Raw genomic sequence first — 57,671 nt, 5'->3', positions numbered from 1 at the left:
ATTTCACGAGATTCCCATCGCTCAAAATAGTATCAAGAGAAATGACTTTATCACGCGTTACTCCATAGACAATCGAGGTGGTACCAGATGAATTATTCCCCACCATACCACCAATCATCGCACGGTTGGCAGTGGAAGTAATAGGACTAAAGAAAAGTCCATGAGGTTTCAAGTAGCGATTAAGCTCATCACGCACCACTCCTGGCTGCACTCGAACCCAGCGCTCGGCTACATTCAATTCCAGTATTTTGGTAAAATGTTTGGACACATCCACCACAATCCCATTACCTACGCACTGACCCGAAAGTGAGGTACCCGCAGTTCTTGGTATCAGTGAAGTGCCATTTTTAGAGGCAAAAAGTATCAGTTTCTGGATATCTGCCTCGCTTTTTGGAAAAGCAACTGCCAAAGGAATCTCCCTATAAACGGAAGCATCAGTGGCATAAAGTGTTTTGGTAAGCGCATCCAGTTGCAAAGTTCCTTCCAGTTGAGTGGAAAGTTCTTGAAGCAAAGGCAATAGGTTAGGTAAGTTTGAACTCATGCTCAAAAATAGCTTTTCTACTCAAATGATTCATGGGATTTTTGAAGCTTTCAACAGCTTTTACAAAGAACCTCCACTGCCAGGCATAAACAGTAAAGATTTTTAAGCCAAAACTCCCTATCCACTTGTCCGATAAAATATCGGAATAGACGAGGGTTCGGATAGTCTAATACAAAATTATAATGCTTCAAAAGCAGAAATTTACTATACTAGCTATCAAGCAATTGTAATTGATCCTGTTGAATTCTCCTGAGTATTCCTAACAAACCAAATTCCCCATGAAGACTTTATTACGTTATAGCCAAGTAATTTTCTTATTGCTACTTTCATTTTCTGCATCGGCTCAGGAACCCATGTTGTGCCAAGGAGCCTATTGGGAGGAGGATGAAGCCAATTCCTACTTGAAAAAATGGGCTAGCGAGTGGACTAGCCAAAAAGATTGGGAAGCTAGGGCCGATGTGATACGAAAAGGAATTATAGATGGGATGAAATTAGAACAAATGCCTGAGAGAACTGCGGAATTCAATCCTATTATCCACAGTACCAGAGAAATGGATGGCTATATTATTGAAAACATCGCCATCGAGAGCTTTCGCGGCTTTTTCATCACTGGCAACCTTTATCGGCCACTTGATCCCGAGCCTTTCCATAAAAGTCCTGCCATCCTCATCCCCCATGGCCATGGAAAAGACAAACGCTACCAAGATGTAGTTCAGTACAGAGCTGCTTCACTGGCACGAATGGGTGCGGTGGTTTTTGTCTATGATATGCTTGGGTATGCGGATTCCCAGCAGACAAGCCATACCATTCCTATTGCTTTGACACTTCAAACTTATAATTCAATTCGGGTCCTTGATTATTTGACCTCGAGAGCCGATGTAGATACTACTCAAATCGGTGTGACGGGAGGCTCAGGAGGAGGCACCCAAACTATTCTAATTACTGCAATAGACCCTAGAATTACGGTTTCTGTTCCAGCTGTAATGGTCTCAGCCTACTTTTTTGGAGGCTGCGTGTGTGAAAGTGGGATGCCTATCCATAAAAGTGCCCACCATCAAACCAATAATGTGGAAATAGCAGCTTTGGCAGCTCCAAGACCCATGTTACTAATTTCAGATGGAGGGGATTGGACTAAAAATACACCTAGGATTGAATTTCCCTACATACAAAAAGTCTATGCCGCTTATGGTGCAGAAAGTAAGGCCGACAATGTGCATCTGCCCAATGAAAGACATGACTATAACTACAACAAGAGAACAGCAGCCTATAATTTCTTCGGGCATTATCTGGATATAAATCCTGGAAAAGTGCCTTATAACGATGGCTATGACGAAAGTTTTGTCACCATACTTTCAGTAGAGGAATTAAAAGTTTTCAATACTTCTCACCCAATTCCTGCCCATGCACTTCAGGGAGATGAAGCGGTAATACGTTACTTGAAATTGAATTGAGTAACGCCTTGAAATGGAAATGAACCTTGAATTTGAAAATTGAGCATTTCTCTCTTTTCTTTGGCAATTGATCAAACCTCCTCCATGTTCTTCTACCTCTCCCAGTTTCTAAGTTTTCTTGCTTTACCTCTTACTATTACGATCAGTCTGATTGTCTTAGGAGCCTTTTTCATCCAAAGAAAATGGGGAAAAAGAAGTCTTTGGGCAGGGATAATTCTACTCTGGTTTTTCTCAAACCCATTTATTGCAAATCAAGCCATGCTTGCCTGGGAGCCACAGTTCAAAGCCTTTAATGAGGTGGGAAATCACCAAATCGGCATTGTACTTACTGGCGTGACGAATTTGAGTAAGACCGCTTATGACCGGACTTTCTTCAACAAGGGTGCAGATCGGATCACTCATGCTTTGCAGCTTTACCGTGAGGGGAAAATCAAGAAAATATTAATCACTGGTGGGCAAGGGCTTAACCCTGTAAATCCACAATCAGAAGCCGAACTTCTGCAACGATTCCTTGTGATGACTGGAGTTCCAGCTGAGGATGTAATGATAGAAGATCAATCCAAAAACACGTATGAAAATGCACTTTTCACCAAGGATTTTTTAGAAAAAAAAGGAATAGACGTTAATCAGGAATTCATACTGATCACTTCTGCTTTTCATATGAAAAGATCCAAAGCTTGCTTCGATAAAGTTGGGCTTCAGACAGAAACTTTTCCCACAGATTATTATAGCAACGACACCAAATACGATGTCCCAACCTTATTTTTTCCTGACCCTTATTCCATCTTTATCTGGCACAAACTGGTAAAGGAGTGGATTGGCATTTTGGTATATAAAATGGTTGGCTACCTATAGATCAAAAATCATGTCTAAGATTTGTAACTCTCTGTTCTTATTACGTACTTTACGTAACGCACTTTACGTAACGAACTTTGCGTAATAAGGAATCAGAGAAATCATGAAAGAACCTTTCAATCCATTCGTAATCAATACTTATCAGGGGAAAGAATATTTCTGTGACAGAGAAAATAACCTTAAAACCCTCATTTCTCACATAGAAAATGATAGAAATGTGGTGCTTTATGCATGGAGAAGGCTAGGTAAATCAGCACTTATTCAGCGACTTTTTGATGAATTGGAAACATCTAAGGACTACGAAACGCTGTATATTGACCTTCTTGCTACGCAAAATATAGCTGAAGCTATACAGGCCATCTCTTCCTCGATTTATGAAAAGTATGGCAAAACAAGCAGTGGACTAAGTGCAAGTATCCAAAAATTACTGGCCTCTATCGGCGCAACCATAAGTTTCAATGTCCTATCGGGAACTCCCGAGCTCATGCTAGGCATAAACAAATCCGAGCAACCTAGCCAATCACTGAGCGCTTTAGGCGAATTTCTATTATCCAGAAAAAAGAGAATTGTGATTGCCATCGACGAGTTTCAGCAAATCTCAGATTATGAAGACAACAAAGCTGAAGCTGTATTTCGAACTTGGGTTCAGCAAATTCCTGAAGTCAGATTCATCTTCAGCGGAAGTCACCGAACACTCATGGAAGCCATGTTTACAGAGAAAAAGCGGCCTTTTTATCAAAGCTCACAGTTGGAATCGCTTCAACCAATAGCATTAGAAGCGTACACAAATTTTATTATCCAGCATTTTCAAACCGCAAAAAAGACCATCGAACCCGTTTCAATCGAGAAGATTTATACTTGGAGTCGCGGCCAAACTTATACCGTACAGCTAGTCTGCAATCATCTTTTTGCTAATTATAAAAAAGTAACAGATAAGGATGTGGACACCGTCTTCAATCAGATACTAGTTCAGCAGCAGGCTATTTATGCGAATTTCCAAAAAATGCTTACTCGAGTTCAATGGACTGTATTTCGGGCCATCGCCAAAGAAGAACCTCTTCAAAATCCACTGAGTAAAGATTTTCTTACAAAGCATAATTTAGGCGCTGCAAGTACCGTAAGCACAGCTTTGAAAGCTTTGGAAAGACTAGAATTGGTAGTCAAAGACGAGGGAAATTACCTGGTACACGAAGTACAGCTGGCTAGATGGATGGCGAGTTTATAGTCTTTTTCACTGCCGATGTTAGTATCTCAACTCACATCATATCAACAATGTGCTTTGAATAGAATCTCGTAACCCCCTCTCAACATTCACTTCATCCGCAAATTCGCCCCATCTACTTACTGTTAATTTTACCTGAGCGATCTTTTCTTCCGGCTTTTTGATATTCATCTTTCGGGCTACTTCCAAAAAATCAGCTTCAACTATTTCTTCCCTTTTACCATTTACAGTTAAAGACTGGGCGCTAACCCAGAGGCTTCCAGGCCGATAAGCATAGCAAATATCGTAAGCGGGTGACAGCGACCATTTCCCGTTTTGATCCATCAGAAACGCAAAGTTTTTGGTATGATCATCACAGTTCCTTGCCAACACATTAAAAACCATTCGAATGAACATCTGCTCAGCTTCAGGATACGAAAGTCGTAGCATTCTCATGGTCTCAAAAACCTGCTCATAACTATAGAATCCAACTTGATTGAAATCAAAATGGCGGATACCACATAAGCTCTGCATATGTATTTTTTGACCATTATCCTGTCGGTCAAATCGCTTGGTCATAAAGTGGGCACGGCCATTTTCCTCCAGCAATCTACACTCACTCATCTCGACTCCAGCAGCTACAGCCATTAAATAATAAGCCATTTCCACTCTTCCAAAACCCACAGTAGCACCAAATTGAGAATCATGTACTCCATCAAATTTGATGATCCAATAGGAGAATCCAGCTGGAGCCTTTACCTGACCACTTTTCACCGCACCTGTTTTGGGATTGAAAGCAATCACTGCTTTGGCACGGGCGCCACCTGCGGAAGTACCAATCTTGAGTATATCAGAAAGTGCAGTTTGCTCCTCGCTTGTCAAATTGGACTGAAAATCGGCTCTGGAATTGAGTATTTTCCCAGCGATATTAACTAAGCTATCTATTTCGATTGAACTGGCTTTGATCGACTCATCACGAAGAGATGGTTTGATTTCTAATGCGCCTACTCCTCGCTTTCCAATAAAACAAAGCTGCTCCACAGGATTGAGACTATCTGCTCCTCTACCATTTTGGATCAACCAAGCATTGATCAATTGATTCCCATATTTGTCCGGTAGCATATCTGCCAGTAAGCCAGGTAATCCTTTGAACGTGTCGAAAACATCGTCACGCGACTTTCGTATTTCAGGAAATTTATAAACCCTATTACCTTGACTTAAAGGCATTTTGATAGGAGAAATATCAAGACCCGAACGAAGGAAAGTTTGATTGAATTCAAAACTACCCATCTGCTCCGACTCATCCCAGAGTATCGCTCCGACAAGCTTATCCCATATCCAGATTTCAGCCGACACTACCATTCTGAAGGAGGATCTTCTGCCGCTATATGCATATTGCGGATACGTTGACGCTCATGCTTTTTTTGAAGCTTAATATAAGTCATAGGACTAATTACGGGCTTTACTTCAAACGAGTCCAACCATTGTAATTGATTAAGGACACGGAGCACTTGAATCAAAGTGATCAAATTAACCTTTTCGCCGCGCTCTAGCAGGCTCAACGTGGATCTACTCACACCCGCCTCTGTAGCCAACTGCTCTTGAGATTTGTTTTGAGCCATACGATGATGCTTGACAAAGTCTCCCAGCTTTTGAAGAATTGCTAAATCGCTTATTTGATTGTAATCCATGACTTAAATATCATTCATTATCCATAAATATACCTCTTAATGAATGAATTATAATACAAAAGATCAAAAATAATAATGAATGACAAATCAGTCATTAAATAACAAAAAGCCACTTAACGAATGAAATATCATTCAAAACAACTCTATTTAACGCTAACAAGAAGCTCTCTACTCCATTTCCAATCAAACCTCCATCCTTTTTGCTCTAGCAAAATAGGATGATAAGCTAAAGCCGCTTTTGCACTAGCTGCATTAAAAAATCGCTGGTCGTCCGTAAGCACTGCCTTCAAAGCACCATTTGATTCACTCCAAATCAAATCCATCACAGCTGACGGGGTTTCTGAAGTATAAGAATTACCACTAGCCAGCAGCTTATTCTTCAAGCTCCAATCAATCTCGTAACCTTTCGCTTTGGACTTCGCAACTGGAATGGAAGGACATTTACTTTGCTCTTGAGCAAAAGCCAAAAACTCTCTGAGCAAAACTAATCCTGCATTTTTAAGTTGGCTAGGACGAAAATCGGATGGTTCAATACTTGAAATCACATGCATCATCTTCCGCGCTCGGGTGATAGCCACATTTAGTCTATTTTCCGCTCCAAACTTACCTAGCAAACCAAAGTTAGTCACCAACTTCCCTTCTAGATTTGGAGCATAGCCCAAGGACAAAATAACCTGATCGAACTCGTCTCCTTGCACATTTTCGATATTACGAACCTTGATTCCAAAATCTTGAAAACCAGCTTTCCAGAGCTTTTCGCGAATCAATTCCATCTGAAAATAATTTCCAGTCACAATCCCAATAGTATCTGCTGGGCTGGAACTTAGAATAGATGCAACTTTCAAAACGACTGCATCAGCCTCCATTTTATTCACCTGATTAGCCCAAATCCCTTCTACTTTTTCCCAAGTAAAGGCAGGTTGTTTTGCCATCGAAGTCGCATAATCTGGCAAAGTCTCCAATTGACTTTCATAAAAATGAGTATTGGAAAAATGAATCAACCCTGGATCAGCAGATCGATAGTGGCCTTTCAATTGATGTTTTTCAAAGAAATTACCAGCCAATTCAAGTAAAGATTCTGCTTCGTATTCCAACCCTTCCTCATCAGACTCCCATTTCACTTGATAGAAATCTGACGGCCTCAACTGCTTCGAATCCCCAGCAACGACAACCTGCTTACCTCGAAGCATTGCAGGCAATCCTCGCTCAACTTGACATTGGGATGCCTCATCAAAAATCACCAGATCGAATTCTTGATCAAGTGGAAATAAGGCAGAAACAGTCTCAGGGCTCGCAAACCAACAGGGCAATAAGCGAAAAACTTCCTCCCCCATTTCTTCCACTAATTTACGAATTGGCCAACGTTGCCGCTTCTTACTCACCTGATGAAGCAAATCCCGATAAGTCAGCCTATTTCCCAATCGATTAAATTCCAAATCAGCCGTGACTTGTTCCCTAAGCCTAAGTAAAGCGATATGTTTAGAGATTTTCCTTTTTTCAAGAATAGCGTCCTTCAACTCATCCAACTCATGTTCCATTCTCAAACCCCCAGCTTCAGCCAAAACAGGGTTTTGTGTTTCCAAAATAGCTATCCAAGCCATATACCAAGAATTCCAAAATGTGGATTGTTGATCAGAAAGACCCAATTCTGGATATTCAGTTTCTAACTTTTTCGCAAGGGAAATAGTAATTGAGTCAGAACTTTCCAAGAAGCGATCAAAGGCAACCAACTCAGAAAAAGTCTGATTCAACTGCAGTTCAGCAGAGGTTTCAGGAATTCCATTTTTCAAAACTCCCAGAATTTGGTCATCACTCAAATAGGCCTTCCACTTTATTGCGTTAAGCTGAAGTGATTTTGCTAACTGATTTAGTTGGGCGAGCTGAACCTTAAATTCACTGACATTCCAGTTTGTTAGAGACCGAATATCACCTTGGTTCTTCCATAATTCTACCCAATTCAGAATTGGGTCAAGTATATCAAGCTGGCGTCTTAATGCTTCGACAGAGAGCTCAGTCACCTCCACTCCTTCAATTTTGGGAAGTTCGGAAAGTTCATGATTTAATGATTTGAGTGTTTCAAGTTCGGCCCGAATACTGGAAATCGACGTTGTATCAAACTTCAAATTGGCTTTGTCCAGAATTTCAAAAGTCAGGGGAAATTTGCTTTTACTCAAATTCACTTGGATTTTCCCAAGCCATGAGTTCGCTTTTAGTTTCAGAAAATCTAGTTCTGCTTCCAGATTTGACAGGTTTTCTGGACTGGCCCCAATCCCTAGTTGCAAATGCTGAAATTTTTCAATCGATACCAAAATCCATTTCTGAAGTTTGGTGATTTTCGATAAAAACATTGAATCGAAAGCTGCGGAAATAGCTAATGTAGGCCGCTCCAACTGATTCAGTGAATTCGTCAAACCATCCAACTCATCAACGAAATTGCTCTTCGTTAAAATCAGCTGAGCTAAAATATCGGGATTTACTATAGTTAAATTAGCCCTAAAGGCAGAAATCTCCTTCAAACTCTGGACTATTCTTGGAAAAACAGCAGGCTCAAAATGAGCAAAAGAAATTCGGCTTTCCCAAAAGTTATCTTTGAACTGAGACTGATAAGAAAAGTAAATTTTATAAGACTTCTCAAAATCCTGCGCTCCCTGAAAATCCAGCTTAGCTAAATCCGAATGCTCAAAAATTGGCATTTTCAGATCTGCGTTTAGATACATTGCCTTGATAGGAATTCCAGCAGACTCAGAGTCAAAAAGAGCAGTTCTAAACGTTTCAAATTTCTCTGAAAGCCTGGCTATAGTCTTGGAATACTGCGAGATCTCGCGTTCGAGTTGAATAGAATCAATTCCTCTATTCTCCTCTTGATATGCCTCTATCCCTTCGATTTGAGCTTTGATTTTCTGAAAAAGGACCTTTTGATCTGTACGGAAATCATGTACCAAACCCAAGAAACCACCAAAACCAGCATTCTCCAATCGCTCAAATACCACATCCAAGGCCGCTCTCTTTTGAGAAACTACCAATACTTTTTTTCCTCTAGCACAATAATCCGAAACTAGATTCGCGATCAACTGGGATTTACCTGTACCTGGAGGACCTTCTACTACTAAGCTCTTTCCTTGTCGAACTTTAACCAACACATTTTCCTGTGAAGCATCTAAAGGAAACACAGGAAAAAGCTGCTCTTCTCTAGGAATAGGCTGATTGTCATCAGTTGCAAAATGCTGAGTGAACATTTCCTCCAAACTCAACTCGCCAAATTCATTTTCCAGATTTTCATAATCTGTAAACAGAAAACTGCCCTTCTGAGCAAATTGACCCAAAAGTGCATAGCTTTTCAAAACCAACTTTCCATCTTGGAAACTAGTAGAATCAACGCTCAATTGAGAAATTGGAAACTGAGTTAGCTGATCTTCAAACAGCGATGAACTTAGCTGAATCGAGAAGTGATCATTGAGTAATTTAGAGAACCCAGTACGGAATTCAGTTGCATCTGTTGCTAATTCCTGCAAAGCTTGATTCAAAGCGTCTGAATCAAATGCTATCCCATAGCCACGTGAATAAGCTAAGAGAAAAGCAGGATTCCATTGCCAATCGTCGGTTTTTGAAAGAATCCATTGCCCTTTTTCAAGTTGCAACTTTACTCCCAATAGTAATAAGGGCGCTCGGAGGATCTGCCCGTTCATTAACTTCCCTTCTACGAATGGATATCCTAGAAACAGAGATTGCTCGCCTGTCTCCTCCCGGGTCAATTGGTCTCGAAATGAAAGCCTAGCTAATGTCTTGGAAAGTGTATTTACACTCCCAATTCTAGGGTCAGATTCTGGAATTAATGGAATTGGTTTCTTAGAAGAAATCGCCTTTCGTATGATTTCAAAGCTATTTTCTCCATTCAAAAAATCTAGCTCTTTCAGATCAACGATCCCGAATCCTTCTGTTTTTGGCAAATAAAGCGACCTGTTTTTAGCAGACAGGTCAACAAGACGATTTCGGTAAGTCTGAAAGATTGATTCAGGCATTTATTGGAATGGTGAGTCTTTTTCCTTCGCCATTTGGTTATAAACAATATGATCTAACCTACCTGGCATCCATTTATTCAAAAACACCAAGAGTTTACCTTGGGTAGTCAATACCAAATCGCGCTTTCTCTTTAATGTAGCTCCCAATATTTCTTCGGCTACCTCATCAGAACTCATCATTTTTGACTCGTCTCTTGGAGACTCCCCCTGTAAAGCACCATGAGCTGTAAGCGCATTTTTACGAATATTGGACGCGGTAAACCCCGGACATGCGACCAACACATGAACTCCCTTTTTCATCACTTCGGTTCTCAGTGATTCAAAAAAACCATTCATTGCATACTTGCTTGCGGTATAGGCTGTACGAGCTGGAGTACCACGAAAGCCATTAATTGATGAAATCCCAATCACAGTTCCTTTGTTTTCCATGATGGAAGGAAGACAAAATTTAGTTGCATACACAGTACCCCAAAAATTAGTGTCCATCACTTTATGAAAGACTTCAAAATCAAGGTTTTCAAATAGTGCTCGCATTGAGATTCCTGCATTATTTATCAAGATATCTATTTTGCCAAATTCTGCCAGCACAGTCACTGCCATCCGTTCGTTGTCCGCAACTACACTTGCATCGGCCAAAATCGCTAACACAGCAATACCTTCTGCTGCAAGTTTTGCCTTGCTAGCATCCAATTTATCTTGATTCCTGCCAGTAATGGCGATTTTAGCGCCAGCTTTACCAAAAATCCTTGCGCAGGACTCTCCTATTCCAGAAGTGGCACCTGTAACAATAACTACTTTATCTTTAAGACTATCTTGTTTCATTGATCGTACAAAGATACTGAATTGTGATTTTTAAATTTTGCATGCGAGAAAGCAACAAAAGCGATTTACTTCAATTTCTCAGCCAAAATGCAAATTTTCTATCCAACCTTTTTTTAACCAAAAAATCAATTTTAAAGTTTTGGAATGAAAAGATTTTAAATGAGAGGCAATAATACAAACGATATAAATCAAGCGTTAGATTGGTCGGTTTTTATTAACAGAACTCTTTCGCACCAAGCAATTGGTGACTTACTATTCTATAGCTTAAGGAAAAAATATCTATTGAATTATGTGAAAAAAAGGGATTATGATTATCCGCAATGATGCCAGTACCCATGATTTCTTTGCTTAACTGGACAGAAGACCGAAGTCGGGTGACCGAAGAGGTCTAAAATCTAGAGTTTAGCTTATATTATGTTGCTTTCATTGCCTTACTGGTATAAAAGCGGATATACAAAAATGGGATTTTTTGAATCGACCGTTGTTGATTTAAATTGTACGAATAAAAAAATAAAGATTGTTTATTGAAGAATTACACCCCTAATCACTGGATAGATAATTGACGAAAAATCAACTGATCTTCAATAGAATCTGAAGTTGCAGACATATAGACGCCATCGTTCAAAAAGAACAAATCATAGGCATTAGCTCTCCATTTCACATCGAGGTCAAACTCACCGATTCTCTCCAGTTTCTCATCATATACGATCACAGAATTCCGATTCGGCGTTCCGCTTTCCCTTTTCAGTATTTTTTCTATGGATTCCTCATCATATTTCTTATGAAACACCCTCCAATATTCTTTTCTATGAGGATCGTAATTCAAGGAGAAATAATAATCAGTTGCTAGTTGAAACCGTTTTCCTATTTCTAATTGGCGATCTGCAAAATCTATAGGAATAGGACTTTCTATAGTTGAACTTCCCATCCAAAAATACGGCGTCATTCTTTCAGTCTTCAAGTCAAGCATATAAACTGAATCTACCAAGGGAAAGCTAACCAAAACCTGAGTCTGATCTTCTGAAGGTGAAATACTAGGTAGCATGTGATCTGGTCCACCCCAGAAATTCCCATCTTGATACCATTCAGGATAGCCTAAAAGTGTGGTATAATCTCCCGTTTCCAAATTCAATTTAATTAATAAGTTCTTCCTCTTGTATTGACTTTTGAATGGATCTGTATCTGGGACGCAAGGAATATATAGAAATTTACCCATGAGAAACATCCGTGATTGGGAAGTACTCATAGGCAAAACTGAATCCTCATCTGGCCTATTGCTTTCGTTTTCTTTAAGCCTATACGATTGCTTAACCTTTCCGGAGGAATCTGCTAGCGAAACCATATAACGGTATCTATCTATCAAAAAAATTGAATCGTAGGAATGAAAATAAAACTCAGTTACGCTACCCACTCCATTTGGCCCTTCATTCTCAAATTCCAAAACCAAATCTAGAGCGGGATCTGCGAAGGAATTAATAAATAGATAGTTAGGATTAGAACGGAAATAATTGAGATGAATATATAGAGGGTCTGCATTCTCCTTAAAAAGGACTTGGGACAAAAGGGAGAAATTGGATGATTTATCATTTATTGGAATAACTCGTGATCCTTCCGTTTCAAACGTCATTGATTTAGCGGATGTGTTTTTTTCAACATTTCTGCTGCAAGAACAAAGAGCAAGTCCAAGCAGTATTAAAACAATTCTCATTTTACTAAACATTAATATATCATCTAACTATTCGTAGAATACCTAAATATACATTTTTATTCTAATTCTCATTCCCTTGATCCTCCTCATTTTTTTTACTTAATTTTGCGCCCATGTCGCGAAAAATGAAAAACAAAGTGATTACCAACCTACTCATCGAGCGGATAGCTTCGGAGGGAAAATGTTTGGGACATCACGAGGAGAAAGTGGTTTTTGTAACGGGCGTTGCGCCTGGAGATGTGGTAGATGTAAGAATCACCAAGGGAAAAAGCTCTTTTATGGAAGGAGAACCAGTAAATTTCCACGAGTATTCCAAAGAAAGAATTGATCCTTTTTGCTCTCACTTTGGCACTTGTGGTGGTTGTAAATGGCAACACATCAATTATGATCTGCAGAAAACTTACAAGCGGCAGCAGGTTTTGGATCAGTTTCAGCGAATCGCTAAAGTAGAAATACCAGAGGTGATGCCCACTTTAGGTTCTGAAAAAACCCGCTACTATAGAAATAAGCTTGATTTCACTTTTTCTAACAAAAAGTGGTTGACGGTGGAGCAGATCCAATCAGGGGAAGATTTTGACAGAAGTGCTCTGGGATTTCATATCCCAAAGATGTTTGATAAAATCGTCGATGTGGATCACTGTTACCTACAGGGAAATATCTCGAATGATGTCAGAAATGAATTGAGAACTTTTGCGCTAGCGAATGGACTTACCTTCTATGATATTAGAGGACAAGTTGGACTACTTCGCAACCTCATCATCCGAACCACCAGCACTGAGCAATCTATGGTGATCGTGCAATTCGGAGAAGATGATCCAGAAGGAATTCAGAAAGTCATGGAATTCTTAAATGAGAAATTCCCTCAAATCACCTCTTTGCTGTATGTGATTAACACCAAAGGAAATGAGACTTTCCATGATCTAGACTTAGTTACTTTCTCAGGAAATGACTTCATCGAGGAAGAAATGGAAGGTTTGAGATTCCGTATCGGGCCAAAATCCTTCTACCAAACCAATTCAGAACAAGCATATGAACTATATAAAGTTGCCCGTGATTTCGCGGATTTACAGGGTGATGAGGTAGTCTATGATCTCTACACCGGAACTGGCACCATTGCTAATTTCGTAGCCAAAAAAGCCAAACAGGTAATCGGTATCGAGTATGTGCCGGCTGCGATCGAAGATGCGAAAATCAATTCCCAGATCAACGGGATCGACAATACACTCTTCTATGCGGGCGATATGAAAGATATGTTGAACGATGAATTCATCGCAAATCATGCAGCGCCAGACTTGATCATCACCGATCCTCCGCGTGCGGGAATGGATGAAAAAGTAGTGCAGATGCTCTTGAGATTGAACGCTCCGAAGATCGTATACGTATCCTGCAACCCAGCCACACAGGCTAGAGATGTAGCTCTTTTGAGTGAAAAATATAAAGTGGAAAAGATACAGCCAGTGGACATGTTCCCACAAACGTATCACGTAGAAAATGTCGTACTCTTAACGCTCAAATCATGATATCAGATTTCAACGATCCAGAATTAAGCGGAAAATATCTGGGCACAATCACTAGTGATTTTATAAAAATATCAGACACGCTCAAGGAGGCTTCTTATCAAATCAGAACTCGGAAATTCTCTGATTATCCGATTTTCCCTATCTCCAAAGACATGCAACCTATAGGCAAAATCTTTGTAGGGAAAGACGAAAAAGATCTAGACTGGAATTACTTCATGACTTACTTAGATGAGTTTGTACAGCGCAAACTGATCGCGGAAGAATCATTGGAAGATTTCCAAAAAGCGTATAAAGACCCAGATGAGTTTTGCTGTCTATTTGTGATGGACGGTGCGTTTACGAGTTTCGTTTACTTACCGTATCCAAACGATTAAAGAAAAGAGGCTGTCCCAAAAAATTTGAGACAGCCTTCTTTTTATTCAATAGCAGAAAATACCATCTGCCGGAACTTCCAAGCCGACTCATCGCCCGTTCCTCCTTGGGTCTGTTTCATCAATATCCCGATGGTATTAGTCACTGGATCTGCGAAATACTGTGTATTAAAATACCCCCCCCAGTCAAACGTACCGAGGCTTCCGATTCCTCCCTGAGCGACTCCATTTTCGTCTACTAGTCCAAAGGCAAGTCCATAGTCCTTTCCTCCATTACCTAACAAATCACCCACTTGATTGGACATAATGGCTTTGATAGTAGTTGGGCTCAATAATCTAGTGCCATTGTAAACTCCTCCGTTCAGATACATCTGAAGGAATTTCGCATAATCCTCTGCTGTCGAAGAAAGTCCAGCTCCTCCAGAGAAGAAGGTCTTTGCTCCAGTTTTAGGGTAATCCGGATTATAGAAAGTCACAGGGAATGATTCCCATTGATTATCTATCTTTCGGTGAATTGTCACCAACTTCTTCCCTTGAGCTTCATTCAAGTAGAAGCCAGTATTTTTCATCCCAATTGGATCAAAAATCCGCGTTTGCAAAAACTCGTCAAAAGGCATTCCTGAGATGATTTCCACAAAATACCCCATTACATCAAGTCCTAGGCTGTAAGTATATTTCGAGCCTGGTTCGTGATGAAGCGGAAGCTTTGCGAGTTTTTTAATGTTATCAGCAATTTTAACTGGCTCAGTTGTGAACAGATCCACAATCCCTGCTTTTTGATAAATCATTTTCATCTGCTCATTACCATCGATCATTCCATAGCCAAGTCCAGAAGTGTGCGTCAGTAGATGTCTTATCGTAATCTCACGCGGTGAAGGCTTAGTGGAATAGGAAGAATCTCCGTAGCGGAATCCTGTCAAGATCTGTGGATTGGCAAACTCAGGAATGTATTTAGAAATCGGATCGTCTAGCTTAAACTTCCCTTCTTCCCAAAGCATCATCACGGCAGTAGAAGTTATTGCTTTGGACTGGGATGCAATTCTAAAAATCTGATCTTTTGCCATTTTAGTACCTGAAGGCACGTCTGCAAGTCCTTTGGCTTCATGGTAGACTATCTTCCCATCTTTTACAATTAGAGCTACTAATCCCGGAACTTGATTGGCACTCAATGTCTGATCTAGCATTTGATCAATTCTTTCTAATCGTTCAGATGAGATTCCTTTTAAAGTCTGCTTTCCTTGTAGCTCAAGACTGGTTGAGGGAGTCTGGGCAAATAGGTTACTGGTAAAAAGCAGCAGTACTAGAGTATAACTGTAAATTGAAAAATACTTTTTCATAGGTCGTGGGTTTGATTGAAAAGTAAAGTAGTAAATCTGCCCCAAAAATCTATCCGGCTACACATAATGACAAAAAAAACAGGCTGATGAAAATTCACCAGCCTGCATATACTTTTATTAATGAATGCTATTAGTCTATCTCAAAGTAATATTCCGTCCCATCTTGGAACATGCCAAGAACGACGATATCTTCCCCTTCGGTATCCTCCAGCACTTCGAGGAGATTTTCGACATCTGATATTTTCTTTCTACCACTTTCTGTCATGATAGAGGTAATAATAAATCCGGGGCGCGCTCCAGACCTTCTCCATTTTTCTCCAGAAACAGAGGCGATCAAAGCTCCACCACTTAGCTTAAGTTGCTCTTTTACCGTATCGGGCACCTCTTCAAAATTCACACCTTGAAATGCATAGGTTTTAGGAATTACTTTTTTAACAATATCTGTGGTACCAGAGAAATTCTTAAGTGTCACTTTGGTTTTATTGGCTTTACCATCACGGAGATACTCAACTTCAACTTTATCACCTGGGCGTTTCCTTGCCACCATTTCTTGAAGAGTAGCGACACTATTGGTCACTTTACCATCCAAACTTATGATGATATCACCTTGCTTCAGTCCTGCCTCTTCACCTCCACTTTTTTCATTTACACTTCCGATATACACTCCTTGCTCAACTGGCAATTCATAGCCTAACTGATCAGAAAGCTCAGGACTAACATTTAAAATACTTACACCTAACAATGCTCTCTGCGCAGTACCATACTGCATAAGGTCATCCATTACTTTCTTCACTAGCGTACTTGGGACAGCAAATGAATATCCGCTGAAAGTACCCGTACTACTCGCAATTGCCGTGTTGATTCCAATCAATTCGCCGGCAAGATTTACTAGTGCTCCACCTGAATTACCTGGATTGACCACTGCGTCAGTTTGCAAAAAGGCTTCAATTGCAAGGTTATTATCTAAGATTCTTATATTTCTTGCTTTGGCAGAAATAATCCCAGCTGTAACTGTAGAGTTCAAATCAAATGGATTACCTACTGCAAGAACCCATTCCCCTATTTTAGTTTTATCAGAATCACCAAATCTCACAAATGGCAATCCCTCTGCATCGATCTTCAACAATGCCAAATCAGTCGTAGGGTCTGTTCCAATAACTTTGGCAGTGTAACGCTTATTGTTATCTAATGAAATCTCCAATCTAGTAGCATTTTCTACTACATGATTGTTTGTCACTATATAGCCATCAGGAGAAATGATAACTCCAGAACCCGAGCTCATAGTCGTTGGGCCTTGTTGGCTTCCACCTCCTTGATTATCTCTTGGAGGTATCCCAAAATACTCTTGAATTGGATCTCGCTGGCTTCTACCTCTGCTGGTATACGAAACCTGGCTTTTCACATGGACTACGGCGGGCACTACAGCCTCCGCAGAAGCCACAAAGTTGATCCCATCAGGAACGGTGAAATCTTCACCAGAAAGTAAGTTTACGAAACTGGCTTGCTGCTTTTCATCAAAGCTGGTAGCATTTTGTGGTTGTACGAGAAAGCTAAGCCCTGCTAAGGCGACGATGCCTCCGATTAAAGAGGCAAGAAGGATTCCCAGAAAGAATTGTCTTTTGCTCATATTTTTAAGTTTTATTTTTCAGTAGTAATTAAACAGAATCACGAGTAAATAGATCCAAATATTACACCCGAAAAAGCATCTACATGTTCAAATTAACATGAATTAACCGCTTTTGGGAGCTTTAAAATAATAAATCTAAGGATTACCCCATTTTCCAATTCCTCACTTCTTTAACAAAATGGAGGATCGGATGTTTTTCATGGACCAAAAATCAGCAGTTTATATAGAACGCATACCTAAGAACAGCGGATCGTTCTTCAATTTTTTAATCACTATAATCAGTCTAGCTTTGGTAAATCTGAAATACGCACTTGGAATGATTTTCTCTATAGTCTCTATAGTCAACACAACTATGTTTTTATGAAGCACTTTTTTTTAACACTGGTATTTATTCTCCCCCTCTCCTTATTCTCGGAAGCCCAAGAGAAAGAAACCCCCATTAAAGCGATAGACACACTTTTTAATTTTGCCGATACAACTGACCTACCCGCTAAGAACACGAAATCAGCAGGCTCCGTACTGGCTCAAGTCATTAACAAAGCCCAGCATTATGCTTTCGATCTAAGTGAATTAAACCTTGAGCTCTCTGAGTCCTTGGACACGGTAGACATGTCTGATATGTTGCCACAAATCAATCTTTTAGCAAAGAGGATTAAAAATAGAACTGAAGCGGATTCAGAGTACCTGAGCCATCGATACATCGTGGGAATGGAGAATTTGGTTTCGACCGCAGAAGACTTAAATAGATCATACCAAAAGAATATTCAAGAGCGGGTAGATAAGCTATCACAAGTAGGCAGCAAGCTGAATACCATTAAGTCTGACTCACTATTTGCCATGACTCTGCGTGATACCACTTTGATTCCTGCTATCAATAGTGAACTTAGAATGCTAAAAGCATCTCTTAAATCTGTGGATAGCATATACCTAGCTCAAGAGATTCTCGCAGCGAGATTTCAAGCAAGAGTTTCTGAAAACGCAGTAGTTTTCCTGTCATTGAAACAATACCTAAATCAAAATAAAAAGAGACTTGACAGGCAATATTGGACCAAAGAAATCAATTATCTCTGGGAACCAGCCAATTACACAAAAGTAACTAATCTACCGACCGTCATCACCGAGTCAATGGAATTCAATACTCAGTTGATGTCAGCTTATGTAGACCGGGTTTGGTACATTTTCTTAATCTGTAGCAGTATCCTGATTCTAGTATATCTGAAAATCCGATCAACCATCGAAGAGATTGGCAATCAAAAAGATTTTGCATCTCTTATCCTTGACCGAGTCAAATATTTCAAAAGACATACTTTCTCTTCCAGTGTACTTATTTTGCTTCCCATCTTTTTGATCATTTTCACTAAGCCTCCCTTAGTGTTTATTTCAATCCTGTCTTTTACCATGGTGATCGCGTCATGCTTTCTGGTCAAAGAACAGTTTGGGGAATACTTCAATAAAATCTGGTTCATCTTCATTATCCCCTATTTCCTACTGGCACTCAGTAGCCTTAACTGGAAAGTCGTCTATCAGGAAAGATGGTATATACTCCTATCCACTTTAATCTTCATAGGGATGGGAATACTCGTTTTGAAGTATGCTATTACACAAAAAAGTAAGCACGATTCTTTTTTGAAATACCTAGCCATATTCATGATTGCTATAGAAGGCTTTGCTTTTTTCGCAAACTTCACGGGCAGATTCAATCTCTCCAAAACCTACTCCGTCACTGGAGCGATCTTGTTCTATCGTGGTATAGGATTATATCTATTTGTCAATGTATTCCTTGAGGCTATTTATTTATTCATTGAAAATAGTAAAAAGGAAAGCGACGGGTTTACTTCCTATTTTGATTTTCAGGACTTGCAGAAGCGTATGAAAGGCCTATTGTACGTATTCGCTAGTACAACTTGGGCATATGGGGTTATTTGGCATCTTGGGTATTTTGACGACTTCTATAAGTGGATTTCAGAATTCCTTCTTCAAGACCGTACACTGGGAGAAACTGTGTTCCAATTTGGAAGCATACTTCTCTTCGTTACCATCCTCTACGTATCCACTTTCTTGGCCAACAATATTGCTTATTTCGCGTCTGTAAAAGACCAGAAAAATGCTTCTTCCAGAAAGCAGCGACTTGGAAGCTCAGTTCTCTTAATTCGTCTTGCCGTATTATTTGTGGGTTTTCTGCTTGGTATGACTGCTTCCAAAATTCCTTTTGACAAAATCGCGATTGTATTAGGAGCATTGTCTGTAGGTATAGGTTTTGGTTTACAAACCATCATCAATAACCTAGTCTCAGGGATTATTCTGGCCTTTGAGCGACCTATACAAATCGGAGACGAGATACAGGTAGGAACTACCAGTGGCACCGTTAAAGAGGTCGGCATTCGAGCTAGTAAAATACAAGGATATGATGGTTCGGAGATCGTCATGCCAAATGGAGACTTACTATCTCAAAGCCTGATCAACTGGACGCTTTCTGACAAGAAGCGTAGAATAGAATTAATTATTGGAGTTGGATATGGTTCGGACATGACCCTTGTGAAATCTGTCCTGGAAGAAGTTCTGACTAATGAAAGAATCTTAAAAACCCCAAATCCGCATGTCTATATGCAGACATTCAACGACAGCTCCGTTGATTTTCGTGTGCTATTCTGGGTAGAAAGTATGGATATATGGATAGAAGTACGTGCTGAAGTGATGTCTGCTATTTTTGAAAAATTTGCAGAAAACAACATAGAAATCCCATTCCCAAAAAGGGATCTATACTTGAAATCTGTTCCGTCAAACTGGCAAGAAAAAGTTTCTAAACCGGGTGAAGACATTAGTCCGAAAATGTTAGATTCTGGATCAGAGGAGAATTCTACAGATGAAAACAAAAAATCCTCTGAAGACTAATCTACAGAGGATTGATTTTCGCTAACAAAAAAGATCTTGATTAAGCTCTTTTTACATTGACAGCATTTGGCCCTTTGTTGCCTTCTTTGATGTCATACGTTACTTTGTCGTTCTGTGCGACTTGATCTACCAAACCGGTTGCGTGTACGAATACTTCGCTTTGAGACTCATCGTCAACGATAAATCCAAACCCTTTGGCTTCATTGTAAAATTTTACTGTTCCGGTAAACATAATAATTTGTGATAAATTGGAATTGAAAGAGCGCTAAAAGTAAATATTCAATTAAAAAAAACAAAATAATCATTCTTATTTTCAAGAAATGAAGAAAATAATTTTGGTGAGACACGGAAAATCAGCTTGGAACAACCCCAATTTAGCTGATCACGATAGACCCCTAGCTGATCGTGGGCTAGATAATGTCCCAGAAATGGGATTTAGATTAAAGGAAAAAGGAATTCTTCCTGATCTTATATTAAGTTCCACTGCTACTCGAGCCTCTCAAACTGCAGAAATACTTGCAGAGGTTCTTCACATCCCCAAATCAAAAATAGCCTACGAGAAATATTTGTATCACGCTTCTTCGGCTATGATTTTGAAATGTATACAGAGGCAAGACGATTCCCATGAGTTAATCTTCGTGGTAGGACACAATCCTGGAATGAATGACTTTATTGAATTTTTTGGGGGAAACTTAGATAACCTTCCTACCTCAGGGCAATATGGTATGCTAGTAGATACTGACCATTGGCTTCAGGTACGACCAGAAAACTGCAGGGCTTGGTTTATTGACTTCCCGAAGAAAGGCTGATCTATGACGAAGTGGTCAACAGTAAGAAGTTGTTAGCGCTAGCAGCAGTCACAATGCTCAGTCTCGGAGGGCAATCTGAATCACTAAGAATGTCTGACAAATTAAACCAATCCATGTCTCAAAGTGATTCATTTATTAACTAACAGTATCCTCTGCGTTAACCTCTGCGCCAACAGTTGTTAAATAGTCATCATGGCAAATCAAAATTCCTGACGTCCTGAATTACGTCTTGAAACTCGTTTTCATGGCCTAATAAGTAACTAATCTTAGCCGCAACCAATTCAGGCGTGGATAGATCACCATTTTCCTTATAGCTTTTAAAGCGTTCTACTTGAGGGAAGTCCAACTCATCAGTATGTCGTATTTCTTCCTGCATCTGGGTATCTACTATCCCTGGTGCTACACTGAAAAACCGAAACAGAGAGTCATTATTTTCTTTAGCGGCAACCTTGGTAAACATTGCTATCGCAGCTTTTGTGCTACAATACCCGCTCCATCCTTCTACAGGTTTGGAAGCTGCTCCAGAACTTATATTGCAAATGATCTTTCTAGCTTTAGAATCTCTATAAGCTGACACAAAAGCATTCGTCATATAAATCGGAGTCAATAAATTAACATTGACCTGAGTTCTCATCTTTTTCACCTGCAGACTTCCTACTGGCTTGATCTCTCCTATCCAGCCAGCATTATTGATGAGGATAATTTCCTCAAAATCACCACTTGGGAATAAGCCCGAAAGTTCATTTTCCAAAACATCCAATTCACCAAAATCAATACTGATTTCGGTTAAATTAGGATTATCCAATCCAAGTTTGGTTCTGGAAATAGCTAAAATTTCAAACTCATCCTTTTGAAGATATGTGTCCAAGATTGCTCTACCAAGCCCCTTACTGTGCCCTGTAAGGATAAGAAGTGATTTATTCATGACGTAATTTGGCTGTAATTCAATCCGTAATTAAAGGATATACTGCGACAAATCTCTGTTTTGAACAAGGGAACTCAACCTCTCCTCAACCATCTCCTTGGTTACCATGATCTTAGAATTTGCAGTGATTGTATCGGGAACATCAAACAAGAAGTCATTTAGTAAATGACTCATCACTGTATGAAGTCTCCTTGCGCCAATATTCTCAACTTCCTGATTGATCAGAAACGCCAATCTAGCGATCTCCTCAATGGATTCGTCATTGAATTCTAGGTATACTTCCTCTGATTCGAATAGCGCTTGATACTGTTTGGTGAGTGCATTCTTTGGCTCACGCAAAATTCTTGAAAAATCTTCCTGGGTCAAGCTTTGGAGCTCCACACGAATTGGGAATCTACCCTGTAATTCAGGAATCAAATCAGATGGCTTGGCCACGTGAAATGCGCCCGCAGCAATGAATAGTACGTGATCTGTATTGATCACACCATATTTCGTGTTTACTGCTGACCCTTCCACGATTGGAAGTAAATCACGCTGCACACCTTCGCGGCTCACATCTGGTCCACCACCATTCTTACCGGATTTAGAAGCTATTTTATCGATTTCATCTATGAAGATGATTCCGTTGTTTTCTGCAAGTTTGATCGCTTCTTCTTTTACTTCTTCAAAATCAACCAGCTTGGACATTTCCTCTTCTAGCAAAATCTTCCTTGCTTCGGAAATACTCACTTTGCGCTTTTTGACTTTTTTAGGCATCATATTGGAAATCATATCCTGAAGACCTGCCATACTGGCATCATCCATCATTCCATTTCCAATCATCCCGACGCCCATCGAAGAACCTGCTTTTACGCTGATCTCAATTTTACGCTCATCCAATTCTCCGTCACGAAGTTTCTCTCTGAATCGCTCACGCGTTCTTTCATTCAGTTCCGCATCGTTACTTGGCTCAGCATTCTCGTCAGTATCCACAGGGATAGCTCGGGTGAAGCCAGCGCTTTTCACTGGAGGAATTAAGATATCTAAAATTATCTCTTCCACCGCTTCAGCTGCTTTTACTTTGACTGCTTCATTTTTCTGCTCTCTCACCAAAGCAACTGATTGCTCCACAAGGTCTCTCACCATGCTCTCTACGTCACGCCCTACATAGCCTACTTCTGTAAACTTGGAAGCCTCCACTTTGGTAAATGGAGCATTTGCTACTTTCGCCAATCTTCTGGCGATCTCAGTCTTACCTACACCTGTAGAACCGATCATCAGGATGTTATTTGGGACGATATCCTTTTGAATATCCGTCTTCACCATCAAGCGACGAATTCTATTCCTTAGTGCTATGGCAACGTTACGCTTGGCATCGTTTTGCCCAATAATATATTTATCCAACTCAGCTACGATCTGTCTCGGAGTAAGTGAAAGTATCTTTTCCATGATGTTAGGTTAAAATGTGCTCAGATCGATGTGGTTATTTTCGATCTGAGCCTTTATAAGTTTATGATTTAAAGGAAAAATGCCTCCTAATAGAAAGCATTTGTATTCCTTTTAATTGTCTTTACCGTTTTCGGGCTGAAGATTGAAGTGAACTGGATTATCTACTTTGGTTTTAAGCAAAGCAATCTCCAATACCTCCTCCACTCTGTTTACAAAGTGAAACTCCACGCCTTTTACGTAGTGTTCATCGATCTCCTCGATATCCCTCTTATTCTTGCTACAAAGAATGATTTCTTTGATCCCAGCTCTTTTAGCGGCTAGGATTTTCTCCTTGATTCCGCCTACAGGCATCACCTTGCCTATCAAACTGATCTCACCAGTCATAGCTACTCTTGCTTTCACTTTTCTCTGAGTGAATACGGATGCCATTGCTGTCAGCATAGTGATTCCGGCTGAAGGTCCATCTTTAGGAACAGCACCTGCCGGCACGTGAATATGAAGATCATACTGATCAAATACTCTATGATCAATTCCTAGCGTCTCAGCTTTGGATTTAAGATAAGATAAGGCAGTCATGGCCGATTCTTTCATTACGTCACCTAGCTGACCAGAAAGCGTAAGTTTACCCTTTCCTCTACTTAGGCTTGTTTCGATGAATAAAATCTCACCACCCACACTTGTCCAAGCCAATCCTGTCACTACTCCAGCTATGCTGTTGTCCGTATAAGATTCCTTGTCGAAAATCTCCGAACCTAAGATCTTTCTCACTACGGCAGCAGTAATTTTCGGATTATATTCTTCTTCCATCGCAATAGATTTGGCGATATTTCTCACCACTTTACCTATTACACGTTCCAGACTTCTTACTCCAGATTCTCTGGTATAATCTTCTATTAATTTCACCAAAGCAGCCTTGTCAAAAGAAATCTGCTTGGCTTTCAGACCATGTTCTTTTCTCTGCTTAGGCACTAAATGGCGCTTGGCAATTTCCACCTTCTCTTCTTGCGTATAGCCTGTCACCTCTATGATTTCCATTCTGTCCCGTAAAGCAGGCTGAATGGTATCAAGAGAATTGGCTGTAGCGATGAAAAGCACCTTACTCAAATCGTACTCTACTTCCAGGTAGTTATCCAAGAAAGCATTGTTTTGCTCTGGATCCAGCACTTCCAAAAAGGCTGAAGAAGGATCGCCACGGAAATCAGAGGATAGCTTATCAATCTCATCCAGTACATAAACTGGGTTTGAGATCTTCACCTTTTTCATATTCTGTATGATCTTCCCTGGCATTGCACCAACGTAAGTTTTACGGTGGCCACGGATCTCCGCTTCGTCGTGCATGCCTCCCAGAGACATTCTGACATATTTTCTACCTAAAGCTGCTGCTACTGACTTACCAAGAGAAGTTTTACCTACACCTGGAGGTCCATAAAGGCAGAGAATGGGTCCTTTCAGGTCATTCTTTAGCTTCAAAACTGCAAGATATTCTATGATTCTTTCCTTAACTTTTTCTAAGCCAAAGTGATCTCCATCCAACACCTTCTTGGCATGGTTAAGATCAAAATTATCCTGAGTAAACTCATTCCACGGCAATTCCACCATGGTTTCTGCATAATTCAATGCAATAGGATATTCAGCCGCAGAAGGGTTGATTCTAAGGATTTTGTCTAGTTCTTTCTGAAAATGCTTGTTGACTTCAGGAGGCCAATTTTTCAAAGCACCACGAGCGGCAAGATCTTCCACTTCCTTTTCGGGACCTTCGTCACCAAGTTCAACCTGCAGAACTTTCATCTGCTGACGTAGGAAATAATCTCGTTGCTGCTGATCAATATCCGTATGCACTTTCTTCTGAATCTCAGATTTCAGTTCCAGCATCTGGATATCCTTCATCATGAATTCAAGCAAAAGTGTCGCGCGCTCTACACCATCGTTAATCTCCAACAATCGTTGCTTGGCTTCCACCGGAGCGTTGATATTTGAAGATAGAAAGTGGGTTAGAAAAGGCGTATTATCAATGTTGTCCAAAGCAACTTGAGCTTCACGAGGAATCTCCGGATTCAAATGAAGAATGCGTGTGGCGGACTCCTTCAAGGACTCCTCAAGCGCCTGAATCTTTTTAGAGCTTTTTGGGAAATTCTCCTCTAGATACTCCGCTTTAGCCATGAAATAGGGATCATCAGTGATTTGCTCGCTGATTTTAAAACGCTTTTTCCCTTGAATAATGATCGTAGTATTCCCGTCAGGAAGCACGATCATTTTGATGATCTTGGCAAGCGTACCTACTTGGTAGATATCCTCCCATCCTGGATCATCGATATTTGGATTGATCTGAGCGCAAACTCCAATCAATTTATTTCCTTTTTGGGCTTTTTTCACCAGACGGATAGATCTCTGTCTTCCAACAGTGATAGGAATCACGACACCTGGGAAAAGGACTGTATTTCTTACTGAAAGGATAGGAATCTCTTCTTCAAGAATTTCCTTACCGGGTGCATCATCCTCTTCGTCCGTAATCAGTTGGATCAGATCTCCCTCACCGGAAAATTCACCGACCATTAAGTTTTGAAACACAGAATTTTCGAATTGGCTCATATAGACAGAATGACAGCTAGGCTGTCGGTTTTTTGCTAAAATAAAAGAAGAACCCTCAAAATACGAAGGTTCTTGCTAAAAGGTCAAGGTGCATGCCAAAGGTTGAAGTAGTCAGATTGGCAGATATCAATTTTGAAAATATGATGGATCTACTTGATACATCACATTTTCAAAGTATGAACTTGTATAGATCTTATCCTTTGAGGTAAATATATAAGGTGGCTGCCCATAGTGGTTGCCTTTAACAGTTACTCCAGGCACTACTTTCCTACTATAAGATTGCATATTTATGCTCTGAAGAACTGACCCCATAAACACATACGCAAAATCTCCTATTGGCATAACTACATTTCCATTAGCTATTCCTAAGAAAGGATATTTTGCAAGCTCCACCCAATCTTCAGATGCACTATCAAATCGCATTAATCTCGTGGCTCGGAAATCTGAATTCACAACTTCATTCACCAATCCATACACGTCACCCTGATAAGTGAAAGTCGTCTCAAAGTTCCAAACATCTAAGGATGGAAACTTCTTATCCCAAGTACTCCATGTCTTTGTAGTCAGGTTAAATTTGTATCCCTCGACCACTTTTTGAATATCAATTTCATCTTTATAATATCCACCACCGAAATACAAATACCCTCCAGAAACAAACAACGCTTTTGGTGTAGATGCTTTGGATGGTATTTTGGGCAATTCAGTCAGAATTCCTGTGACCAGATCATAACTATAAAATCTTCCGGGAGTATTTGCAATCACTTCATTTTCTCCTGCGAAATAAATTTTGTCCTCATGAATTACAGCAAATGAAGAAGCAATACTTCCCTGATTAAGATCAACAGTTTTCAAGATCCTACCCGTTTTCTTTTCTGGATCTACTTCTGTGATTTTCCCATCTACCAACCATATACCCTTGTCACGCCAAGTAACAGATCTCCCAGGTTTGGCGGCAGTAAATGGGAAATTGTGAGTATACATATAAGACAATGAAGGATCAGTATTCTCTACCGTAACGTAATTAGTAGATTTCACTCCTGCATTGAATGCCCAAACCTTAAAGAATCGAGGATTTGGTACTGCATTACTCTGCACATAAACTTTAATTTCATTTGGAGTAACATTATAATTAACATCGAATTGCTGTCCTTCTACATCTGAAACAAAAAAATTACTAAATGGATTTACAGAATTGAAGTTGGTCCCTTTGATTATCAAGTTTGAAAAAATAGACGCTGATTTTACTGTTTGCCCTGGTAGAAGTTCAGTCCTCATTATTTTTATACTGTTTTTTACCTCATAGCCTTTGCCACGCAAGTAAACTTGGAATGCTGGTTGGAGCGTCTCAAAATAGGCAAATGGCTTGAACACAATTAAAGTATCAGAGTTACTTACTATCTCTATGTTATAATTAGGGTAGCTAAGGGACATATTACCATCTCTTAGGTATTTACCCTTTATGTAAAAACTTTCTTCGTATCTAAACTCCTTATCCGACTCATAGAAAATTGGATCATAAAACTTTATATCAGTATTAATTTCCAACGTTTTATCTAAAATTGAAATTTTAACTATAATCTTTCCATCGTAATCATACGGATAGCCAAAACCCAACTCTTCTGGGATAATTATCTTGAAGCTGTCGTTATTAATGTCAACTATGTTAGCCTTTCCGTTGTTGACAAGCACCTCATAGTTCGCCTCATCTGTACTAAATCTGGATCCATAAACGGTAAGCGTATCTCCAAAATATACTTCTGGACCACCAACCAATTTGTCAATAATAAAACCCTCTGATCCTTGACTCTTGAAATTAACAGTTTGTGAATACACGATCGATTGGCTAGTCTTGATAAAAGCCACTACATAATAAATTTGACCTTTGACCATTGAGTGATCCCCGACTAGCTTAAAAGTACTTTGAGGACGACCTTCTGATTTTATCACCTCTCCAGCCCCCACTCTAGGTTCAAAATCTTTACTGTATACAAAACCGTATTCCAAAATTTCATCGGAGCCAAAATCGTACACATTTGCACTGAAATCTGCCCCCGTAGAAGTCACCTCCTGTATGTAGGCTACGCTGAAACGTGGGTTGGTTCTTGGTACAACTTCATCGTTTTCGTTACAGGAAAAGACCACCACTAAAGCAATAAGAACTATCCAATTCTTTTTCATAGTATTAAAATTCTAACCCTACTTGAAGTGAAACATAAGTACGGTTAAGGTTAATAAGTGGTGAAGCTAAAATCTGAACATTATAATAGTCTTTGAAAAACTCCACTCCCAGTTCAGTGAAAACCTTCATCTTGTCAGAAATTGTGAAATTAGCCCCTGTTTTCAAGCTAGGGAAAACTTTATTTGTTGAAACTCGCATAATCTGCTCTTCAACCAATTGAATCTCACCGGGCTTATAAGTAGCAGTTAATTCTAAAATGCCCAATTCAGTTATACCGGAACTGAACCATCCAGATAATACCAAACCCAGATATAAATCAAAATCTTTTCTTTTGACAAAACTATAGTTGTAGCTAAAAGGAATAACAATGCTATTCTCCCGAAAAGTCTGACTTGCAGTAACTAAGTCATTTCCTTTATAAATACTAGCGTCAATAGTACCTGAATACATTACATAGCCTATCCTAAGATCTAATGAGGATTTTGGGAATCTTCTGAAATCATGTAATCTAAATCCTGCGAAGGCAACGTAGCGTGATGAGTTGGTAAAAGCGTAATTAAACTTATTTGGGACATTGCTTGCTGAGGTAAAATCTGCACCAAATCCCAAAGAGAAAGTGGGGGATAATTTCACAAATGATATCTTCTCCACATGAAGCTTATAGGGTAATTCCTCACATTCGTGATATTGGGTTAGAATCCTGATAAAATCCTGCTCATCTAGCCTGGACTTTTCAATCAGATCTTGCATTTCAAATCCACAAGTTCCTGATGTTAATATTTTCAGTGTAGAAATATATAATTTGATACTACGCCTGCGCTTGTCACCATCCACTGTGATATCTTCGTAATAGGCCCTCAGCTCTTGAATTTCTAAACCATTATCTATATAATACTTCCCCTTCTTATAATCCAATTGTAGGTTCCCTGAAAATAGAATCTGGACAAATTCCAATTCTGATGAATCCGGAAGCCTTTTACTCATAAAAAACCGACCATTTTCCAAACCAAAAGCTTGGAGATCCGCCGGCAAGTAAACCTTCACATTGCCATTATATTTAAAATCTACTTGGTCATATTCGGTGTAATCGAAGTCTCTCACTATCTCGCCAAAAAGTTTGGTCCCATCTGTAGTAATAATAAAGTCCGATGAAGAGTTAGTTGCTGTATTCACATTGGACCAGACACTTTCCTCCACATATCCACCCTGAGCATTGGCATAAAAAAAAGGCAAGCCCATCAAAAACAAGACAGCTACCACTCTTAAAATCTTAACCATAGAAAATCAAATTATCGCACTAGATAAGAAGATTCGTAATACGCAACAATAGATTAGTTGAAAATAAATTTAGGAGATTTTAAAGCTCCACAGAAAACAAAAAAAGCCGCGATTTATCCCGGCTTCACTAACTACAACCTAATACTAATCTCTAAAGTGATTACCATAGAAATGCTGCATAAATAGCCCGTTAGTCCACTTATATTTCTTGCTGCATTAACTTTTACAATTCAATCCCCACAGACAGGGTACCAACCAAATAATTATAAACCGCATGATAAGTAAGTGGATAAAAATCCATGTTTTTGATCAGGAAATCACCTTTAAGCTCAGCAAACAAACCGGTCTCCTCTGACAAGGCACGTCTATACCCTACTTTTAAATTCGGGCTTACAGCCATTTCCTTACGATCAACAAATATCGAATTGATCACATTCGGCTTCGGTTCTCCATTATCAATAATGAGCGCACCCATATCAGCCTCGAATTTCGAAGCCCAAAAAGTCAATCCGACTCCAGTGTAAACCTCACTCCTATTTTTCCTATATACAATATAACTCAAATGGATAGGGACTAGGAAAGAAGATGATTTGTACTGTTCACTTCCCGATAGGTCGAAAGAAACCAAACTAGCATCCAAAAGTAATGTATTGCTTTCTGACATATACCCTAAGCCTAGATCTACCAACAGTCTCGGTGCATTCCTAAATTCACTGAACCTTACTCCTAATTCAAAATAAGGGGCGCTGGCCTTATCTAGACTATAATTCACATCCTTCTTGGTTGACTCATATTCCATCATACCAATTAAACCTAGTCCACCTTGTAGTCTAAAAGCCAATTTAGAATATGGGACCTCCGTAGCATAAATTTCAAATGACTGGCTATTGCAAGTATAATACTCTGAAAACAATGCAATCAAATCTCTGTCAGTCAATCTTGTTGTTTCTATTCTTCTCTTAAGGCCAATCCCACACTCATCATTCATAGCCAAGGTCAACACACCAACATATTGGTTACTATTGACATTCACTAGTTTCCCGTTTTCAGTCCTAGTGGATTGGTTTACTTTGAGTTCTATAACAGTACCTGCGCGATTGATAAAATATCTATTATCCCACTTATATAGGTCCAACTTTCCTGAGACTAGTACTTGCGTAAAAACAGCTTGATCCTGCAATGGTATGGTTTCAGATTTAAAAAACCGACCATTTCCTAGTCCAAAACCTAGTATTTCACCTGGTCGATAAGTTGATTGCTCTCCTGAATGGGCAATGAATATGATTTCAGGATACGTTTCCACATCAAACTTACCCTCAATATTGCCCCTCACTTCCTTCCCACTATTGAGGATCACGTAGGAATCCATCACTTTCTCCTCCTGTGCGATAGAGGCAAACGAAAGGAATAATAATCCAAGTAAGCACTGTAATTTATAAGTTCTTGATTTCATTACTAACATTTTTTTCACCTATAAAAATAGATACAAAAAATCAAACTAACAGTATGCATTATATGGATTTGGGAATAAAAAAAGCCGAGATTTCTCCCGGCTTAGAATTCTAATTTATGTGGGGCTAACCCTCCCCTGTAAATAGCTTCAGTACATCGTTCCCTATAGCGAATACCATCAATCCTAAGAGTATCACCATACCAACCTTCTGCGCATTCTCCAAGAATCTATCTGAAGGAGCACGTCCGGAAATCATCTCATAGAGCAAGAAAATCACATGACCACCATCCAATGCTGGGATCGGCAGAAGGTTCATGAAGGCCAAAATCATAGAGATTAAACCTGTAATAGTCCAGAACTTCGTCCAGTCCCAAGTATCTCCGTAGATCTTTGCCATTCCGATTGGACCACTTACGTTCTTGGTAGAAACTTCACCTGTAAACATCTTACCCATCGCCTTCGCATTCACGATCACAACTGTAAATGCTTTACTGGTACCTTTCGCAAGTGCTTCTCCAAAACCATATTTGCGCTGCACCATTTCTATCATCGGAGTTACCGCTATATCAATCGTGCCTCGCTCAGTGACTGCCACCATCGTGTGTATGGTGTCATTTGCACTAGTCAGTAGCTCTACATCTGCTTCCTGGCTTGTGGCTTTCGCCAGTACAGATTGCAGCTCGTCAAAATAGGTCACAGGCTGACCATTTACTGATAGAATTTTATCTTCAGCCGTGATTCCAGCCTTCTCAGCGGCTCCACCTTCGTCTATTACTTTTAGCTCAAAAGGATATCTGATATCTACAAAGCTATTCATCGCATCCTGACTGTTGAAGGAATTGATAAAGCCTCTTGGGATCTCTACTTGTAAGATTTCTCCTCCACGATCTACAGTGTAGTAGCCATTTTCGCTAAGCAAAGCAGAACCAGCTGTCAAATCATTGATTGATTGGTAAGTCTCACCATTGATATCCAAAATCTTATCACCGGTTTGCAAACCGATAGATTCACCGATCTCCAAGGCTACGATGCCATTTTGTACAACTTGATCGCGAGAAAAATAGGTTTCACCATTATTGAAAACCAAGATCACGAAGATGACAATACCGGTAACGACATTGACAATAATCCCGCCTAGCATAACAATTAGACGTTGCCAAGCTGGTTTGGACCTGAATTCCCACGGTTGCGGTTCTCCAGCCATCTGATCAGCATCCATCGATTCATCCACCATTCCGGAGATTTTCACAAATCCTCCCAATGGTATAGCTCCTATGGAATATTCAGTTTCTCCCCACTGGAAACCAGCGATTTTTGGAGGAAATCCGATTGAAAACTTCTCTACTCTCATGCCAAACATCTTGGCGGTAAGCAAGTGGCCCAACTCGTGTAAACCCACTAGAATCGATAATCCCAGGAGTAATTGGCCCACCATTATTAAGGTATCCATTATACTTTATTCGTTATTAGTTCTTTAGTAATTTCTCTTGCCCGCTTATCCGTCTCCACATAATCCTCCAAATTTGGATGTGCAATAAACTCAGCTTTTTCCAGAGTTTCGCCAATCAAATCAGACATTTCAAGAAAACCCACCTCTTTATTCAAGAAAGCAGCTACCGCAATTTCATTGGCAGCATTCAGCACACAAGGTGCATTACCGCCTTTTGCAAGGGCATCATAAGCCAATTGAAGATTTTTGAAAGTCTTTAAATCTGGTTGTTCGAAGGTCAATTGTGGGTAATTCATAAAGTCAAATCTCTCGAAATCACTTTTCAATCGATCAGGAAAGCTCAGGGCAAACTGAATTGGGATACGCATATCCGGCAATCCGAGTTGTGCTTTGATCGATCCATCCTCAAACTGTACCATCGAATGAATGATACTCTGTGGATGTACGACTACATCTATCTGTTCGGTTTTCAGGCCAAACAACCATTTTGCTTCTATCACTTCCAAGCCCTTATTCATCAAAGAAGCCGAGTCGATGGTAATCTTTGCTCCCATATCCCAATTGGGATGCTTAAGCGCTTGCTCTCGGGTAACGGTCTCTAGGAAAGTTTTATCTTTTCCTCTGAAAGGCCCACCGGATGCAGTGAGGATAATTTTCTCAATTGGGTTGTGAAACTCACCGATGAGGCATTGAAAAATTGCCGAATGCTCCGAATCAACTGGATAGATATTCACTCGATTTTCCTTTGCCAAAGCAGTGATTATCTCACCTGCTACCACTAAGGTCTCCTTATTTGCTAATGCTATTTGCTTACCAGCTTTAATCGCATTTACTGTCGGAATCAGCCCTGAATAACCAACCAATGCAGTCAATACCACATCGATAGTTTCCATTTCGACTACTTGAGCAATCGCCTTGATACCTGCAAACACCTTGATGTCTTTTGGCTGCAAGGCATCACGCACTTGCGCATAAAGACTCTCATTACCGATGACAACCGCATTTGGAATAAATTCCAATGCCTGGGCTATCAGTAATTCCGCATTATTTTGGGCGGTAAGAACCTCTACTATAAAGTCTTTGGGATGCTGACGAATTACCTCTAGGGTTTGAGTACCAATGCTTCCGGTGCTGCCCAGGATGGCTACGCGTTTGGGTTCTGTCATTCAGTTTGGGATTGTTGAGCAATTAAAACTCTCATGATGTGGAGAGTTTTCTCAATAGCTGACAAAATTACAAGATGCTTAGACTTTTCCTCGTACAAATCGTCAGTTTTTGCCAAATGGCATAATTTTAAAGGTCAAAAGTGAATGATCACACTAATTCGGAACTTAAATAATGTGAATTTATAGAACTGTAAATCTTCACGTTCGTCAAATTGTTAAATGATTCGCCTATGAACAGTCTATTCAAAACAACCGGAGTTTCCTTTCTGGCAGGCTTAGCCGGAGCTGCAGTTTGGAGCACAATTGATTTTAATGAGCCAGAGCAATTCCCTGATTTCCCCCAAGGTAATCAAACAGAAGTAAGCTTTGCATCTCAATACAGGCCAGTAAATTCCTACCCTTCCACTGATGCACCTATTTCATTCGTAGAAGCTTCAGAAAACAGCACAGAATCTGTCGTCTTTATCAAAAATTTCTCTGGTACGGATCCGAGGAGATATAGCATGTTTGACTATTTTTTTGGTGGCGGAGGTGCGCCTTCGCAGCAAGTGAGCACTGGCTCGGGAGTAATTATCTCTGGAGATGGATACATCGTGACTAACAACCACGTAATAGACAGAGCAGAAACGATTGAGGTCGTCCACAAGAAACGAACATACAAAGCTACGTTGGTTGGTACGGACAAAAACACGGATATCGCTGTATTGAAAATCGAGGAAACAAATCTTCCCGCCATCAAGCGTGGCAGCAGCCGAGATTTAAAAATTGGCGAATGGGTACTTGCAGTCGGAAACCCTTTTAACCTTACTTCTACCGTTACCGCAGGGATAGTTTCTGCCAAAGAGCGACAAATCAATATACTTGGAGGAGATTTTCCGTTGGAAAGCTTCATTCAAACAGATGCTCCAATTAACCCAGGAAACTCTGGTGGAGCTTTGGTCAATATCAATGGAGAATTGGTCGGGATAAATACGGCTATCCTATCTAGAACTGGTTCCTACACAGGATATGGATTCGCAGTACCTGTAGACATCGCGATGAAAGTATCGAATGATCTGATTCAATACGGAGAGGTTCAAAAGGCCATTCCAGGAATTGAAGCAGTGGAAATCACTCCTGAGCTAGCTGAAGAGATGAAAATAGAAACGCTTAACGGCGTGATTGTGACTCATGTGATAAAAAATGGTGCAGCAGAGAGATCTGGCCTTCAACGAAATGACGTAATCACTAAACTCGGATCTCAAGCTATTACAGGAAAAGGAAGTTTCGAAGAAGCACTCTCCTACTATTACCCTGGTGACGATCTTTCTGTCACCTACCTCAGAAATGGGTCCGCGAAAACTGCTAATCTTCATCTCCAGAATCTAGAAGGAGGCAATGGCGTCATCAAGCGAGAGTTTTATAACTCTGCGGTTTTGGGAGCAAGACTAGAAGCTGTCAATACCATTGAGAAAGACAAGTTCGGTGTGGATTATGGAATTAAAATCACTGGGTTGACACGAGGCTATCTAAGAGAACTCGGGTTGAGAGAGGGTTTTGTTATTACTCAGATCAATGGCGACCCAGCTAAAGATCCGAACAAAGTAGGGGCATATTTGGAGAAATTCAGTGGAAGGTTACTTCTTGAAGGAGTCGCTTCTAATGGCCAGCCATTTATGCAAACTTATAATGTGAGGTAAAATTATGGGAAGACGAGTTTCAAAAGTATGTGAGAGATAACAGCTTTTTTCAACCGAAATTTCTTAGTTATATCGAATCATTTTAGTACTTTAAATAGACTTTCTATTCAGTCAAAACGCATTCAATCCCAAAACTCGTCTTCCCATGAAAACCGTCATAAAATCCTGCGACAAATGCCTAGAAGAATTCAGTGCCGAATTGGCTGACCTTACAGATTATGCGAAACGCGCAAAAAATGGCAAGCTAACAGAGTCACAGTCCAGAGATATTTTGAAGCATTTTGAAGAAACTCATGAGCTAGCGCTTAATGTCATCACCCAGTATTTCAGACAAATCGGTAAAGGTCCATTTTCCGGATCTAGGGATTTGACAGTAGAGGCCTTTCATGCCGATTTAATAGATGACGGAAAGGCTTGGCTAGATATCGTGATAGACCGTATTCAATACAACCCTATTTATGACATCGATACGCAGGAGAATTTTCTGGAAAACATCCAAAAACGCTACATCAGACTTTTGCAGCGTTTTGAAGAAACTATGGGCAAAAAGCTGAATGAGTAAGGCTCCGTAATTAGAGTGAATTATAGCTTTTGCGAGAGGTAAAAAGTCAAAGGGCTAAAAGTCCTTATTAATAAGATCTCATCTTGAATTTCTTCTTCAATTCCAGCACAGCATTTCGGAAAGAACTATCAGTTTCCATGATATCATTCACCGTCTGCACCGCATGAATTACGGTAGAGTGATCTCTACCTCCAAAGTGATAGCCAATAGACTTCAATGAGTGATTGGTGAATTCCTTACAGAAATACATCGCTACCTGCCGAGCTGTTACAATCTCCTTTTTACGGGTTTTTGCTTTCAAGTCATCAAGCGCTATACCGTAATATTCTGACACAGATTTCTGAATAAAGTCAACTCCGACTTCAGTCTCAATATCCTTGATAATATTTTTCATCACCGTCTTACCTAGCTCCAAACTGATCTCTACACGATTCAGGGAAGCATGGGCAATCAAGGAAATAAGTATTCCTTCCAGCTCACGGACGTTGGTATCGACTGTGTAAGCAAGATATTCTACTACGTCATCAGGAATAATAATCCCTTCTGATTGCATTTTTCTACGGATAATCGCTACTCTGGTCTCAAAATCTGGCATCTGCAAATCTGCTGTCAAACCCCATTTAAATCGGGAAAGCAGACGCTCCTCCAAGCCTTTCAGATCCCTAGGCGGACAATCTGAAGTCATGATGATTTGCTTTTTGCTCTGATGTAGGTGATTGAAAATATGGAAGAACATCTCTTGAGTTCTATCCTTACCTGCTAGAAACTGAATATCATCAATGATCAAGACATCTACTTGCATGTAGAAATTAGTGAAGCTTTTCACATTCCCATCCTTGATGGAGTCCATGAATTGATTCACAAATTTTTCGGAAGAAACGTACAACACGAATTTATTATCCGGGCCATTTTTGATTTCATTGCCTATCGCCTGAACCAAATGAGTTTTACCTAGACCTACTCCACCATACACCATCAACGGATTAAAGGAAGTGATTCCAGGCTTAGTCGCCACGGCAAAACCAGCAGATCTCGCCAGTCTATTACAATCTCCTTCTATATAAGTAGTGAAGGTATAAGTAGGATTAAGATTACTATTCGTCAATGCTTCAGCATTAAGCGACTTCATCTCAAAAGGCGTCTTGTCCGGCTCTTCTGGTAATTGAGACTTTTTATTGTTTCCAGCATTTCCCTGAGGAAAAGAAACTACATAGGGTTGATTGGAAGAATTTCCTCTATCGACCACTACAGCATATTCCAATCTTCCACTTTGCCCCAAGGTAGTCTTGATGGCAATTTTTAATTCCTGCACATAATTATCCTCCAGCCACTCGTAGAAGAATTGGCTTGGAACCTGAATGGTCAGCGAAGTGCCTTCAAGTTTTACTGGATTAATGGGCTTAAACCAAGTTGAAAAGCTCTGCTCATTGACGTGTTGTTCAATAACACGTAAACATTCATTCCAAACGGCGCTAGCTTCTGAACTCATTAGAGAAGATTTCTGAAAAACAATGATCTTGCGGTAGGTGCAAGGGTGTCAAATTTGATGAAAATTAACTTAAATAAAAAATTGATTTCTTCTTGAAATATTGAGTTTTTGGACAACTCCCTATTTCCTGCCAAAGGAAATTTGGTGATAAAATACTTTTCAGTTTTATGCATCAATTTTAAAGTGATATAGGGTCGCATTTAGCTCAAAAACAGTAACTATTCTAGTTTTCAGGCTTTTGAAAAGATCTGCAAAACAAATCGAAATAATAAAGTCAATCCTTTAGCTTCTTTATTTCTCCCTCATTTTCCTAATTTTGATGAAGCCCATTTTGATCTACCACTACTAATCAATAAATGGTTTTTATTCGTAGAAATACAGATTAAGTACAATTGTAAACCCAACTATGACAAATCAGGACTTCTATTCATTCCCTCCCTCCAGCAAAGATGAGTGGATTGAACAAGTAAAAAGAGACCTAAAAGGAAAAGATTTTGAGGACACACTTACCTCCTCACTTTGGAATAAAGTCAAGATCTCTCCCTTCTACACATCAGAAGATGTAGATGGCTTAGCGGCCGAAAATAAATTTCATCCAGACGCTAAAATACCTGGTACATCTCCACGTGTCTGGAATAATGTAGTGTCTGTATTTCCAGAAAATGAAAAAGAGACAAATGAAGAGGTTCTCCATGCCCTTCAGAACGGAGCAGACGGACTAATACTGCATTTGGAAGGGACAGAAAATCTAAACCAAGTTCTAAAAGCAGTTCACACGGAGTTTATATCCACCAATTTCCTGCCTACTGGAGAAACGACCCAGTTTTTTCATCAAATACAGGAATGGATAGATTCTCTAACGCTAAAACCAGGAATGCTACGGGGATCAATTATCTGGTCTCCTTGCGACAAGCTCTTTCAAAGTGGAGATAATTTTGATGAGGAAGTCAACCAAGCAGCTAAAGCGATAAATGACTTCAAGGAGTTTAGAGAATTTTATCCGATCACAATAAATTTATCTCGCTACGCAAATTCTGGTGCTACTGGGATCGAGGAACTGATTTTTGGTTTGGGAGAAGTCATAGAGTTAATAGACGTGCTTTCCAAAAGAGCGATTTCACCAACTCAAGTGTTTGAAAATTTAGCTTTCCATACTGCTGTCGGTGATTCACACTTTGCAGAAATCGCTAAGGTGAAGGCATTGCGCAAGCTCATCGTGGAACTAGCCGCTAACTACGGTGTACAGATCGAGATGGAGAATATTCACATCACTACCTCCACCAGCCAATGGAGCAAATCACTTCTGGACAAAAACACCAATCTCATTCGCCAGACTTATGAAGCGATGGCAGGGATTCTTGGAGGTGGAAATTCCCTTTGGGTGAAACCTACGGAAGGAAAAGATGCCTCCGTACTGGAAAAGAGAATCGCGAGAAATGTTTCTTCTATTCTTAATGAGGAGAGCTATTTGGATAAAGTCATGGACCCTGCCGCCGGATCATATTACTTAGAAACACTTCAACGAGAAATTGAAAAATTCGTAATCGAAGGACTTCAGGATTTGGAAGAAAAAGGCGGCTGGCTGAAAAGCTTCGAAGACAGGACACTCCATGCTGAAATTCGAGATTCTCGAGAAAAGGCCCAGAAGAGAGTTCTAGCCGATTCAGATATAAAAGTTGGTGTGAATAAATACTTAGCCAAAGGTAAATTGGAAAACCACCTAGCATTTGAGCCAATAGCTGAAAAGGAATTTGAACTGCTTCCAAGCAGAGCGACATACTTTGTAGAACAAAACATACTGAATCACGCATGAGACCAGACCTGAAAAATTGGAAATCTGTAGAGATTCAGACGTCCATCGTTGAAGAAACAACTAACTGGGAAGCCCCAGAGCAGATTTCTATTCCATCAGTTTTTGATGGAAAGCAAATCGCTCAGCTCTCACATGTGAATTTTGCAGCAGGAATCCCTCCTTATCTAAGAGGGCCTTACAGTACGATGTATCGCATGCGAGCTTGGACAATTCGCCAGTACGCAGGTTTTTCTACTGCGGAAGAGTCCAATTCTTTTTACAGAAAAAACCTAGCCGGTGGTCAGAAAGGACTTTCCGTTGCTTTTGATTTGGCTACTCACAGAGGATATGATTCAGATCATCCACGTGTTGTCGGCGATGTGGGAAAAGCTGGCGTTGCGATCGATTCTGTGGAAGACATGAAGATCTTGTTTGACCAGATTCCTCTGGATCAGATGTCTGTCTCCATGACCATGAATGGAGCGGTGATTCCAATTTTGGCTTTTTACATAGTTGCAGCAGAAGAGCAAGGAGTAAAACCGGAGCAGCTAAATGGAACTATTCAGAATGATATTCTGAAGGAGTTTATGGTGCGAAACACTTATATCTATCCACCGCAGCCATCGATGCGGATCATCGCCGACATATTCAAATTCACTTCGGAGCGCATGCCTCGCTTCAATTCCATCTCCATTTCTGGTTATCACATGCAGGAAGCTGGAGCTACGGCAGACATTGAATTGGCTTACACACTTGCAGATGGATTGGAGTATTTGAGAACAGGCGTAAAAACCGGATTGGACATAGACGAATTTGCGCCTAGGCTTTCATTCTTTTGGGCGGTTGGCATGAATTACTTTATGGAAATCGCCAAGATGCGGGCAGGTCGCTTACTATGGGCGAAAATCGTCAAGCAGTTCAATCCAAAATCTGACAAATCCCTAGCTCTAAGAACTCACTGCCAAACTTCTGGCTGGTCACTTACCGAGCAAGACCCATATAATAATGTAACTCGAACGGCCATCGAAGCACTTGCTGCTGTAATGGGACACACACAATCTCTTCACACAAATTCACTGGATGAAGCCATCGCTTTGCCTACAGATTTTTCTGCAAGGATTGCCAGAAACACACAACTAGTCCTTCAGGAAGAAACTGGCATCACCAATGTGGTTGATCCTTGGGGAGGATCGCATTATGTGGAGTTCTTGACAGATCAATTGGTGCAGCGTGCTTGGACATTGATCGAAGAAGTGGAAGAACTGGGCGGAATGGCAAAAGCCATAGAAGCAGGTTTACCTAAGCTAAGAATTGAAGAGGCTGCCGCCAAAAAGCAAGCGAGGATCGACAGTGGCAGAGACATCATTGTTGGTGTTAATCGCTATCAGGTAGATGAAAAGTCTGAGATTGAAGTTCGCGATGTGGACAACCAAGCCGTCAGAGAATCTCAGCTTGCAAGACTCAAAGGCGTGAAGTATTCAAGAAATCAGGAAGAAGTAGCCAAAAGCCTGAAAGTCCTTACTCAGGCAGCTAAGTCAGGTGATGGAAATCTACTTGAATTGGCTATCGATGCAGCGAGAAAAAGAGCTACTTTGGGAGAAATCTCAGATGCAATGGAGGAGATTTTCGGCCGCCATCAAGCACAAACAAAATCTATCACGGGAGTTTACGCAGCAGAAGTGAAAAATCAGGAATCGTTTCAAAAAGCCATTGCCCTATCTGACGAATTCGCCGAAATGGAAGGTCGTCGACCAAGAATCATGGTTGCCAAAATGGGTCAGGACGGACACGATCGTGGGGCTAAAATCATCGCCACAGGTTTTGCTGATATGGGGTTTGACGTGGACATCGGGCCGCTTTTCCAAACTCCGGAAGAAGTTGCTCAGCAAGCCATAGAGAATGATGTCCATATCGTCGGAGCGTCCTCTTTGGCCGCAGGCCATAAGACACTTGTACCGCAATTGATAGAAGCCTTGAAGAAATTGGGAAGAGCCGATATCATGGTAGTAGCTGGCGGCGTGATTCCCACTCAAGACTACCAATACCTTTTTGATGCTGGAGTATCGGAGGTTTTTGGGCCTGGAACTGTTCTCTCAGAAGCCGCGATTAAGATTCTAAAGAAATTGATGGAAGCGTAGCAGACTCTTTTAAATCAATAAAGAACACCTATTACCGGATCCACACTCGCGGATCTTGGCGCATGAGGCGTACCAAAGTCCCATAGAGTATCTGATTATATTCAAAAAACTCGTGGGGCTTTTCAAAGAAGGTCTCCAAAGCTACCGCAAAGAATTCATCCTCATTTAAGCCGGCATTTGACCTAAAGACAGTCAAGTTCCCGGCTTTTATTCTTCCTATTTCCTGGCTCGCCAAGACATGAAAGTCCCTATAAACTATAGGATTGAAGAATTCACTTTCTCCGTTGTTATAAATCTGATTTTCCAGTTTCAAGGCATGGGCTATTTCGTGGATACCCAGATTCACTCCGTCACTTTCATGCTGCATCCCATCTAAAAAACAACTCCAAGAAACAACGATAATCCCGAGTCGTGGATTGACCTCGCCACGATGATAGTGCTTTGAAATAGTGCTGTAATACGTGTCTGGATAAATCAAAATCTTATTGAAATGTGGTAATCGAAGATCATCCAAGCCAAAAGTCACCATCACTATCGTCGCCCCAATAAGCACTTTCATCTCTGGAGTAACTACTCTAATATCTGACCTGCCTATAAATGATTTTCCTGTTAAGATCATTTCCAATTTTTGCACAAACTTATCTTGGTGCTTTTGATTGAGTCTCTGGTAGTATGGAAATGCATTTTCCAAAATTGTTCTTTCCGAACTCGTGATTTTTCGCCTATTCAAATAGGTAACTCCATCATAGAGCCATTCGAAAATCTCAAGTAATAGCGAATGAAGTAAAAACATAAGTGCAAAAAAAGACAGCTACCGATGAGTAGCTGCCCTTAAAGTAAGAATTAATTCTTAAGTTATCTAGCGTAATTTACTGATCTCATTTCACGAATTACTGTGATTTTGATCTGTCCTGGATACTGCATTTCCTTCTCTATTTTCTGAGAAATATCAAAAGAAAGCTTACCCGCTGTAGAATCATCAACATTATCAGCATCTACTAAAACACGAAGTTCACGACCTGCTTGCATCGCAAAGCATTTATTTACTCCGTCAAAGCCTAATGCGAGCTCCTCAAGGTCTTTCAGACGTTTGATGTAACTATCCATCACTTCACGTCTAGCTCCTGGTCTAGCTCCTGAAATCGCATCTGAAGCCTGAACGATAGGTGAGATCATGGTAGTCATCTCAATCTCATCGTGGTGAGCTCCGATCGCATTACAGATCTCTGGATGCTCCTTGTATCGCTTAGCCAGTTCCATACCCAAAATAGCGTGAGGAAGCTCTTGCTCTTCATGCCATACTTTTCCGATATCATGAAGCAAACCTGCACGCTTAGCCATCTTAGCATTAAGACCCATTTCAGCAGCCATAGTAGCACAAAGCTTGGCTACTTCTCTAGAGTGCTGAAGTAAGTTCTGGCCGTAAGAAGATCTATATCTCATACGTCCTACCATTCTGATCAACTCAGGATGTAGGCCATGAATACCAAGATCTATACAAGTTCTCTCGCCGATCTCAACGATCTCTTCTTCTATATTCTTTTCGGTTTTGGCCACAACTTCTTCGATCCTAGCTGGGTGAATACGTCCATCCTGCACCAATCTATGAAGTGAAAGTCTTGCTACTTCTCTTCTCACTGGATCAAAACCAGAGATGATGATTGCTTCAGGTGTATCATCTACTACGATTTCTACTCCAGTTGCTGCTTCCAGCGCACGTATATTTCTACCTTCTCTACCGATGATTTTACCTTTGATATCGTCACTTTCGATGTTGAATACAGACACACAGTTTTCTACCGCATGTTCAGTAGCTGTACGCTGAATAGTATCCAAGACGATCTTTTTGGCCTGCTTGGTAGCGGTAAGTTTAGCTTCGTCTAGTATATCTTTGATTTGTGAAGATGCTCTGGAATTAGCCTCCTCTGTAAGCATAGTTACCAATTGATCACGTGCTTCTTCGCGGGTAAGGTTTGCTACTTTTTCTAAGTCGGCAATACGTTGGTTAGTTACACGATCTAGCTCCTCTTTTTTAACTTTCACTGAGTGTAACTGCGCAGCTAAATTCTCTGATTTGCTATCTAGCTCAGCTTCTTTTCTTTTGACCTGCTCTAATTCCTTTGAAACCTGCTGCTCTCTTTGCTTAACTTTATTCTCATTGGTGATGATAATATTCTTCTTATTACCCATCTCCTCATCAAACTCAGACTTAAGCTTGAGATACTTTTCCTTAGCTTCCAGAATCCTGTCTTTTTTGATAGACTCTGCATTGATTTCAGCTTCACGAAGCATGGATTTCACACGCTCGCGGGTTTCTTCTTCTAGTTTAGAATTTTTATTTTTAATTAATGCGCCAGCAATAGCAGCTCCTGCACCAGTCCCAATTAGGGCTGCGAGGACAATATATAGTATGTCTCCCATAGGTATTTTGGATATAAATTAAACCTGGGGGAATCTGAAAAATCTTCTGATTTTTGTGTTATAAATAATTACAAAGCCTTAGCAAGCAAGGCATTGATATGAGAAATACTGGATTTTATATGCTCGGAATCTTCCGTATTTACTTGGTTAGTCTCCAATGATTCCACCATGCAATCAAAAGCTACCATAGCCAGCAAATCCTGGTTGTCGTCCAGTCCAAATTCCTCTTTATACTTTCTTAATTTTTCATTAATCAGCTTGCCAGCATGACGGATTTTGGACTCGTCCTCGATCTTCACGCGCATGGGATATTCTCTATCCCCTATTTTTAACCTGATGGCAAGTGTCTCCATATCACTCAGATAAGTAGGTGATTAAATGATCGATTTCTTGTATATAATTATTGATTAGGTCACTCATTTCAGTTGACTGTTCCGGATTCACCGGTTGGTTGTCCACAATGTTACTAATTTTAATTTTATTTTTAAAATGTTCAATTTCCTGCTCTTTTTTACCCAAAGCAGTGCTCACTTCGGATAATTTTTGTTTCAATTGCTGGTTTTCTTCACTTATCTCCAGCAATTTACTACTAGCTCTTAATGCTAGTTTCTCCAATTTTTGCAGTTCTTCTTGAATCATTTCTATGTTCTTATCAAAGCACCTACCTCTTTCTCAAAGGCTTGAATCAATTTACTCATAGTTTTGTCAATTACCTTATCAGTCAAAGTATTTTCCTGATCCTGTAAGTGAAAACTTAATGCATAGGCCTTCTTGCTTGCATCAATTTTATCACCTTGGTACACATCAAAAACTCCAATTCTTTTTAATAATTTTCCTCCAAATTTCGTCGCTACAGATTTTACCTGATCGTAACTGACTGTTTTGTCAATCACCAAGGAAAGATCTCTACGAACCTCAGGGAATTTCGAAATCTCCTCAAACTTCTTCAAACCAGCAGCTTTTTTGCAAAGCAAATCCCAATTTAAATCAGCATACCATACTTCTTGCCTTACTTCAGCTTGCTTCAAAATCTTATCGTCCAGCAGACCAATTGTCGCCAATTCCTTTTGACCAAGCATGATCTTCAAGCCGTATGCATAGGGCGCAGTCTCTACCATTGAAAGATTCCCAGGCTGTACATTCAACTTCTCTAGAATTGCTTCCACTGTTGAATATAAATCCGCAAAGGCAAATCCCTTCGTCGGCTCTAACCAGCTTTCTGCGGTCTTTTTACCTGTAAGGAAAAGTGACAACCTTCTGCTTTCTGCATATCCTTCTTCAGCCTTATGATAAACGGTGCCAAACTCGAAGTATTTTAAATCGGTCTGACGTCTGTTTATATTTCTGGCCAAAACTTCCAACCCTGAGTAAAGCAAACTTTGACGCATCACATCAAGATCTTCACTAAGCTTGTTGTAAATGACTACGTTGTCTTTTGGATCAAGGAAACCAGATTTCTCAGCATACGTAGACTTCGTCAAGCTATTGGTAATCATCTCGTAGTAACCCTGACCTGTCAAGATCTCAGTCAAACGATACTGCAACTTATTCAGATCCTTCACAGGATGCTCTGCAAGGTAGTCCGTTCTAAGATTCTCAGAGAGCTCCACGTTGTGAAAACCGTAAATCCTCAGAACTTCCTCGATGATATCCGCTTCACGCGTCACATCTACTCTATATGGCTTTACAGTGGCCGTAAAGCCTTCTGCAGTTTCATTTTCAACTTTAATTTCCAGACTTTCCAAAATTGACTTCACCTGTGAAGGTTCAATTATCTTCCCAATGAGGCGATTGATGTGACCATAATTCACCTCTATCACAAAGTCTTCAATCGGGGCTGGATAGATATCAATCAGCTCAGAACTCACTTTTCCACCCGCGATTTCCTGAAGTAGTTTAACAGCCATTTTCAGAGCATAAACCGGCATATTTGGATCAGTTCCTCGTTCGAAACGGAAAGAAGCATCCGTCTTCAAGCCATGAAATTGACTTCCTTTTCTCACGATATCTGGAGAAAAATAAGCCGATTCCAAGAAAATGGAAGTCGTGCTATCCGATACACCTGAATCCACCCCACCAAAAACTCCAGCAATGCAAAGTCCGCCTTTTGAGTCTTTGATCATCAATTCCTCTCCAGAAAGCTTGCGCTCTTTTTCGTCCAAAGTCACAAACTTCGAATCCTTTGGAAGCTTACCTACGATGATTTTTCCTTCGGAAATTTTAGCAGCATCAAATGCATGTAATGGTTGACCCAAATCATGCAAAATGAAATTGGTGATATCCACCACATTGTTGATAGGTTCCAGATCCAAAGCTTTCAGAAAATTCTGAAGCCAAGTCGGCGATGGTCCAACTTTCAAGTCTGTCATCACCACACCAGCATAACGAGGACAATCAGCAGCATTTTCTACCTGTACTTGGATAGTAGGACCAGAAGTTTCTACTTTTAATTCAGGAGCAGCATCTATGTCTAAATCTCTCCCCAAAAGTGCTTTCAAATCACGCGCTACTCCCAAATGAGAGGCTGCATCAGCTCGGTTCGGAGTTAATCCGATTTCCAAAACCTGATCTTGTCCTATCTCGATAAACTCAGAAGCTGGTGTACCATTTGGTAAATCCGTATCCAAAACCATAATTCCAGCATGACTGGCACCAAGTCCTAACTCGTCCTCAGCACAAATCATCCCTTCAGAAACCTCACCTCTGATTTTAGCTTTTTTGATCTGGAATGAATCACCATCTGATGGGTAAAGCGTAGCTCCTACAGTAGCTACCAGTACTTTTTGACCTTTAGCAACATTAGGAGCTCCACAAACTATAGGAGAAACACCAGTTCCGATGTCCACCGTGGTTATACTTAATTTATCAGCATTGGGATGTTTTTCGCAAGTCAACACCTCGCCTATCACGATTCCTTCAAGGCCGCCTTTGACGGAAACAAACTCTTCTATGCCCTCTACTTCCAAACCGGATTGAGTCAGCAATGCGCCGATTTCCTCCGCCGATTCCGTATGAGAGATATATTTTTTTAATCGATTTATTGAGATTTTCATCAGTAATTCATAATAAAGCAAATCAAGATTGATCTGCGTGATAAACAAAAGGGGTTCGAAAACCCCATTTTATTCAATAGTACGTACAAATTTAAGAGATTTGAGCTAGGCCGAAAGGCTATTTCTCGTAATTTTTCTCCCCAACTGGAATTGCAATCTCCAGCAAGTTTTCTTTAGGAGGAAGTGGACAGCCATATTCTGGATTGTATGCGCAATAAGGATTGTAAGCCATATTGAAATCAATCGTTATACTGTTTTTACCATCCTGGCGAGCATTGATATATCTGCCCCCACCATAAGTATCCACAGCGCTGGTTTCATCAGCGAAAGCTAAGAAAAAATTGCGCTTATCAGGTTCACTCATAGCCTGGAGTAATAAGAGTTTCTCAGGTTTTCCATTCAATTCAAACTCAGCCCAAGAATGCTCTAAGTATCTCTCTTTCGTTCCGTCTGTTAAGGGGACTTCTCTTACTTTCCTATCTTCTATTGGCACCATACGCGCCTTTACTCTGTAATTCGGATCAATTGGATAAAAATTCAATTTGGTGAAAGTCACTTTTTGCTCATCTGTCAAAGGAGACTCAAAGTTGAAACGAATGAATTTAAACTGCCTTTCACGCTCAGCCTCTATCTTTTCAATGTAATCTTCAGGGCTTTCAGTTCCTGTCAAGGTGTAAACAACCGCAGCGAAAACCACTACAGAGATAATCAGAAGTATAATAGTATTATTTTTCATGTATTAATATTTTCTTTCTTAAGTCCACAACCTGTCCCTTGACGGAGGAATCAGGATGGGATCTTGCTTGGTAGATCAACATTGCACTGTGTGCCTCACGCATCACACCTGACTGTTGCAGACAGGCTCGATTTCATAAAATCAGAGTGAACCATCATCGGCGAAGCTAAAGTAGCCAACATCTGTAAAAATCACATGGTCAAGCACAGGCAAATCCAACTCCCTTCCTATTTTGACCAACCGCTGGGTCAGTCTTTTGTCTTGTTCTGATGGAGTCAAATTACCACTAGGGTGATTGTGAACTAGTATAACCGACTGAGCAAGATGCTCTAAAGCAATTTTGAACACGATCTTAGGATCCACTACCGTTCCAGCTGTACCTCCTTGTGAGACCATATGTTTTTTCAACACTTGATTACTTCTGTTTAGCAAAATCAAGTAAAAGTATTCCACTTGTTCATCGAGCAATTCAGGCCTCATCAGATCATAGATATCCTGCGAACAAGTTATTCTAGGTTTTTTCACAGGCTCCGATTCCTTGCGCCTTCTCCCTAGCTCCATCGCTGCAATTATAGAAATAGCCTTAGCTTCTCCTATGCCTTTGAATTTCTTTAGATCCTGAATGGACATCTTCGCCAGCGCCATGAGATCATAATTCACACTCGCCAAAATATGCTTAGAAAGGTCCACAGCGCTCAGTGACGGAGTACCTGACCCAATCAATATAGCAATGAGCTCTGCATCTGTCAGTGCAGATTTACCTCGGAGTAGTAGCTTCTCGCGTGGACGATCTTCTTCTGCAAGCTGAGAAATTTTGATTGAGGAGTATATATCCATAGCGTTCTATTAAAAAATGATCTATGAATTTAATTACTTCAGGGCACAAAAAAAACCCTGTCTAGCAGGGTTTTAGAGAAATAAAATCTTCGAGAATTAACCTAGAGCAGTTACGAACTTGGACAATCTTGATTTTTTGTTGCTTGCGTTGTTCTTGTGAATCACATTCTTCTTAGCCAACTTGTCCAACATAGAAGATACTTTCTTGTAAAGCTCAGAAGCTTCTACTTTATCAGTAGTTGCTTTCAATCTTTTGATGAAAGTTCTAGTCGTTTTAGCCTGATATCTGTTTCTCAAACGCTTAGCTTCGTTTGCACGAATTCTCTTCAGAGCTGATTTGTGATTTGCCATATCTTAATTATAATTGAATTTCTTTACGTGTCCCTATTCCGAATCGGAGTGCAAAGTTATTAGAATTTATTAAATCCGCCAAAGGAATTTTAAACATTCCTCATACAGCAAGTCTTTTTCAAATTCTATAATTCGTCTAAACACCCCTTATGGCTGCAAATATACCTTTTATCTAGGCATTTACCTGATAAAGATTTTGTTTATTTTTAGGTATGAAAACTTTTCTTGTCTGGATATTTTGGCCTTTTTTAATTTTAGACACACCAATCACCTGGGGTTTCTACACACATTCTTTAATAAATAGGCTTGCTGTATTTTCTCTTCCGGAGGAAATGATTGCTTTTTACAAACCTCAGATCCAGTACATTACTGAGAATGCTGTAAATCCTGACCGTCGAAGATATGCAGTAGAAGGAGAAGCGGAAAAGCACTACATAGACTTGGACTATTACGGTGATTCTGCGCTTCAAATACTACCAAAATACTGGAACGAAGCGGTAGAAAAATTTACTGAAGACAGCTTACGAATGAATGGCATTGGGCCTTGGTCAGCATATTTCACTTTTCTAAACCTTACAAAAGCCTTCGAAACCAAAAATTCTGCTGCCATTTTGAGACTATCCGCAGACTTGGGTCATTACATAGGTGATCTAAATGTCCCGCTTCACACCACAGTAAATTATAATGGTCAGCTTACGGATCAAGTCGGGATTCATGGATTCTGGGAAAGTCGTGTCCCTGAACTTCAGGCAAAAGATTATCCACTTTGGGTGGGACAGGCGGACTATATAGAAAAGCCTCAGTTAGCTCTTTGGGAAGCTGTAGAAGAAGCGCATTCGAAAGTAGATAGTGTTCTATCTATCGAAAAAGAGCTGACGAAAAGCTTCTCACCTGATCAAAAATACAGCTACGAAGAACGAAACAATTTAACCGTTCGGGTTTATTCCAGGGAATTTACCGAAGCATACGCCTTAGCGCTTAACAGCCAAATCGAGCGTCAAATGAAGAAATCCGTCAAAATGATCGCCGATTTTTGGTTTACGGCCTGGGTAAACGCTGGGCAACCGGATTTGTCAGAATTTTCGAAAGAATTAGGTGAGGAGGAAGTGATAGTGCCTGATTCAAAGATCAAAGTAAGAGACCATTGAAAATGTAAAGAACCCTCCGAGGGTTCAAAAACCCTCGGAGGGTTACAATAATTATTCAGTTAAATAACTTTTATTATGCCTAGACCTACAATACCATTTGAACCCGGTGGATATTACCATGTATGGACTCATGCAAATGGAACAGAAAACATTTTTAGAGAGGAAGAAAATTACTTTTTTTTCCTATCGAAGTATTCCTTCTATTTGTCCCCTGCAGTTAAGACTTTCGCTTATTGCCTCATGCCAAATCATTTCCACTTTTTGATTCAGGTAAATGAAGATCCAGCACTATCCACAAGCAAAGCCTTTTCTAATCTTCTTAATTCTTACTGCCAATCCTACAATAAGAAATACCATAGAAAAGGGAGTTTATTCATGTCTAATTTGAAAAGAAAAAAGATAAATACTGACTCATATTTCACAAGGTGCATCACCTATATCCATCAAAATCCTGCTCATCATGGATTTGTAAAAGACTTTAGAAAGTGGAAACATAGCTCTTGGAAGGCTTTCTTCTCTGAGAAGCAAACTCATCTAGAAAGAGAAAAAGTCTTAGAATGGTTTGGAGGAAAAGAGGGGATGATAGCTGATCATAAATTACCAATTGAACTAGATTTTGATCTTTCTGAAGAATAAATTGAAATTCTAACCGCGAAACTCTCCGAGGGTTTTAGAACCCTCGGAGAGTTCATTTCACTACTTCAAATAACTCTCAATCGCTTTCCCTATTCTCCTAAACGTACTTTTGAAAACCTCTTCATTTTCCTCCAAAAGAGTCACTCGGAAACCTCTCAAATCCGAGCAAAAGGATGAAATCGGTACCACACAAATCTGTTCTGCTGCCAATAAATTATAAACAAAGCGCTTATCCAACGGCATGTTTTTTTCCTCCAGCCATGAATCAAGTAAACCATTCAATTTCTCATCTTCGATCGGTAAAAATTGATCTTCCTTCAACACTCCTTCGTCAAATACGATGGTATTATAAAAAGCTCCCTGAGTAGGGTTAAATTTAATCCCGGGAATATCTCCTAAGATCTCTCGCATCCAATCGCTACGCTTACCGATTTGAGCATTTGATTCTTCTCTGTACTTGAAATAAGCTGGATGCTTCATGATTTTTGGAATTGCTAGCTGAGGCAAAATAGTAGAGCAAACCTCGATCATCTTGGCATTCTCCAGCGTCTGGCAAAGCTTCGAAAACTCTTTAGAGGACTCTCGGTTATAAAATTCCATCCAGCCACAGCGTGATCCTGGCCAAGGAAATTCCTTTGAAATCCCTTTCAGTGAAATTGCAGGTCTATCTCCAATTACTTCGGCAAGTGGAACAGCCGTAATTCCGTTGTAGGTGATATTTTGGTAGATCTCATCTGTAATAAGTAACAGATTAAACTCCTCGGCAATTTTCACAAAAGCCTCCAACACCTCTCGTGGATACACCATCCCCGTTGGATTATCCGGATTGATAATCAAGATTCCTACAATCGAAGGATTATAACGAACCTTCAAATACAAGTCCTCCATGTCCGGCAACCACTGATTGTCTGGGTCAAGTTTGTAAGTAATCGGAGCAGCGTTGGCATGAGCAGCTTCAGCAGAACTGTGCGTACTATAAGCTGGTGAAGGACCAATAATTCTTGCTGTCGGGATCAAAAACTGATACAGTTTTGCGATAGCATCCCCTAGCCCATTAAAGAACAAAATATCCTCGGCTGTGATTTGACTCCCTCCTCTTGCATTGTTGAGATCAGCGAGAAATCTACGAGTTTCCAACATTCCTTTGGAATCTGCATAACCATACGTCTTGTCGTCTTTCATCAGGTCTGCGATGATTTCCTTCATCCATTCAGGCACATGATTGCTCTTTTGGATAGGATCGCCGATATTTTCCCAAGTCATAGAATAGCCCAAAGCTTCAACTTGACGAGCTTTCTTCACTATTCCACGAATTTCATACGTCAATTCTTCCGCTCCGGATCTTAGGAGTTGCTGTCTCATAGGTTTGTTAGGCTGAATGCAAAATAATTCGGGTGTAAAGAAACGAAAAAGGCTAGAAAATAGAGTGAAATTAGAAAAATTCAAAAGAAGGATTTAAATCACTTTTAAACGATATTTCAGCCATTGACCCTAGTTGAAATTCTTTTTAAATGAAATTTCAGGTATTCTTACCCCACTAGTTTCTACCAAAAATATCCCAATGAAAAACTTGTTTCCTCTTTGCCTGATTGTTTTCCTTGCCTTTAGGCCCTTAATTAGTTCGGCAACAATCAATTCAGTTTTAAACCAAAATGAGCCTACCCACTATAACTTGGTATTGATCGTTGCGGATGATTTAGGATATGGAGATTTGGGTTTTACAGGTAGCACACAGATCAAAACACCACATATAGATAAACTCGCTGCAAGTGGCGTCACCTTCACCCAAGGCTACGTTTCCTCGGCAGTTTGTAGTCCCTCCAGAGCTGGATTTATCACAGGAATCAATCAAGTTGAATTCGGCCACGACAATAACCTGGGAGGAGTTGAACCTGGGTTTGATCCTGAATACAATGGACTTCCACTCACGCAACAAACAATCGCTGACCACTTGAATAAGCTAGGTTATGTCAATGGTTTGATCGGAAAATGGCATTTGGGAAAAGAACCTCAATTCCATCCCCTGAAGAGAGGATTTGATGAATTCTGGGGATATACTGGCGGTGGACACGATTACTTTGAGGCCTTGCCTAATGGAACAGGTTACAAAGAACCTTTAGAGAGTAATTTCAAAACTCCCGCTCCGATCACTTATATCACAGATGATGTGGGGAATGAAAGCGTGGATTTTATCACTCGACATAAAGACGATCCGTTTTTTCTCTTTGCAGCATTCAATGCTCCGCATACGCCAATGCAGGCGCTGGAAGAGGATTTGGTTTTATACCAAAACATTGCTGACAAAAAGCGACGCACCTATGCGGCGATGGTACACCGACTTGATTTGAATGTGGGAAAAATCATGCAATCACTGGAAGACCAAGGTCTCAAAGAAAACACACTGGTGGTATTCATCAGCGATAATGGTGGACCAACGGATAGCAATGCTTCTAACAATGCGCCTTATCGGGGACAGAAAGGAATTTTGCTTGAAGGCGGAATCCATGTTCCTTTCGTGATGAATTTACCGAGTTTACTTCCAAAAGGCCTAACCTATGATGAACAAGTGACTTCACTTGATATCGTCCCTACATTTCTTGCTTTAGCTGGAGATACTGAAACTCCGATGGATATGTTTACCGGAGTTGATTTAATCCCTCATCTGACCGAAAAAACAGCTCCACTTGCCAATCGGGAGATGACTTGGAAATTCACCATTAGCAGAGCAATTCGAGAGGGTGATTGGAAATTGGTAAGTATTCCAGATAGACTTCCTCTGCTTTATAATCTTGCTGAAGATCCTTCAGAGGAAAATGATTTGGCTCTGAAGAATATTGACAAGACTTCTTACTTATTAAAAAAACTTGGGATTTGGGATGTAAATCTTCCGCATCCAGTTTTCCTGGAAGGAGCTGTTTGGAAAAAGCGACAGTTGGGATTGTATGATCATAACTATCAGGTGACGCAGCCAGAAGTGAAGTAAGTGAGCTGACCTTTGATGTTTTTATGAACATCGAAGGTTTAAAATCTTTATTTTCTTACTCAACCATCTAACCTCTCCCTGATTTTATCTAAAACCTCCTTTGGATATCCCATATCTCTCAACGCGAAAACAGCATTGGTACTATCCAAAACTCCAGATCTGAGCTGGAAATCGTATTGATATTTACCAGCCACATCCTGTCCGGTAAAGTAAAAAAACATAAAATCAGGAAGCCCATGAACCAACTCCAGGTCATGCGTCGTGGCAATCACGATAGAATTCTCTATGGCTAGTTGTTTCAGAACTTCTGAAGAAATCACCAGCCGCTCACGACTGTTGGTTCCTTTGAAAATCTCGTCGATCAAAACCAAGTTAAAATCTTGCTCATTTTGAACTGAAAGCATTTCTTTAATCGTCTCGGCCTCACTGTAAAAATAACTTTTGTCACTTTCCAACTCATCAAAAGTCTGGATAGACGAATAAATTTTCAGTTTGGGTAGAGTCAGTTCCGAGGCGAAAGCACAATTAATGGTCTGGGCTAACAGGCTATTCAAACCTATAATTCTTAGGAAAGTACTTTTCCCTGACATATTTGCACCAGTGATCAAAACGCCATTGTGATCAATCAGAATAGAATTTCGAATAGATTCTGAAAGCATAGGGTGAAGCAAACCCTTGCCGTCAATTTGCAACGAATCATGCTCTTTAGGCAAGGTAATCGACGGGTCTGACCTCCTAAGTTGTAGAATGCATAGCGCAAAATCCAGGTAAGCAACGTACTCAAAATTATCTTCTATAACGCTTCGCTTCTCTCGTATATCTTTAAGTAGTGAATAATAGAGCAGGGTTTCTATCAGGAACGCAGCCTTAATCAACTCCAAAATATACCCAGCCAATTCCGCTAATTCACTAAACCCTTTTATTCTCGGTTTAAGCATAGATGCCTTAAAAATAAGCCTCCCTACCTTTTCGATTTCTGGCTGTTTGGGCAGGAAAATTTGTTGTTTTTTTGATTCTTTAAGAATGGTCTGCGAAATGGCTAGCATTTCTCCTAGCTGCCCAAAGGTCCTTGACTCAAGAGACACCGTCAGTTTGCTCCAATAATGAATGATAAAATTGGAGGTGACCACTAGTATCGCAGGAAAAGCCAACCATTGTATAAAAAATGCCGAGACTACACTAATGACAGAAAGCCCCGATAGGATGTAAAATAGGAAAATGTACCAGGGATTTTTAGATGTCTCTCTTTGAAAAAGATTACATAAAAAATAAGAATCATTCTTTGCTAAGATTTCAAGCTTGCTCTTCAAAAAGGATTCAAAACCAGGACTTTTCTCAAATATTTCAATCGTGGATTCTAATCCTTCATTTACTAACGGCCCCTGTTTCACCAATCGAAGGGAATAATACAGGAATTGCTCTCCGTATTTGGTAAGGGTATAATCGATTCTCAGAAACACCTCATCCATACCTAAGTCATTCCATAGTTTGGCAGAAACATCCTGAAAGAATCCGGATTTACTGACTTGCTGGTAATACTTGCTTATTCTGTCAAAATCCAGATTGTCTGATTTCTTCATTAAAAACCATTGAGGTTGACATAGTTGATTTCAAAAGTCAAAAGATAGAAATATTCTTTAAATCGACTGATTTAGTACTACGGAATCAGGAAGTAATCGCTTTATATGATTTCCTTTTCTCTTAATTCATAGATATAATAGCATTGGTAATCCTTCTCGAACTCATGCAACTCAGCTTGATCTCCATATTGGAGATACAGATTTGGCCCTACATTCAGCTTCAATGAGCCCGGCAAATCCCATAGAATTGGAACTCCAAGCTGACGCCCGTTCTTGACGAAATAATAAAACCTCTTTTTGGATGCATTCATGATTTTACTTTGCTCGGGTGTCTGATTTTCAAATACTAAATTAGGATCCACACCCGTTCGGTAACCTACCAACAGCTCATCCCCATTTCCCATCATATCATCAAAAGCCCCTCCCAACATGACATTTTCAGATCTATACTCTTTAACAGTGGTAAATGAAGCGTCTGACATCGGAATATCCTTGATCAAATCAGGCTGTATTCTTTTCAAATGGATTTGGTTTGCCACTTTGAAATTTTGATTTGGGTCTAGTTGATATAAGGTTGTATCTCCGTATAAAATGGTGGATATATAGGTCGATTGATTATCAGAAAAATAAACTGGTTTATCCATAAAAGGATAAAATCTACTTGAACGAAATTTCCCATTTTCATTCAACTTCCCTCCTTTTGAAACTGTACCTGTGCGAGCATCCAGCAAATGGACTATGTTTAGTGTATCATAATAATCCAAAGGGTATGGCTGCAAATAGCCATCATTTAGATTTGCGATTACACTTAACTCACCATTTGAGGATTTAAAAGTGCTGAGATTGTCCAAGGTGAAATGAACCAACTTTACTCTCGGGTTTTGCTCAAATGGATATTTTCGAAGTTGCTTAAAGTCAAGATCATAGACGAATACCTTTCCATCTGAAACAAACATAATCTCATCTCCCACAAAACCTGCTCTTAGCAGAACCATTCCAAAAGCATCTGGCCCTTCTGATAGTTTGTTTTCAGAAACTATTTCTCCCTTTTTATCTATTAGCATGTAGTGCCCTTCCATACTAGCTTGCTTCACGATAAGGTAAAGTTCTTTTTCATGATGGTAGTCAAGAATCCGAACTGTCTCTAGAATATCCATCACCAATGAGTCCACTTTCACAAACTCAAACTCACGACTTTCATCGGGTTTTAGGGTCTTTTCCCCGCATGAAAAAATCAAACATAGCAGACCAATACAAAAGAGTTGAAATTTCATATAATTGTTTTTTAGCTAAACTATTAAAATTTCGTAACAATACAACTTATTCTTTCGTCCTAATAAATCTCGTTCAAGTGTGATCAGAGGGTTTAAAGGAAACGTTACATTTTTTAACAAAACGAAAAAGACACGTATTTAGACTTGGTTAGAAAAAGCATCCCAAATCCTAAAATCACTATATTTGATTAAACTCTTTCAATATGTTAACTAAAAAATTGGTAAAAAAGCAATTAGAGAAACTTCCTGAGGAGTTTTCTTTAGACGACTTGGTAGAGCATTTAATTCTAGTCCAAAAATTAGAAAGTGGGCTCAAAGATTCCGAGGAAGGTAAAGTGATTTCAGACGAAGAACTGGATCAAGAAGTAAACAAATGGTTCGAGTAAATTGGACAGATCAAGCAGTTAACGATTTGAAAGAAATTGCTGAATACATTAGCAAGGACTCCAAACGCTATGCTAAAATTCAAATCCAAAGAATAAGGCAGAGAACCTATATTCTGAAACAATATCAACTAGCTGGCCAAAAGCTAGAAATTTTCGGTGAGTTAAATATCCGACAACTTGTCGAGGGGAGTTATATAATCCTATATCGTACAAAAGGAGATACTCAGGTAGATATTTTGACCGTTCACCATTCAGCTAGGGATTTAAATAGAAGAACTCAACTTTTCTGAAATTGAACTAAAAAACCCTCAAAACCTTATTAATTCTGAGGGTTTAACTAATAAATTTTCGTAGGAAATAAACCTCCGAAGTATTTTCTACTCCGGAGATTTTCTTTTAGACTGCTTAGACTGCTTCGTACCTCGCAGTGACGAAACGTTTTTAAGATTTAGCATTCGGCTTTTATTCAGACTACCTGAATACTGATCACTGCCACTGCCTACTTACTTCAAATTCTTATATCGAATCCTCTTCGGCTCCACATCGCCAAGTCTTTTCTTCTTATTCTCTTCGTAGTCGGAGAAGTTTCCTTCAAACCACACCACCTGAGAATCTCCTTCGAAAGCCAAAATGTGAGTACAGATTCTATCCAGGAACCATCTATCGTGGGAAATTACCACGGCACAACCACCGAAGTTTTCCAGTGCTTCTTCCAGAGAACGAAGTGTATTCACATCCAAATCGTTGGTAGGCTCATCGAGAAGTAATAGGTTTCCGCCTTCTTTCAGTGTCAAAGCCAAGTGAACCCGGTTTCGCTCTCCACCGGAAAGCACACCAACTTTTTTCTCCTGATCTCCTCCACCGAAGTTAAACTTGGACACATAGGCTCGTGAGTTGACTTCTTTATTGCCCATCATCATCAGTTCATTTCCTTCAGAAATCGTCTGATAAACTGTCTTATTTGGATCTAATGCATCATGACTTTGATCCACATAGGCCAACTGTACGGTCTCTCCTACTTCGAAATTACCAGCATCTGGCTTCTCTTGCCCAGTGATCATTTTGAAAAGCGTGGATTTACCCGCACCGTTCGGCCCGATCACACCTACAATTCCACCTTGCGGCAAAGCAAAAGTCAGGTTTTCAAAAAGCAACTTGTCTCCAAATGCTTTTGAAACGCCATTTACTTCTATCACTTTGGATCCCAAACGAGGTCCTGGAGGAATGAATAGCTCCAACTTCGCTTCTCTTTCCTTAGACTCTTCCCCGACCATTCTATCGTAAGCGCTCAAAC

At 40.1% G+C, this 57,671-nt stretch carries 46 protein-coding genes (2 of these 46 running past the window's edge); 16 read left to right on the top strand and 30 right to left on the bottom strand.

Features of this window, described 5'->3' with window-relative positions:
• A protein-coding gene (locus BM291_RS08585) for an FAD-binding and (Fe-S)-binding domain-containing protein (protein ID WP_092896298.1) crosses the window boundary here: on the bottom strand, positions 1–541 show its 5' portion. It extends 2,408 nt beyond the left edge of the window; 541 of the gene's 2,949 nt are visible here — the first part of the coding sequence; the start codon lies at positions 539–541; its stop codon lies off the left edge, out of view.
• 278 nt (positions 542–819) lie between these two features.
• On the opposite strand from BM291_RS08585, the gene BM291_RS08580 reads away from it, so the two are divergent.
• The 3 genes from BM291_RS08580 (at position 820) to BM291_RS08570 (ending at position 4,072) form a co-directional block, all read left to right on the top strand.
• Complete coding sequence (locus BM291_RS08580; protein WP_092896296.1) at positions 820–1,992, top strand: alpha/beta hydrolase; 1,173 nt, start codon at positions 820–822, stop codon at positions 1,990–1,992.
• Positions 1,993–2,031: 39 nt separating this feature from the next.
• Complete coding sequence (locus BM291_RS08575) at positions 2,032–2,847, top strand: YdcF family protein (protein ID WP_317045649.1); 816 nt, start codon at positions 2,032–2,034, stop codon at positions 2,845–2,847.
• Between the two features lie 103 nt (positions 2,848–2,950).
• Positions 2,951–4,072: an AAA family ATPase gene (locus BM291_RS08570; RefSeq protein WP_092896292.1), complete on the top strand. Its 1,122-nt coding sequence runs from the start codon at positions 2,951–2,953 to the stop codon at positions 4,070–4,072.
• Positions 4,073–4,108: 36 nt separating this feature from the next.
• On the opposite strand, the gene BM291_RS08565 is transcribed toward BM291_RS08570, so the two are convergent.
• From BM291_RS08565 to BM291_RS08545, 5 genes are all read right to left on the bottom strand, one after another.
• Positions 4,109–5,410 (bottom strand): type II toxin-antitoxin system HipA family toxin, encoded by a 1,302-nt coding sequence (locus tag BM291_RS08565; RefSeq protein ID WP_092896290.1) that lies wholly within the window; start codon positions 5,408–5,410, stop codon positions 4,109–4,111.
• On the bottom strand, positions 5,404–5,739 hold the full coding sequence (locus tag BM291_RS08560) for a helix-turn-helix domain-containing protein (protein ID WP_092896288.1): 336 nt from the start codon (positions 5,737–5,739) through the stop codon (positions 5,404–5,406). The genes BM291_RS08565 and BM291_RS08560 overlap by 7 nt, the downstream gene beginning before the upstream one ends.
• A 143-nt stretch (positions 5,740–5,882) precedes the next feature.
• Positions 5,883–9,758, bottom strand: coding sequence for an AAA domain-containing protein (locus BM291_RS08555; protein WP_092896286.1), 3,876 nt, complete (start codon positions 9,756–9,758; stop codon positions 5,883–5,885).
• Positions 9,759–10,580: an SDR family oxidoreductase gene (locus tag BM291_RS08550; RefSeq protein ID WP_092896284.1), complete on the bottom strand. Its 822-nt coding sequence runs from the start codon at positions 10,578–10,580 to the stop codon at positions 9,759–9,761.
• A gap of 544 nt (positions 10,581–11,124) precedes the next feature.
• Positions 11,125–12,207, bottom strand: a complete 1,083-nt coding sequence (locus tag BM291_RS08545; RefSeq protein WP_245786810.1) for a DUF4221 family protein — start codon at positions 12,205–12,207, stop codon at positions 11,125–11,127.
• 194 nt (positions 12,208–12,401) lie between these two features.
• Here BM291_RS08545 and rlmD point away from each other — a divergent pair, with 194 nt between their 5' ends.
• Together rlmD and BM291_RS08535 are read left to right on the top strand one after the other, a co-directional pair.
• Entirely contained in the window at positions 12,402–13,808 is a 1,407-nt protein-coding gene (gene rlmD, locus BM291_RS08540; protein ID WP_092896280.1) for a 23S rRNA (uracil(1939)-C(5))-methyltransferase RlmD, read from the top strand.
• A complete protein-coding gene (locus tag BM291_RS08535) occupies positions 13,805–14,182 on the top strand; it encodes a hypothetical protein (protein WP_092896278.1) in 378 nt (125 codons plus the stop codon). The genes rlmD and BM291_RS08535 overlap by 4 nt, the downstream gene beginning before the upstream one ends.
• Before the next feature lie 41 nt (positions 14,183–14,223).
• On the opposite strand, the gene BM291_RS08530 is transcribed toward BM291_RS08535, so the two are convergent.
• Together BM291_RS08530 and BM291_RS08525 are read right to left on the bottom strand one after the other, a co-directional pair.
• Entirely contained in the window at positions 14,224–15,516 is a 1,293-nt protein-coding gene (locus BM291_RS08530) for a serine hydrolase domain-containing protein (RefSeq protein ID WP_092896276.1), read from the bottom strand.
• A gap of 130 nt (positions 15,517–15,646) precedes the next feature.
• The gene (locus tag BM291_RS08525) at positions 15,647–17,143 is read right to left on the bottom strand and encodes a S1C family serine protease (RefSeq protein ID WP_092896274.1); all 1,497 of its coding nucleotides are present in this window, start codon (positions 17,141–17,143) and stop codon (positions 15,647–15,649) included.
• A 360-nt stretch (positions 17,144–17,503) separates the two neighbouring features.
• Between BM291_RS08525 and BM291_RS08515 the strand changes: the two genes are divergently transcribed.
• Positions 17,504–20,035: a mechanosensitive ion channel family protein gene (locus BM291_RS08515; protein ID WP_092896270.1), complete on the top strand. Its 2,532-nt coding sequence runs from the start codon at positions 17,504–17,506 to the stop codon at positions 20,033–20,035.
• Positions 20,036–20,075: 40 nt separating this feature from the next.
• On the opposite strand, the gene BM291_RS08510 is transcribed toward BM291_RS08515, so the two are convergent.
• Positions 20,076–20,267: a cold-shock protein gene (locus tag BM291_RS08510; RefSeq protein ID WP_092896268.1), complete on the bottom strand. Its 192-nt coding sequence runs from the start codon at positions 20,265–20,267 to the stop codon at positions 20,076–20,078.
• Between the two features lie 88 nt (positions 20,268–20,355).
• Here BM291_RS08510 and BM291_RS08505 point away from each other — a divergent pair, with 88 nt between their 5' ends.
• The gene (locus BM291_RS08505) at positions 20,356–20,844 is read left to right on the top strand and encodes a SixA phosphatase family protein (RefSeq protein ID WP_092896266.1); all 489 of its coding nucleotides are present in this window, start codon (positions 20,356–20,358) and stop codon (positions 20,842–20,844) included.
• A gap of 190 nt (positions 20,845–21,034) precedes the next feature.
• Here BM291_RS08505 and BM291_RS08500 read toward each other — a convergent pair whose 3' ends face one another.
• The 8 genes from BM291_RS08500 to BM291_RS08465 form a co-directional block, all read right to left on the bottom strand.
• The gene (locus BM291_RS08500; protein ID WP_092896264.1) at positions 21,035–21,769 is read right to left on the bottom strand and encodes an SDR family NAD(P)-dependent oxidoreductase; all 735 of its coding nucleotides are present in this window, start codon (positions 21,767–21,769) and stop codon (positions 21,035–21,037) included.
• 30 nt (positions 21,770–21,799) lie between these two features.
• A complete protein-coding gene (gene hslU, locus BM291_RS08495; RefSeq protein ID WP_092896262.1) occupies positions 21,800–23,197 on the bottom strand; it encodes an ATP-dependent protease ATPase subunit HslU in 1,398 nt (465 codons plus the stop codon).
• A 111-nt stretch (positions 23,198–23,308) separates the two neighbouring features.
• Positions 23,309–25,786, bottom strand: a complete 2,478-nt coding sequence (gene lon, locus BM291_RS08490) for an endopeptidase La (RefSeq protein WP_092896260.1) — start codon at positions 25,784–25,786, stop codon at positions 23,309–23,311.
• 126 nt (positions 25,787–25,912) lie between these two features.
• On the bottom strand, positions 25,913–27,964 hold the full coding sequence (locus tag BM291_RS08485) for an IPT/TIG domain-containing protein (protein ID WP_092896258.1): 2,052 nt from the start codon (positions 27,962–27,964) through the stop codon (positions 25,913–25,915).
• 4 nt (positions 27,965–27,968) lie between these two features.
• Complete coding sequence (locus BM291_RS08480; protein WP_092896256.1) at positions 27,969–29,243, bottom strand: hypothetical protein; 1,275 nt, start codon at positions 29,241–29,243, stop codon at positions 27,969–27,971.
• Between the two features lie 223 nt (positions 29,244–29,466).
• Positions 29,467–30,696, bottom strand: coding sequence for a hypothetical protein (locus tag BM291_RS08475; RefSeq protein ID WP_139229064.1), 1,230 nt, complete (start codon positions 30,694–30,696; stop codon positions 29,467–29,469).
• 124 nt (positions 30,697–30,820) lie between these two features.
• Positions 30,821–32,146 carry an RIP metalloprotease RseP gene (gene rseP / locus BM291_RS08470; RefSeq protein WP_092896252.1) on the bottom strand — a complete coding sequence of 442 codons (1,326 nt, stop codon included), beginning with the start codon at positions 32,144–32,146 and terminating at the stop codon, positions 30,821–30,823.
• Positions 32,146–33,312 carry a 1-deoxy-D-xylulose-5-phosphate reductoisomerase gene (locus tag BM291_RS08465; protein WP_092896250.1) on the bottom strand — a complete coding sequence of 389 codons (1,167 nt, stop codon included), beginning with the start codon at positions 33,310–33,312 and terminating at the stop codon, positions 32,146–32,148. The genes rseP and BM291_RS08465 overlap by 1 nt, the downstream gene beginning before the upstream one ends.
• 230 nt (positions 33,313–33,542) lie before the next feature.
• Between BM291_RS08465 and BM291_RS08460 the strand changes: the two genes are divergently transcribed.
• Positions 33,543–34,991 (top strand): trypsin-like peptidase domain-containing protein, encoded by a 1,449-nt coding sequence (locus BM291_RS08460; protein WP_092896248.1) that lies wholly within the window; start codon positions 33,543–33,545, stop codon positions 34,989–34,991.
• Between the two features lie 145 nt (positions 34,992–35,136).
• Positions 35,137–35,553 carry a nucleotidyltransferase substrate binding protein gene (locus BM291_RS08455; RefSeq protein WP_092896246.1) on the top strand — a complete coding sequence of 139 codons (417 nt, stop codon included), beginning with the start codon at positions 35,137–35,139 and terminating at the stop codon, positions 35,551–35,553.
• A 67-nt stretch (positions 35,554–35,620) separates the two neighbouring features.
• On the opposite strand, the gene dnaA is transcribed toward BM291_RS08455, so the two are convergent.
• The gene (gene dnaA / locus BM291_RS08450) at positions 35,621–37,042 is read right to left on the bottom strand and encodes a chromosomal replication initiator protein DnaA (protein ID WP_092896244.1); all 1,422 of its coding nucleotides are present in this window, start codon (positions 37,040–37,042) and stop codon (positions 35,621–35,623) included.
• A 406-nt stretch (positions 37,043–37,448) separates the two neighbouring features.
• Here dnaA and BM291_RS08445 point away from each other — a divergent pair, with 406 nt between their 5' ends.
• Both BM291_RS08445 and scpA read left to right on the top strand, forming a co-directional pair.
• Positions 37,449–38,855 (top strand): methylmalonyl-CoA mutase family protein, encoded by a 1,407-nt coding sequence (locus BM291_RS08445; protein WP_092896242.1) that lies wholly within the window; start codon positions 37,449–37,451, stop codon positions 38,853–38,855.
• Positions 38,852–40,972, top strand: a complete 2,121-nt coding sequence (scpA, locus tag BM291_RS08440) for a methylmalonyl-CoA mutase (protein ID WP_092896240.1) — start codon at positions 38,852–38,854, stop codon at positions 40,970–40,972. Before BM291_RS08445 ends, scpA begins: the two co-directional genes overlap by 4 nt.
• Positions 40,973–41,003: 31 nt before the next feature.
• Here scpA and BM291_RS08435 read toward each other — a convergent pair whose 3' ends face one another.
• The 8 genes from BM291_RS08435 to rpsT all read right to left on the bottom strand — a co-directional run bounded on the left by BM291_RS08435 (position 41,004) and on the right by rpsT (position 48,370).
• The gene (locus tag BM291_RS08435) at positions 41,004–41,765 is read right to left on the bottom strand and encodes a zinc-dependent peptidase (protein WP_092896238.1); all 762 of its coding nucleotides are present in this window, start codon (positions 41,763–41,765) and stop codon (positions 41,004–41,006) included.
• Between the two features lie 62 nt (positions 41,766–41,827).
• Complete coding sequence (gene rny / locus BM291_RS08430) at positions 41,828–43,393, bottom strand: ribonuclease Y (RefSeq protein ID WP_092896236.1); 1,566 nt, start codon at positions 43,391–43,393, stop codon at positions 41,828–41,830.
• A gap of 68 nt (positions 43,394–43,461) precedes the next feature.
• Complete coding sequence (locus tag BM291_RS08425; RefSeq protein ID WP_092896234.1) at positions 43,462–43,746, bottom strand: cell division protein ZapA; 285 nt, start codon at positions 43,744–43,746, stop codon at positions 43,462–43,464.
• Position 43,747: 1 nt separating this feature from the next.
• Complete coding sequence (locus BM291_RS08420; protein ID WP_092896232.1) at positions 43,748–44,032, bottom strand: hypothetical protein; 285 nt, start codon at positions 44,030–44,032, stop codon at positions 43,748–43,750.
• A 2-nt stretch (positions 44,033–44,034) separates the two neighbouring features.
• A complete protein-coding gene (gene pheT / locus BM291_RS08415) occupies positions 44,035–46,446 on the bottom strand; it encodes a phenylalanine--tRNA ligase subunit beta (protein ID WP_092896531.1) in 2,412 nt (803 codons plus the stop codon).
• A 118-nt stretch (positions 46,447–46,564) separates the two neighbouring features.
• Positions 46,565–47,182: a DUF1684 domain-containing protein gene (locus BM291_RS08410; protein ID WP_092896230.1), complete on the bottom strand. Its 618-nt coding sequence runs from the start codon at positions 47,180–47,182 to the stop codon at positions 46,565–46,567.
• Positions 47,183–47,323: 141 nt separating this feature from the next.
• Positions 47,324–48,019: a RadC family protein gene (gene radC, locus BM291_RS08405; RefSeq protein ID WP_092896228.1), complete on the bottom strand. Its 696-nt coding sequence runs from the start codon at positions 48,017–48,019 to the stop codon at positions 47,324–47,326.
• Between the two features lie 96 nt (positions 48,020–48,115).
• Entirely contained in the window at positions 48,116–48,370 is a 255-nt protein-coding gene (gene rpsT / locus BM291_RS08400; RefSeq protein WP_092896226.1) for a 30S ribosomal protein S20, read from the bottom strand.
• A gap of 212 nt (positions 48,371–48,582) precedes the next feature.
• Between rpsT and BM291_RS08395 the strand changes: the two genes are divergently transcribed.
• Together BM291_RS08395 and BM291_RS08390 are read left to right on the top strand one after the other, a co-directional pair.
• A complete protein-coding gene (locus tag BM291_RS08395; RefSeq protein ID WP_245786809.1) occupies positions 48,583–49,518 on the top strand; it encodes a zinc dependent phospholipase C family protein in 936 nt (311 codons plus the stop codon).
• A gap of 75 nt (positions 49,519–49,593) precedes the next feature.
• Positions 49,594–50,154, top strand: a complete 561-nt coding sequence (locus tag BM291_RS08390) for a transposase (RefSeq protein WP_092896224.1) — start codon at positions 49,594–49,596, stop codon at positions 50,152–50,154.
• A gap of 60 nt (positions 50,155–50,214) precedes the next feature.
• Here the strand turns inward: BM291_RS08390 and BM291_RS08385 are convergent, their stop codons facing one another.
• Positions 50,215–51,516, bottom strand: coding sequence for a pyridoxal phosphate-dependent aminotransferase (locus tag BM291_RS08385; RefSeq protein ID WP_092896222.1), 1,302 nt, complete (start codon positions 51,514–51,516; stop codon positions 50,215–50,217).
• A 199-nt stretch (positions 51,517–51,715) separates the two neighbouring features.
• Between BM291_RS08385 and BM291_RS08380 the strand changes: the two genes are divergently transcribed.
• Positions 51,716–53,137 (top strand): sulfatase-like hydrolase/transferase, encoded by a 1,422-nt coding sequence (locus tag BM291_RS08380; RefSeq protein WP_092896527.1) that lies wholly within the window; start codon positions 51,716–51,718, stop codon positions 53,135–53,137.
• A 59-nt stretch (positions 53,138–53,196) separates the two neighbouring features.
• On the opposite strand, the gene BM291_RS08375 is transcribed toward BM291_RS08380, so the two are convergent.
• Together BM291_RS08375 and BM291_RS08370 are read right to left on the bottom strand one after the other, a co-directional pair.
• Positions 53,197–54,717 (bottom strand): MutS-related protein, encoded by a 1,521-nt coding sequence (locus BM291_RS08375; RefSeq protein WP_092896220.1) that lies wholly within the window; start codon positions 54,715–54,717, stop codon positions 53,197–53,199.
• Positions 54,718–54,818: 101 nt separating this feature from the next.
• Complete coding sequence (locus BM291_RS08370; RefSeq protein WP_092896218.1) at positions 54,819–55,991, bottom strand: hypothetical protein; 1,173 nt, start codon at positions 55,989–55,991, stop codon at positions 54,819–54,821.
• A 203-nt stretch (positions 55,992–56,194) separates the two neighbouring features.
• On the opposite strand from BM291_RS08370, the gene BM291_RS08365 reads away from it, so the two are divergent.
• Both BM291_RS08365 and BM291_RS22505 read left to right on the top strand, forming a co-directional pair.
• Positions 56,195–56,377, top strand: coding sequence for a hypothetical protein (locus tag BM291_RS08365; RefSeq protein WP_092896216.1), 183 nt, complete (start codon positions 56,195–56,197; stop codon positions 56,375–56,377).
• The gene (locus BM291_RS22505) at positions 56,365–56,667 is read left to right on the top strand and encodes a type II toxin-antitoxin system RelE/ParE family toxin (RefSeq protein WP_092896214.1); all 303 of its coding nucleotides are present in this window, start codon (positions 56,365–56,367) and stop codon (positions 56,665–56,667) included. Before BM291_RS08365 ends, BM291_RS22505 begins: the two co-directional genes overlap by 13 nt.
• 213 nt (positions 56,668–56,880) lie before the next feature.
• On the opposite strand, the gene ettA is transcribed toward BM291_RS22505, so the two are convergent.
• Positions 56,881–57,671, bottom strand: the 3' end of a protein-coding gene (gene ettA, locus BM291_RS08355) for an energy-dependent translational throttle protein EttA (RefSeq protein WP_092896213.1). It continues 889 nt past the right edge of the window; 791 of the gene's 1,680 nt are visible here — the last part of the coding sequence; its start codon lies beyond the right edge, outside the window — the gene reads right to left on this strand; its stop codon occupies positions 56,881–56,883.

It is taken from the genome of Algoriphagus aquimarinus (assembly GCF_900112005.1).
GTDB lineage: Bacteria > Bacteroidota > Bacteroidia > Cytophagales > Cyclobacteriaceae > Algoriphagus > Algoriphagus aquimarinus.
Note: the sequence above shows the minus strand (reverse complement) of the source record. Positions and strands in the feature narration are given on the sequence as shown.

Coding starts and splice junctions, on each gene's coding strand:
- BM291_RS08580 (WP_092896296.1), top strand. CDS start 820: ATGAAGACTTTATTACGTTATAGCCAAGTAATTTTCTTATTGCTACTT.
- BM291_RS08570 (WP_092896292.1), top strand. CDS start 2,951: ATGAAAGAACCTTTCAATCCATTCGTAATCAATACTTATCAGGGGAAA.
- BM291_RS08565 (WP_092896290.1), bottom strand. CDS start 5,410: ATGGTAGTGTCGGCTGAAATCTGGATATGGGATAAGCTTGTCGGAGCG.
- BM291_RS08560 (WP_092896288.1), bottom strand. CDS start 5,739: ATGGATTACAATCAAATAAGCGATTTAGCAATTCTTCAAAAGCTGGGA.
- BM291_RS08555 (WP_092896286.1), bottom strand. CDS start 9,758: ATGCCTGAATCAATCTTTCAGACTTACCGAAATCGTCTTGTTGACCTG.
- BM291_RS08550 (WP_092896284.1), bottom strand. CDS start 10,580: ATGAAACAAGATAGTCTTAAAGATAAAGTAGTTATTGTTACAGGTGCC.
- BM291_RS08545 (WP_245786810.1), bottom strand. CDS start 12,207: ATGACGTTTGAAACGGAAGGATCACGAGTTATTCCAATAAATGATAAA.
- rlmD (WP_092896280.1), top strand. CDS start 12,402: ATGTCGCGAAAAATGAAAAACAAAGTGATTACCAACCTACTCATCGAG.
- BM291_RS08535 (WP_092896278.1), top strand. CDS start 13,805: ATGATATCAGATTTCAACGATCCAGAATTAAGCGGAAAATATCTGGGC.
- BM291_RS08530 (WP_092896276.1), bottom strand. CDS start 15,516: ATGAAAAAGTATTTTTCAATTTACAGTTATACTCTAGTACTGCTGCTT.
- BM291_RS08525 (WP_092896274.1), bottom strand. CDS start 17,143: ATGAGCAAAAGACAATTCTTTCTGGGAATCCTTCTTGCCTCTTTAATC.
- BM291_RS08515 (WP_092896270.1), top strand. CDS start 17,504: ATGAAGCACTTTTTTTTAACACTGGTATTTATTCTCCCCCTCTCCTTA.
- BM291_RS08510 (WP_092896268.1), bottom strand. CDS start 20,267: ATGTTTACCGGAACAGTAAAATTTTACAATGAAGCCAAAGGGTTTGGA.
- BM291_RS08505 (WP_092896266.1), top strand. CDS start 20,356: ATGAAGAAAATAATTTTGGTGAGACACGGAAAATCAGCTTGGAACAAC.
- BM291_RS08500 (WP_092896264.1), bottom strand. CDS start 21,769: ATGAATAAATCACTTCTTATCCTTACAGGGCACAGTAAGGGGCTTGGT.
- hslU (WP_092896262.1), bottom strand. CDS start 23,197: ATGGAAAAGATACTTTCACTTACTCCGAGACAGATCGTAGCTGAGTTG.
- lon (WP_092896260.1), bottom strand. CDS start 25,786: ATGAGCCAATTCGAAAATTCTGTGTTTCAAAACTTAATGGTCGGTGAA.
- BM291_RS08485 (WP_092896258.1), bottom strand. CDS start 27,964: ATGAAAAAGAATTGGATAGTTCTTATTGCTTTAGTGGTGGTCTTTTCC.
- BM291_RS08480 (WP_092896256.1), bottom strand. CDS start 29,243: ATGGTTAAGATTTTAAGAGTGGTAGCTGTCTTGTTTTTGATGGGCTTG.
- BM291_RS08475 (WP_139229064.1), bottom strand. CDS start 30,696: ATGAAATCAAGAACTTATAAATTACAGTGCTTACTTGGATTATTATTC.
- rseP (WP_092896252.1), bottom strand. CDS start 32,146: ATGGATACCTTAATAATGGTGGGCCAATTACTCCTGGGATTATCGATT.
- BM291_RS08465 (WP_092896250.1), bottom strand. CDS start 33,312: ATGACAGAACCCAAACGCGTAGCCATCCTGGGCAGCACCGGAAGCATT.
- BM291_RS08460 (WP_092896248.1), top strand. CDS start 33,543: ATGAACAGTCTATTCAAAACAACCGGAGTTTCCTTTCTGGCAGGCTTA.
- BM291_RS08455 (WP_092896246.1), top strand. CDS start 35,137: ATGAAAACCGTCATAAAATCCTGCGACAAATGCCTAGAAGAATTCAGT.
- dnaA (WP_092896244.1), bottom strand. CDS start 37,042: ATGAGTTCAGAAGCTAGCGCCGTTTGGAATGAATGTTTACGTGTTATT.
- BM291_RS08445 (WP_092896242.1), top strand. CDS start 37,449: ATGACAAATCAGGACTTCTATTCATTCCCTCCCTCCAGCAAAGATGAG.
- scpA (WP_092896240.1), top strand. CDS start 38,852: ATGAGACCAGACCTGAAAAATTGGAAATCTGTAGAGATTCAGACGTCC.
- BM291_RS08435 (WP_092896238.1), bottom strand. CDS start 41,765: ATGTTTTTACTTCATTCGCTATTACTTGAGATTTTCGAATGGCTCTAT.
- rny (WP_092896236.1), bottom strand. CDS start 43,393: ATGGGAGACATACTATATATTGTCCTCGCAGCCCTAATTGGGACTGGT.
- BM291_RS08425 (WP_092896234.1), bottom strand. CDS start 43,746: ATGGAGACACTTGCCATCAGGTTAAAAATAGGGGATAGAGAATATCCC.
- BM291_RS08420 (WP_092896232.1), bottom strand. CDS start 44,032: ATGATTCAAGAAGAACTGCAAAAATTGGAGAAACTAGCATTAAGAGCT.
- pheT (WP_092896531.1), bottom strand. CDS start 46,446: ATGAAAATCTCAATAAATCGATTAAAAAAATATATCTCTCATACGGAA.
- BM291_RS08410 (WP_092896230.1), bottom strand. CDS start 47,182: ATGAAAAATAATACTATTATACTTCTGATTATCTCTGTAGTGGTTTTC.
- radC (WP_092896228.1), bottom strand. CDS start 48,019: ATGGATATATACTCCTCAATCAAAATTTCTCAGCTTGCAGAAGAAGAT.
- rpsT (WP_092896226.1), bottom strand. CDS start 48,370: ATGGCAAATCACAAATCAGCTCTGAAGAGAATTCGTGCAAACGAAGCT.
- BM291_RS08395 (WP_245786809.1), top strand. CDS start 48,583: ATGAAAACTTTTCTTGTCTGGATATTTTGGCCTTTTTTAATTTTAGAC.
- BM291_RS08390 (WP_092896224.1), top strand. CDS start 49,594: ATGCCTAGACCTACAATACCATTTGAACCCGGTGGATATTACCATGTA.
- BM291_RS08385 (WP_092896222.1), bottom strand. CDS start 51,516: ATGAGACAGCAACTCCTAAGATCCGGAGCGGAAGAATTGACGTATGAA.
- BM291_RS08380 (WP_092896527.1), top strand. CDS start 51,716: ATGAAAAACTTGTTTCCTCTTTGCCTGATTGTTTTCCTTGCCTTTAGG.
- BM291_RS08375 (WP_092896220.1), bottom strand. CDS start 54,717: ATGAAGAAATCAGACAATCTGGATTTTGACAGAATAAGCAAGTATTAC.
- BM291_RS08370 (WP_092896218.1), bottom strand. CDS start 55,991: ATGAAATTTCAACTCTTTTGTATTGGTCTGCTATGTTTGATTTTTTCA.
- BM291_RS08365 (WP_092896216.1), top strand. CDS start 56,195: ATGTTAACTAAAAAATTGGTAAAAAAGCAATTAGAGAAACTTCCTGAG.
- BM291_RS22505 (WP_092896214.1), top strand. CDS start 56,365: ATGGTTCGAGTAAATTGGACAGATCAAGCAGTTAACGATTTGAAAGAA.